This window comes from Pseudomonas sp. 102515 (assembly GCF_031085165.1).
Lineage (GTDB): Bacteria > Pseudomonadota > Gammaproteobacteria > Pseudomonadales > Pseudomonadaceae > Chryseomonas.
This window is the reverse complement of the sequence record NZ_JAVHTY010000004.1, coordinates 506,360-561,947: the sequence shown is the minus strand read 5'-3', so window position 1 is coordinate 561,947 and position 55,588 is coordinate 506,360. Positions and strand designations below refer to the sequence as shown.

51 protein-coding genes and 1 riboswitch (2 of these 52 cut by a window edge) are annotated in these 55,588 nt (G+C 67.4%); of the genes, 18 read left to right on the top strand and 33 right to left on the bottom strand.

Annotated features, from left to right (window positions below; translation table 11 throughout):
* Positions 1–427 carry the end of a nucleobase:cation symporter-2 family protein gene (locus tag RCF34_RS18195; protein ID WP_308709420.1) on the top strand. 932 nt of this gene lie to the left of the window's left edge, so only the last 427 of its 1,359 coding nucleotides appear in the window; its start codon lies beyond the left edge, outside the window; the stop codon is at positions 425–427.
* Between the two features lie 122 nt (positions 428–549).
* On the top strand, positions 550–750 hold the full coding sequence (locus RCF34_RS18190; protein ID WP_007162082.1) for a hypothetical protein: 201 nt from the start codon (positions 550–552) through the stop codon (positions 748–750).
* On the opposite strand, the gene RCF34_RS18185 is transcribed toward RCF34_RS18190, so the two are convergent.
* Positions 747–1,241 (bottom strand): DUF523 domain-containing protein, encoded by a 495-nt coding sequence (locus tag RCF34_RS18185; RefSeq protein WP_308709419.1) that lies wholly within the window; start codon positions 1,239–1,241, stop codon positions 747–749. The genes RCF34_RS18190 and RCF34_RS18185 overlap by 4 nt on opposite strands.
* 206 nt (positions 1,242–1,447) lie before the next feature.
* Positions 1,448–2,080, bottom strand: coding sequence for a 2OG-Fe(II) oxygenase (locus RCF34_RS18180; RefSeq protein WP_308709418.1), 633 nt, complete (start codon positions 2,078–2,080; stop codon positions 1,448–1,450).
* Positions 2,081–2,258: 178 nt separating this feature from the next.
* Between RCF34_RS18180 and RCF34_RS18175 the strand changes: the two genes are divergently transcribed.
* Positions 2,259–2,996: a DUF2059 domain-containing protein gene (locus tag RCF34_RS18175; RefSeq protein WP_308709417.1), complete on the top strand. Its 738-nt coding sequence runs from the start codon at positions 2,259–2,261 to the stop codon at positions 2,994–2,996.
* 6 nt (positions 2,997–3,002) lie between these two features.
* Here the strand turns inward: RCF34_RS18175 and RCF34_RS18170 are convergent, their stop codons facing one another.
* The gene (locus RCF34_RS18170; protein WP_308709416.1) at positions 3,003–3,941 is read right to left on the bottom strand and encodes an alpha/beta hydrolase; all 939 of its coding nucleotides are present in this window, start codon (positions 3,939–3,941) and stop codon (positions 3,003–3,005) included.
* A 182-nt stretch (positions 3,942–4,123) separates the two neighbouring features.
* Between RCF34_RS18170 and RCF34_RS18165 the strand changes: the two genes are divergently transcribed.
* The 4 genes from RCF34_RS18165 to RCF34_RS18150 are packed head-to-tail and all read left to right on the top strand — an operon-like array spanning position 4,124 to position 8,860.
* The gene (locus RCF34_RS18165) at positions 4,124–4,594 is read left to right on the top strand and encodes a MarR family transcriptional regulator (protein WP_007162087.1); all 471 of its coding nucleotides are present in this window, start codon (positions 4,124–4,126) and stop codon (positions 4,592–4,594) included.
* Positions 4,595–4,597: 3 nt separating this feature from the next.
* Positions 4,598–6,052 (top strand): efflux transporter outer membrane subunit, encoded by a 1,455-nt coding sequence (locus RCF34_RS18160; protein ID WP_308709415.1) that lies wholly within the window; start codon positions 4,598–4,600, stop codon positions 6,050–6,052.
* 16 nt (positions 6,053–6,068) lie between these two features.
* A complete protein-coding gene (locus RCF34_RS18155; RefSeq protein WP_308709414.1) occupies positions 6,069–7,280 on the top strand; it encodes an efflux RND transporter periplasmic adaptor subunit in 1,212 nt (403 codons plus the stop codon).
* 53 nt (positions 7,281–7,333) lie between these two features.
* Positions 7,334–8,860 (top strand): DHA2 family efflux MFS transporter permease subunit, encoded by a 1,527-nt coding sequence (locus tag RCF34_RS18150; RefSeq protein ID WP_183632900.1) that lies wholly within the window; start codon positions 7,334–7,336, stop codon positions 8,858–8,860.
* Positions 8,861–8,868: 8 nt separating this feature from the next.
* Here RCF34_RS18150 and RCF34_RS18145 read toward each other — a convergent pair whose 3' ends face one another.
* The 3 genes from RCF34_RS18145 to RCF34_RS18135 form a co-directional block, all read right to left on the bottom strand.
* Positions 8,869–9,243, bottom strand: a complete 375-nt coding sequence (locus tag RCF34_RS18145; protein ID WP_308709413.1) for a c-type cytochrome — start codon at positions 9,241–9,243, stop codon at positions 8,869–8,871.
* A complete protein-coding gene (gene mutM / locus RCF34_RS18140; RefSeq protein ID WP_308709412.1) occupies positions 9,240–10,052 on the bottom strand; it encodes a bifunctional DNA-formamidopyrimidine glycosylase/DNA-(apurinic or apyrimidinic site) lyase in 813 nt (270 codons plus the stop codon). Before mutM ends, RCF34_RS18145 begins: the two co-directional genes overlap by 4 nt.
* A 143-nt stretch (positions 10,053–10,195) precedes the next feature.
* Complete coding sequence (locus RCF34_RS18135; RefSeq protein ID WP_308709503.1) at positions 10,196–11,020, bottom strand: HDOD domain-containing protein; 825 nt, start codon at positions 11,018–11,020, stop codon at positions 10,196–10,198.
* A 218-nt stretch (positions 11,021–11,238) separates the two neighbouring features.
* On the opposite strand from RCF34_RS18135, the gene RCF34_RS18130 reads away from it, so the two are divergent.
* The gene (locus RCF34_RS18130) at positions 11,239–11,778 is read left to right on the top strand and encodes a type 1 glutamine amidotransferase domain-containing protein (RefSeq protein WP_308709411.1); all 540 of its coding nucleotides are present in this window, start codon (positions 11,239–11,241) and stop codon (positions 11,776–11,778) included.
* Positions 11,779–12,095: 317 nt separating this feature from the next.
* Here the strand turns inward: RCF34_RS18130 and RCF34_RS18125 are convergent, their stop codons facing one another.
* The 8 genes from RCF34_RS18125 to RCF34_RS18090 form a co-directional block, all read right to left on the bottom strand.
* The gene (locus RCF34_RS18125; RefSeq protein WP_181125929.1) at positions 12,096–12,686 is read right to left on the bottom strand and encodes an LON peptidase substrate-binding domain-containing protein; all 591 of its coding nucleotides are present in this window, start codon (positions 12,684–12,686) and stop codon (positions 12,096–12,098) included.
* Between the two features lie 88 nt (positions 12,687–12,774).
* Positions 12,775–13,473 carry an ABC-type transport auxiliary lipoprotein family protein gene (locus tag RCF34_RS18120; RefSeq protein ID WP_308709410.1) on the bottom strand — a complete coding sequence of 233 codons (699 nt, stop codon included), beginning with the start codon at positions 13,471–13,473 and terminating at the stop codon, positions 12,775–12,777.
* 94 nt (positions 13,474–13,567) lie between these two features.
* A complete protein-coding gene (gene parC, locus RCF34_RS18115; protein ID WP_308709409.1) occupies positions 13,568–15,820 on the bottom strand; it encodes a DNA topoisomerase IV subunit A in 2,253 nt (750 codons plus the stop codon).
* A gap of 117 nt (positions 15,821–15,937) precedes the next feature.
* Positions 15,938–17,836, bottom strand: a complete 1,899-nt coding sequence (parE, locus tag RCF34_RS18110) for a DNA topoisomerase IV subunit B (RefSeq protein WP_183632907.1) — start codon at positions 17,834–17,836, stop codon at positions 15,938–15,940.
* A 7-nt stretch (positions 17,837–17,843) separates the two neighbouring features.
* A complete protein-coding gene (locus tag RCF34_RS18105; protein WP_308709408.1) occupies positions 17,844–18,452 on the bottom strand; it encodes a YqiA/YcfP family alpha/beta fold hydrolase in 609 nt (202 codons plus the stop codon).
* Between the two features lie 93 nt (positions 18,453–18,545).
* Entirely contained in the window at positions 18,546–19,352 is an 807-nt protein-coding gene (gene cpdA / locus RCF34_RS18100) for a 3',5'-cyclic-AMP phosphodiesterase (RefSeq protein ID WP_374941202.1), read from the bottom strand.
* A 139-nt stretch (positions 19,353–19,491) separates the two neighbouring features.
* Complete coding sequence (locus RCF34_RS18095) at positions 19,492–19,947, bottom strand: DUF1249 domain-containing protein (protein WP_308709406.1); 456 nt, start codon at positions 19,945–19,947, stop codon at positions 19,492–19,494.
* Entirely contained in the window at positions 19,938–20,558 is a 621-nt protein-coding gene (locus RCF34_RS18090) for an NUDIX domain-containing protein (protein WP_308709405.1), read from the bottom strand. The genes RCF34_RS18095 and RCF34_RS18090 overlap by 10 nt, the downstream gene beginning before the upstream one ends.
* A gap of 186 nt (positions 20,559–20,744) precedes the next feature.
* On the opposite strand from RCF34_RS18090, the gene RCF34_RS18085 reads away from it, so the two are divergent.
* The gene (locus tag RCF34_RS18085) at positions 20,745–21,494 is read left to right on the top strand and encodes an RsiV family protein (RefSeq protein ID WP_308709404.1); all 750 of its coding nucleotides are present in this window, start codon (positions 20,745–20,747) and stop codon (positions 21,492–21,494) included.
* 469 nt (positions 21,495–21,963) lie between these two features.
* Here RCF34_RS18085 and cytX read toward each other — a convergent pair whose 3' ends face one another.
* Both cytX and thiC read right to left on the bottom strand, forming a co-directional pair.
* Positions 21,964–23,226, bottom strand: a complete 1,263-nt coding sequence (cytX, locus tag RCF34_RS18080; RefSeq protein ID WP_308709403.1) for a putative hydroxymethylpyrimidine transporter CytX — start codon at positions 23,224–23,226, stop codon at positions 21,964–21,966.
* 168 nt (positions 23,227–23,394) lie between these two features.
* Positions 23,395–25,272: a phosphomethylpyrimidine synthase ThiC gene (thiC, locus tag RCF34_RS18075; RefSeq protein WP_308709402.1), complete on the bottom strand. Its 1,878-nt coding sequence runs from the start codon at positions 25,270–25,272 to the stop codon at positions 23,395–23,397.
* Between the two features lie 102 nt (positions 25,273–25,374).
* Positions 25,375–25,501: riboswitch (TPP riboswitch) on the bottom strand.
* A 109-nt stretch (positions 25,502–25,610) separates the two neighbouring features.
* Between thiC and RCF34_RS18070 the strand changes: the two genes are divergently transcribed.
* On the top strand, positions 25,611–27,107 hold the full coding sequence (locus RCF34_RS18070) for a TolC family outer membrane protein (protein WP_308709401.1): 1,497 nt from the start codon (positions 25,611–25,613) through the stop codon (positions 27,105–27,107).
* Here RCF34_RS18070 and waaA read toward each other — a convergent pair.
* The 3 genes from waaA to RCF34_RS18055 all read right to left on the bottom strand — a co-directional run bounded on the left by waaA (position 27,053) and on the right by RCF34_RS18055 (position 31,507).
* On the bottom strand, positions 27,053–28,318 hold the full coding sequence (gene waaA / locus RCF34_RS18065; RefSeq protein WP_308709400.1) for a lipid IV(A) 3-deoxy-D-manno-octulosonic acid transferase: 1,266 nt from the start codon (positions 28,316–28,318) through the stop codon (positions 27,053–27,055). The two genes, RCF34_RS18070 and waaA, sit on opposite strands and share 55 nt — an antisense overlap.
* Before the next feature lie 190 nt (positions 28,319–28,508).
* Complete coding sequence (locus RCF34_RS18060) at positions 28,509–30,293, bottom strand: IlvD/Edd family dehydratase (RefSeq protein WP_308709399.1); 1,785 nt, start codon at positions 30,291–30,293, stop codon at positions 28,509–28,511.
* A gap of 32 nt (positions 30,294–30,325) precedes the next feature.
* Complete coding sequence (locus tag RCF34_RS18055; protein ID WP_308709398.1) at positions 30,326–31,507, bottom strand: fumarylacetoacetate hydrolase family protein; 1,182 nt, start codon at positions 31,505–31,507, stop codon at positions 30,326–30,328.
* Between the two features lie 108 nt (positions 31,508–31,615).
* Here RCF34_RS18055 and RCF34_RS18050 point away from each other — a divergent pair, with 108 nt between their 5' ends.
* Positions 31,616–32,563 carry a LysR family transcriptional regulator gene (locus tag RCF34_RS18050; protein WP_308709397.1) on the top strand — a complete coding sequence of 316 codons (948 nt, stop codon included), beginning with the start codon at positions 31,616–31,618 and terminating at the stop codon, positions 32,561–32,563.
* Between the two features lie 165 nt (positions 32,564–32,728).
* Positions 32,729–34,093, top strand: a complete 1,365-nt coding sequence (locus tag RCF34_RS18045; RefSeq protein ID WP_308709396.1) for an MFS transporter — start codon at positions 32,729–32,731, stop codon at positions 34,091–34,093.
* On the opposite strand, the gene RCF34_RS18040 is transcribed toward RCF34_RS18045, so the two are convergent.
* Positions 34,090–35,376 carry an MFS transporter gene (locus tag RCF34_RS18040; protein ID WP_308709395.1) on the bottom strand — a complete coding sequence of 429 codons (1,287 nt, stop codon included), beginning with the start codon at positions 35,374–35,376 and terminating at the stop codon, positions 34,090–34,092. The genes RCF34_RS18045 and RCF34_RS18040 overlap by 4 nt on opposite strands.
* Positions 35,377–35,579: 203 nt before the next feature.
* On the bottom strand, positions 35,580–36,464 hold the full coding sequence (locus RCF34_RS18035) for a LysR family transcriptional regulator (protein ID WP_308709394.1): 885 nt from the start codon (positions 36,462–36,464) through the stop codon (positions 35,580–35,582).
* 83 nt (positions 36,465–36,547) lie between these two features.
* On the opposite strand from RCF34_RS18035, the gene RCF34_RS18030 reads away from it, so the two are divergent.
* From RCF34_RS18030 to RCF34_RS18015, 4 genes are all read left to right on the top strand, one after another.
* Entirely contained in the window at positions 36,548–36,880 is a 333-nt protein-coding gene (locus RCF34_RS18030) for an SMR family transporter (protein WP_308709393.1), read from the top strand.
* 62 nt (positions 36,881–36,942) lie between these two features.
* Entirely contained in the window at positions 36,943–38,118 is a 1,176-nt protein-coding gene (locus tag RCF34_RS18025) for an FAD-dependent oxidoreductase (protein WP_308709392.1), read from the top strand.
* Positions 38,115–38,930, top strand: coding sequence for an aldo/keto reductase (locus RCF34_RS18020; protein ID WP_308709391.1), 816 nt, complete (start codon positions 38,115–38,117; stop codon positions 38,928–38,930). Before RCF34_RS18025 ends, RCF34_RS18020 begins: the two co-directional genes overlap by 4 nt.
* 100 nt (positions 38,931–39,030) lie before the next feature.
* Positions 39,031–39,927 carry a hypothetical protein gene (locus RCF34_RS18015; protein WP_007162117.1) on the top strand — a complete coding sequence of 299 codons (897 nt, stop codon included), beginning with the start codon at positions 39,031–39,033 and terminating at the stop codon, positions 39,925–39,927.
* 13 nt (positions 39,928–39,940) lie between these two features.
* Here RCF34_RS18015 and RCF34_RS18010 read toward each other — a convergent pair whose 3' ends face one another.
* The 8 genes from RCF34_RS18010 to RCF34_RS17975 all read right to left on the bottom strand — a co-directional run bounded on the left by RCF34_RS18010 (position 39,941) and on the right by RCF34_RS17975 (position 49,890).
* On the bottom strand, positions 39,941–40,684 hold the full coding sequence (locus tag RCF34_RS18010; RefSeq protein WP_308709390.1) for a TIGR00266 family protein: 744 nt from the start codon (positions 40,682–40,684) through the stop codon (positions 39,941–39,943).
* 390 nt (positions 40,685–41,074) lie between these two features.
* Positions 41,075–41,383 carry a chaperone modulator CbpM gene (locus tag RCF34_RS18005; protein WP_017640778.1) on the bottom strand — a complete coding sequence of 103 codons (309 nt, stop codon included), beginning with the start codon at positions 41,381–41,383 and terminating at the stop codon, positions 41,075–41,077.
* Positions 41,383–42,327, bottom strand: a complete 945-nt coding sequence (gene cbpA, locus RCF34_RS18000; RefSeq protein WP_308709389.1) for a curved DNA-binding protein — start codon at positions 42,325–42,327, stop codon at positions 41,383–41,385. The genes RCF34_RS18005 and cbpA overlap by 1 nt, the downstream gene beginning before the upstream one ends.
* Before the next feature lie 65 nt (positions 42,328–42,392).
* Positions 42,393–43,400: a transporter gene (locus RCF34_RS17995; RefSeq protein ID WP_308709388.1), complete on the bottom strand. Its 1,008-nt coding sequence runs from the start codon at positions 43,398–43,400 to the stop codon at positions 42,393–42,395.
* 258 nt (positions 43,401–43,658) lie between these two features.
* Positions 43,659–45,161, bottom strand: coding sequence for a lysine--tRNA ligase (gene lysS, locus RCF34_RS17990; protein ID WP_308709387.1), 1,503 nt, complete (start codon positions 45,159–45,161; stop codon positions 43,659–43,661).
* Between the two features lie 124 nt (positions 45,162–45,285).
* Positions 45,286–46,381, bottom strand: a protein-coding gene (prfB, locus tag RCF34_RS17985) for a peptide chain release factor 2 (protein ID WP_308709386.1) whose coding sequence is annotated in 2 segments (ribosomal slippage) — positions 45,286–46,308 and positions 46,310–46,381 — 1,095 coding nt in all. Because the reading frame shifts where the segments join, the coding sequence is not laid out codon by codon here.
* Positions 46,382–46,481: 100 nt separating this feature from the next.
* Entirely contained in the window at positions 46,482–48,104 is a 1,623-nt protein-coding gene (locus tag RCF34_RS17980; RefSeq protein WP_308709385.1) for an MFS transporter, read from the bottom strand.
* Positions 48,105–48,213: 109 nt separating this feature from the next.
* Complete coding sequence (locus tag RCF34_RS17975; RefSeq protein ID WP_308709384.1) at positions 48,214–49,890, bottom strand: GMC family oxidoreductase; 1,677 nt, start codon at positions 49,888–49,890, stop codon at positions 48,214–48,216.
* A 146-nt stretch (positions 49,891–50,036) separates the two neighbouring features.
* Here RCF34_RS17975 and RCF34_RS17970 point away from each other — a divergent pair, with 146 nt between their 5' ends.
* The gene (locus tag RCF34_RS17970; protein ID WP_308709383.1) at positions 50,037–50,939 is read left to right on the top strand and encodes a LysR family transcriptional regulator; all 903 of its coding nucleotides are present in this window, start codon (positions 50,037–50,039) and stop codon (positions 50,937–50,939) included.
* A gap of 3 nt (positions 50,940–50,942) precedes the next feature.
* Here the strand turns inward: RCF34_RS17970 and RCF34_RS17965 are convergent, their stop codons facing one another.
* Positions 50,943–51,638, bottom strand: coding sequence for a tellurite resistance TerB family protein (locus RCF34_RS17965; RefSeq protein ID WP_308709382.1), 696 nt, complete (start codon positions 51,636–51,638; stop codon positions 50,943–50,945).
* Between the two features lie 191 nt (positions 51,639–51,829).
* Here RCF34_RS17965 and RCF34_RS17960 point away from each other — a divergent pair, with 191 nt between their 5' ends.
* Positions 51,830–52,300, top strand: a complete 471-nt coding sequence (locus RCF34_RS17960; RefSeq protein ID WP_308709381.1) for a nuclear transport factor 2 family protein — start codon at positions 51,830–51,832, stop codon at positions 52,298–52,300.
* A gap of 39 nt (positions 52,301–52,339) precedes the next feature.
* On the opposite strand, the gene RCF34_RS17955 is transcribed toward RCF34_RS17960, so the two are convergent.
* The 3 genes from RCF34_RS17955 to RCF34_RS17945 all read right to left on the bottom strand — a co-directional run.
* Positions 52,340–53,443: an NADH:flavin oxidoreductase/NADH oxidase gene (locus RCF34_RS17955; RefSeq protein WP_308709380.1), complete on the bottom strand. Its 1,104-nt coding sequence runs from the start codon at positions 53,441–53,443 to the stop codon at positions 52,340–52,342.
* 314 nt (positions 53,444–53,757) lie between these two features.
* Positions 53,758–55,479 carry a single-stranded-DNA-specific exonuclease RecJ gene (recJ, locus tag RCF34_RS17950; protein ID WP_308709379.1) on the bottom strand — a complete coding sequence of 574 codons (1,722 nt, stop codon included), beginning with the start codon at positions 55,477–55,479 and terminating at the stop codon, positions 53,758–53,760.
* Positions 55,479–55,588, bottom strand: partial view of a YaeQ family protein gene (locus RCF34_RS17945; RefSeq protein ID WP_308709378.1) — the end only. The gene runs 430 nt beyond the window's last position; the window shows 110 of its 540 coding nt (coding positions 431–540); its start codon lies off the right edge, out of view — the gene reads right to left on this strand; the stop codon is at positions 55,479–55,481. The genes recJ and RCF34_RS17945 overlap by 1 nt, the downstream gene beginning before the upstream one ends.

The following is a 55,588-nucleotide window of genomic DNA, read 5'->3' as shown; positions in this document are numbered from 1 at the left end:
GTTCAACACCTTTCCCAGTTCGGTGTTCGCCCAGAACAACGGGGTGATCCAGCTGACCGGCATCGCCAGTCGCCATGTCGGCCTGTGGATCGCCGCCATCCTGGTCCTGCTGGGGCTGTTCCCGGCGGTGGCCGGGGTGATCCAGGCAGTGCCCGAGCCGGTGCTCGGCGGCGCGGCCATGGTGATGTTCGGCGCGGTCGCCGCTTCGGGGATCAACATCCTCGCCAGCGTCGAGCTGGATCGCCGCGCGTTGCTGATCATCGCCGTCTCCCTGGCCCTGGGCCTGGGCATTTCCCAGGTACCGGAATTTCTCGCCCATATGCCGGCCGGCCTGAGAGCGGTACTGGAATCCGGCGTCGCCACCGGCGGCCTGTGCGCACTGCTGATGAACTGGTTCCTGCCGGAGACGCCCAGGGCCGCCGACTAGAGCGAGCTTTTTCAGCCGCGGGCTGAAGTTCCGCGCAGGGGTGCCGATAAGCCTGGCAAGTCACCTGTGGGCTTGCCGCGATCGTCGTTTCGACCGTGGGCGACCCACCCAGCAGAGCGCCCATGATCAGCCCGGATGTTCCTGTCGTTAAGGTCCCGCTGCGCGAATATGCCGTCCTGGCGCGTGCCATGGGCGCCACCGTCTTTGCCCAGAACCTCGAAAAGCAGCCAGGCGAACTGGTCGGCTGGCGCTTTCCCAAGGGCTGCTTCGTGCAGAAGGCGCATTTCCAGAGCCTGCTGGGCCGCCAGCCGGAGACCCTCTAGGCGTTGCCTTCCAGCGCCGCGAGCAGGCGCTGCGCCTCATGCAGTTCGGTCTCGTTGAAGACGGCGACGCCAGCGCGCTTCAGCGCCGCCGCCGTGACGCCCTCGCCCGCCACCCGGGTGCCGCTGAAGCTGCCGTCGTAGTTTTCCACATTGCCGCAAGACGGACTGCGCGCCTTGAGCACCGCCAGGCGGATGCCATGGCGCGCGATCAGTTCGAGCGCGGCGTCGGCCCCGGCGACGAAGGCCCGGGTCACGTCCTCCCCGGTATCGGTCATCACCGGCAGCCGACCGTCCAGGACCGCGCCACCCTGGCCGCCGGGAATTTCCGCCGGCGGGCGCGGTGTGGGCAGGCCACCGGCCACTTCCGGACAGAGGGGCACGATGCGGCCCTGCGCCTGCCAGATCGCCAGCAGGTCGAAGGGGCCGTGGGCGCCGCCGTCATAGCGCACCCGATGCCCCAGCAGGCAGCGACTCACCAGTATCTTTTCCATGCACCCTCCTGGTCAGCCGCCAGTCTACGCCCTGGGCTTTGTCTGAAAAGTGCCTGCGCTCGGCTATGCTGCGTTAAAGATCCGCTGGGTCGCCAGCCCGGTCAGAATGCTCATTTACCACTCGTAAACTCGAGCGCGAGTCCGATCCGCTTCCTCACGGATTTTTGCCTTGCCTAGCCTTCGCTCGGCGACTTTTCAGACAAGCCCTAAGCCTGCAGCGGATTGTCGCCACGCCGGCGGAACCAGCCGGTCAGCGACAGCCGCTCGCGGGTGGCCGGCAGCACCTCGTGGGGCAACTGGCCGGAGAGAAAGCACACCAGGCTGCCGCCCAGGGGCAGGACATCCTGCCGGCGCTGCTCGTCCAGATAGAGCCGCAGCTCGCCACCCTGTTCCGGCAACCAGGCGTCGTTGAGATAGAGCACCAGGGACACCATGCGGCGGTCATCGTCGCGGAAGCGATCCAGGTGCCGTGCATAGAAGGCGCCGGGCGGATAGAGGGCGAAGTGGCTCTCGTAGTCTTCCAGCCCCAGGAACAGGGAGCGGTTGAAGGCCTCGCGCAGGGTGTCCATGAGTTGCAGATAACGCTGCACGCCCGGATGGGCATCGTCCGGCTCCAGCCAGGCGATATGGTCGCCGCGAACGCCTTCGCGGATCAGCGGGCTTTCGCCGCGGCCGATGCCGGCGCGCTCCAGTTCGCCACGGGCGTGGCGCAGCCGGCATTCGGCGGCCAGCTCGGCGGTGAGGTCCAGGGGCAGGAAGATGCTCTGCCGCGACCAGCCGTGCTCGGCGAGATCGTCGACGATACGTTGCAGCAGGGGATGCTCGGGGTGCAGAGCCATCGCGGAAACCGTCAGAACCGGGCCAGGCCGGCGGGATGCCGAGTGTAAGAGAAGTCGGCCACGGCTGCGCGCCTGCCTTGACCAGGCGACGAATGCCCGGGATGAGCGCCTCGACAGCCAGCCTGGGGTTGCCGACAATGGCGGACTTTCCGGCTCTGCGCCGCTGCCCGAGGTGTCCATGCGCGTTCTGTTCGCTTCCCTGCTTTTCGCCATCAGCCTGCCCGCCCTGGCCGACGATACGGTCATTCTCTATCAGGCCGCAGGTTGGCCCGAGCAGCGCGGACACTTCCGCGACGCCCTGCAGGCTGCCCAGCAGCGCTACCAGAACAGCCTGCCACCGGCGCTCTACCAGAGCCTGGTGGACAACAGCAACAAGCGCTACACCGCCGCGGCCATCGACCAGCGCGCCCTGGCGGCCTTGCGCCAGAGCTTGCCTGCCGACGGCCCCGCCCTGCAGTTCTTCCAGTCGCCGGTGGGACGCAAGGTGGTCGCCGCGGAAATCGCCGCCACCCGCAGCGATCAACTGGCCAAGAGCGCCAATGGCGTGCCCCAGATGCAGGCCAGCCCGGCCCGGCGTGCCCAGGCCAGGCGCCTGGCCACCGCCCTGCCCGTGCGCGAAGCCGGGGCCGAGGTCAGCGTGGCCCTGGCGGGCCTCGCCGCCGACAGCCTGAGTTCGATGCTGCCGGGCCTGATGGGCCAGCAGCAATCCGGCGGCATGATCGAGCAGCAGCGCCAGCGATTCATCCAGCAGATGAATGCCGGTGACCTGGAGAACACCCTGCTCTATGTCTATCGCACCCTGAACGACAGCGAACTCGGCCAGTTCGCCGACTTCGCCAGTTCGCCCAATGGCAGCGCCTATTACCGCGCCGCCGTGGCTGCCCTGCGCGCCGGCCTGGGTGGCGGCGGCCAGTAAGACGGCTCAGGCGAGACGGTCGTCCAGCCAGCGGAAATAGCGCTGGCGCAGGGTTGCGGTCTCGTTGACCAGATGGTGCCGCGCTTCCGGCAGGCGCAGCACTTCGGGCCGAGCGAACTTGGCTTCCAGCACCCCCAGGTTGTGCCGCCAGTCGACGGTGAAATCCTGCTCGCCCTGGATCACCAGCAGGCTCCGGGTACTGGCCGGCGCCCCCTCCAGTTGCGGAATCCAGCGCGCCAGGGCGCCGACCCACTGCGCAGGCAACTCGCGTGGCTGCAGGCCGTCCTGCTGCAGGAAGTCGAGAAAGGCCGGATCCCCGGAATTCACCGAGAAGCGCCGCGGCAGGGCGCGCACGAAGGGCTTCACCAGGCGATAGGTCCACAGCCCCTGGCGCCAGGCGTGGGGCCTGACCAGGGGCGCCAGCAGGATCGTCTCGCCCAGTTCGGGGGCGGGCTCACCGCGCAGCAGATAGTCCAGCAGGATGGCGCCACCGGTGCTCTGGCCGAGCAGGTGCCAGGGCCGCGGCAGGTCCAGGCGCCGGGCCTCGGCGATCAGGGCCGTCAGGGCGGTCTGGTATTCGGCGAAGTCGTTGATGCTGGCGCGGGCCCCGCTCGACAGGCCATGCCCGGGCAGGTCGCAGGCCAGCACCGCCCACTGCCGTGACAGGGCCCAGTCCACCACGTGGCCATAGAGGCCCATATGGTCGTAGTAGCCGTGCAGCATCAGCAGGCTGCCCCGCGGCTCGCGCGGCCACCAGCCTTGCACGGCGAGCCGGTAGCCGCCGGCGGCCAGCGCGCCCAGGGCCACGCTCACCTGCGGCCGCGCGAGGCTGTCCGCCAGGCGGTAATGGGCACGATAGCCCTGGTGGTCGAGATCCGGCGGCAGGTCGCGCCGCAAGGGCACCAGGGCCTGGCGCAGTCGGTCTAGATCGAAGAGAGGCGTCATGGCTCGGTTCAGCGTGAAGTGGCCGCCATGATCGGCGCCCAGGTAGCCGCGGGACAAGGGTCTGCCAGCAGACTTTTCCAATTGTTTCAAAATTCGCAACTCTTCCCTGCGCAAAGGTGTCTGAATATTTCACTGCCTAGGCAGTATTCTGGATACGCTTGATTGCCTGGGCAGATACTGCAATGTCACATTTCGACCGTAGCAACTTTCCGCTGCGCAATTCCGTAGGCCACCTGATCCACCTGGCGAACCAGTACAAGGATCGCGTGCTGGACAGCCACCTCGCGCCCTACGACATCACCGCTGCCCAGTTCAAGGTGCTGCTGCTGCTCGCCCGCGACCAGACCGATACCCCGGCCGAGCTCAGTCGCTGCCTGTCCCTCGACAGCGGCGCCATGACCCGCATGCTTGATCGCCTGGAAGCCAAGGGCCTGCTGCGCCGCGTGCGCAGCCTCAGCGATCGCCGCCAGGTACGCCTGGAATTGACCGAACAGGGTCAGGCCCTGAGCAGTGAACTCATGCAGATCGGCGTGGACGCGCTCAACGACCTGACCCACTGCCTGGACCGCCAGGAACTGGATGACCTCGAACGCCTGCTGCGCCGCCTGCTCAGCCCCTCCGGCCTGCTGCCGGAGACCTCTGGAGACCTCTGACCCATGACCTTTCGCCTGCCATTGACCGCCCTCTGCGCCGCCCTGCTGCTGGCCGGCTGCGTGTCGTCCGAGGGGTTGCATACCCAGGGGCGCGCCGTGGATCCGGCGACGCTCAAGGGCGAAGCCACCTTTGCCAGCGATCGCCTCTCCCCCGCCCAGTGGCCGAGCGCCGACTGGTGGAGCCGGCTGGGCGATCCGCAACTCGACAGCCTGATCCGCGAGGCCCTGCGCGACAGCCCCTCGCTGCAGGAAGCCGATGCGCGCAGCCGCCAGGCCGATGCCGCGGTACTCGCCGCCGACGCCGATCGCTATCCGCAGATCGACGCCAATGGCGGTGTGACCCGTTCGCGCCTGGCGCGACCGGACGATCCCCTTGGCCAGGGCGACCGCTACAGCACCCTGCGCCAGTTCGACGTGAGCGGCAGCTACAGCTTCGACCTCTGGGGTGGCCAGCGCGCCGCCTGGGAAGCCGCCCTGGGTCGCGCCCGCGCCGGCGAGGTGGATCGCCAGGCCGCGCGCCTGACCCTGGCGGCCAACGTCAGCCGCGCCTACAACCAGCTCGGCCTGGCCTATGCCAGCCTGGACGTGGCCCAGCAGGACCTGGAACGTACCCGCGGCATGCTCGACCTGGCCCAGCGCCGGGTCGACGCCGGCCTCGACAGCGACTACCAGCTGCAGCAGACCCAGAGTCTGGAAGCCAGCTCCGCCTCGGCCCACACCGCCGCCGAGCAGCAGGTGCGCACCGCCCAGATCCGCCTCGCCGTGCTGCTGGGCAAGGGCCCCGACCGTGGCGCCGAGATTCCGCGGCCCAAGCTGATCGCCCCCTCCGCGGTGAATCTGCCCGCCCAGCTGCCCGCCGAACTGGCCGGGCGGCGCCCGGACCTGGTCGCCGCCCGCTGGCGCGTGGAGGCCGCGAGCAAGGACATCGTCGCCAGCAAGACCAACTTCTATCCCAATCTCAACCTGACGGTGGCCGCCGGCAGCAAGGCCATCCTCGGCGACGCCCTGTTCGGCGGACCGGCGCGCTTCTTCAACGTCGGTCCGGCGCTGTCGCTGCCGCTCTTCGACGGCGGGCGCCGCCGCTCCGATCTCGCCAGCCGGGACGCCGACTACGACCTGGCCGTGGCCCAGTACAACCAGACCCTGGTGCAGGCGCTGGGCGACATCGCCGATGCCATCACCCGCCAGCGCTCGCTGGACCAACAGATCGTCGAGCAGCAACGGGCCCGCGATATCGCCAAGAGCTCCTTCGACATCGCCATGCAGCGCTATGGCGCCGGCATCGGCAACTACCTCGACGCCCTGACCGTCGAGCAGCAACTGCTGCAGGCCGAGCGCCAGCTGGCCAGCCTCCGGGCCGATCGCATCGACAGCGGCGTGCTGCTGATGCAGGCCCTGGGTGGCGGCTTCCAACCGTCCAACCTGCCACCGGCACCCGCCGCTGCGGCCACCCACTGATACCGAGAGCCCGACCATGGCCGATTCCGCCGCAACCCCCAACGACAATGCCCAGGAGCAGAAGCCGCAGCGCTCCGGCAAACGCAAACTCTTCCTGCTGCTCCTGCTGCTGGTGGTGATCCTGGCCGGCGTAGGCGTCTACTGCTACCACCTGCTCTATGGCCGCTTCCATGCCAGCACCGACGACGCCTACGTCAACGGCAACCTGGTGCAGATCACGCCCCAGGTCGTCGGCACCGTGACCCGCATCGCCGTGGACGATGGCGACTTCGTCCGCCAGGGCCAGCCGCTGGTGGAGTTCGATCCCAGCGACACCGCCGTGGCCCAGCAGAGCGCCGAGGCCAACCTGGCCAAGACCGTGCGCCAGGTGCGCGGCCTGTTCAGCAACGTCGACAGCTACAAGGCCCAGGTGGCGGCGCGGCGCGTCGAGGTCGAGCGCGCCCGTGCCGACTACGCCCGCCGCCAGCAGCTGGCCAAGGGCGGCGCCATCTCCAAGGAAGAACTGGCCCATGCCCGCGACACCCTGGTAGCGGCGCAGAGCTCGCTGACCTCCGCCCAGCAGCAACTGGATACCAACCAGGCGCTGGTGGACGACACCGAGATCGCCTCGCACCCGGACGTCAAGGCCGCCGCCGCCCAGCTGCGCCAGGCCTATCTGAATCATGCTCGCAGCACCCTGGTGGCGCCGGTCAGCGGCTATGTCGCCAAGCGCTCCGTGCAGGTCGGCAGCCGCGTACAGCCCGGTGCGGCGCTGATGGCCGTGGTGCCCCTGGACCAGATCTGGATCGACGCCAACTTCAAGGAAACCCAGCTCGCCGAGATGCGCATCGGCCAGCCGGTGGAAATCCACTCCGACCTCTATGGCGACGACGTACGCTATCGCGGCACCGTGGAGAGCCTGGGCGTGGGTACCGGCAGCGCCTTCTCGCTGCTGCCGGCGCAGAACGCCACCGGCAACTGGATCAAGATCGTCCAGCGCCTGCCCGTGCGGATCCGCCTGGAAGGCGACAACCTGGACAAGCACCCGCTGCGTATCGGCCTGTCGACCGTGGTCGACGTCGACCTGCACGATCAGGACGGCGCCCGCCTGCCTACCACCACGCCGCAGCAGCCGCGCTACAGCACCGACGTCTACGATCACCAGCTGGCCGACGCCGACCAGCTGATCCAGCAGATCATCCACGTCAACGGTCCGGCGGCGCGTGCTGCCGGCGTCGCCAAGCGCTAAAGCCCTGGAGGCTCGTCGGCGAGCCTCCCCGCCCACCCTTCTGGTAACCCGTCATGAGCGATAACGCCTTTCGCCCGGCGAGCCTGGTGCTCGCCACGGTGGGCCTGTCCCTGGCCACCTTCATGCAGGTGCTCGACACCACCATCGCCAACGTCGCCCTGACCACCATTTCCGGCAACCTCGGGGTGAGTTCGGAACAGGGCACCTGGGTCATCACCGCCTTTGCCGTGAGCAACGCCATCGCCCTGCCGCTGACCGGCTGGATGGCGCGTCGCTTCGGCGAGGTCAAGTTGTTCATGGCCGCCGTGGTGCTCTTCGTCATCACCTCCTTCCTCTGCGGCATCGCCACCTCCATGCCGGAGCTGGTGATCTTCCGCGCCATGCAGGGCTTCGTCGCCGGCCCCCTCTATCCCATGGCCCAGACCCTGCTGCTGGCGATCTTTCCGGCCGCCAAGCGCGGCATGGCCCTGGCGCTGCTGGCCATGGTGACGGTGGTGGCGCCCATCATCGGGCCCATCGCCGGCGGCTGGATCACCGACAACTACAGCTGGCCATGGATCTTCTTCATCAACATCCCCATCGGCATCTTCGCCACCCTGGTGGTCTGGAGCCAGCTGGGCAAGAAGCCGGAAAAACTGGTGCACCAGCCCATCGACTATGTCGGGCTGATCCTCCTGGTGCTGGGCGTGGGCGTGTTGCAGGTAGTGCTGGACAAGGGCAACGACCTGGACTGGTTCGAATCCAACCTGATCTGCCTGGGCGCGGCCTTTTCCGCCGTGGCCCTGACCGCGCTGGTGATCTGGGAGCTGACCGACAAGCATCCCATCGTCAACCTGCGGCTGTTCCGCTATCGCAACTTCAGCTTCGGCACCCTGGCGCTGGTGCTGGGCTATTCGGGCTTCTTCGGCATCAACCTGCTGCTGCCCCAGTGGCTGCAGACCCAGCTCGGCTACACCCCGGTGTGGGCGGGTCTGGCCGCGGCGCCCATCGGCATCCTGCCGGTGATCCTCTCGCCGCTGGTGGGCAAGTTCGCGCACAAGACCGACCTGCGCCTGCTGGCCGGCGGCTCCTTCCTGGTGATCGGGGCGTCCTGCTTCATGCGCGCCACCTTCAACAACGAGGTGGACTATCGCCACATCGCCGAGGTGCAGACCTTCATGGGCCTGGGCGTGGCGCTGTTCTTCATGCCGACCACCAGCATCCTGCTGTCCAGCCTGAAGCCGTCGGAGCTGGCGGATGGCGGCGGTCTGGCGACCTTCCTGCGGGTGCTGGGCGGCAGCTTCGCCTCGTCCCTGACCACCTGGCTATGGCAGCGCCGTGCCATCCATCACCATGCCCAGCTGACCGAGGACGTCACCGTCTACAGCCCGGCCACCCAGCATTACCTGGACGCCCTCGGCGGGCCGTCGCAGCAGGCCTATGCCCAGCTGGACAAGGTGGTGGAAGGCCAGGCCTACATGCTCTCCACGGTGGACTACTTCACCTTGCTCGGCTGGATCTTCATGGGGCTGTTCCTGATCATCTGGCTGGCCAAGCCGCCCTTCGCGGCCAAGCCGGGGGCCGGTGGCGGCGACCACTAGCAAGGCATTCAGGGAGCGCCGTGCTGCGTCTCCAGGTAGTCGGCGATGTCGCCCAGGTCCTCGGCGTCGCCGATGCCCCAGAATCTCATCTTGGTGCCCGGCACCTTCCGTTCGGGATCGCGCAGGAAGGCCGCCAGGGCCTCGCGGTCCCAGGCGAAGCCGGCCTGGCGCATGGCGTCGGAATAGTTATAGCCGGCCAGGCTCCCGGCCTGGCGACCGAAGAGGTCGTTGAGCTGGGGCCCGAAGCCGGACTGGGCGCCCGGCCCCACCGAATGGCAGTTGTGGCAGCGGCGCAGGAAGAGGTTGCGGCCGTTGTCGGCATCCGCCCAGGCGGCCTCCCCGCCCAGCAGCGTCAGCAGGACCACCCCGGCCAGGGCTTTCATCGCTGGCACTTGCGGCAATAGACGCTGGCGCGCTGGCCGAGGCGGACCTCCTGCAGCCCCGTGCCGCAGACCTTGCAGAATTCGCCCTTGCGTCCGTAGACGAACAGTTCCTGCTTGAAATAGCCCGGCGCGCCGTCGCCGCCGATGAAGTCGCGCAGGGTGGTGCCGCCGCTCTCGATGGAACGCGCCAAGACCTTCTTGATCTCCTCGGCCAGGCGATCGTAGCGTGCTCGGGAAACGCTGCCGGCGGCACGGCGGGGATCGATGCCGGCGGCGAACAGCGCCTCGGCGGCGTAGATGTTGCCTACCCCCACCACCACGGCGTTGTCCATGATGAAGGGCTTGACCGCCATGCTGCGTCCGCGCGACAGCTCGAACAGCCGGCCGCCGTCGAAGGCCTCGGTCAGCGGCTCGGGGCCCAGCTTGCTGAGCAGCACATGGGCGTGGGGATCCTGGGTCCAGAGCAGCGCACCGAAGCGCCGGGGATCGGTGTAGCGCAGCGACAGCCCCGACTCCAGCTCGATGTCGACGTGCTCGTGCTTGGCCGGCGGCTGGTCGGCCGGTACCAGGCGCAGGCTGCCGGACATGCCCAGGTGACCGATCAGGGTGCCGCTCTCGGCGCGGATCAGCAGGTACTTGGCCCGTCGCTCGACGGCCTCGATGCGCTGCCCGGAGAGGCGCACGTCCAGGTCCTCGGGTACCGGCCAGCGCAGCCGGCCATCGCGGACGATGACCCGGCGCACGCGCTGACCGACGACATGGGGCGCGATGCCCCGGCGAGTGGTTTCGACTTCAGGTAATTCGGGCATGAGGATCCATGAGGCTTATTCCAGAGATTTGGCTCAAAAGGCGCCGAGCGAAGGTCAGGCAGCGAGCAACGACCAACGGGAGTAACAGCCGAAGGCTGGCCGAAGGCTGGCCGAAGGGTGAGCGCCAGCCCTTTTGCCCAAATCTAGTAATTGATCCGACCGCTGCCCATCTCAAGGATCGTCTCCTTGAGCGACTCGAAGTCGTATTCGGACAGGCCGACGTGATCCAGCACCCGCGGCGCGATGGCCTGCCACTCGTGATCCTCGTCCTGGCCACCGAGGGCGCGATAGCAGCGGCAGATGTGCTCGGCCATCTTCAGCAGTGCCAGCAGATTCTTGATCTGGATGTCGGTGGTCGAGTCCTCGTCGAAGACCGACTGGGCGTTGTGGTGATTGGCGATGGCCTGGCCCACGTGTTCCGGCAGGCGCCACGAGCGGGAGATGAAATAACCCACCACGGCGTGGTTGGTGTTGAATATCCGGTTCTCCACGTCCACCACCCGCACCTGCTCGTTGACGCTGGCATAGGCCTCTTCCAGCACCGCCATGTAGTTGGGGAAGCGCTTGAGCATCAGCGGGATGCCGCAGTTGTGGAACAGACCCAGGGCATAGGCCTCGTCCGGGGTCGGGTAGCCGGTCTTCTTGGCCAGGCTCAGGCAGGTCTCGGCGACGTCCTGCGCGGTGTCCCAGAAGCGGTTGAGGATGACGATGGTCTCGTCGGTGAGCTCGCCCTTGATCGACTGGGCGTTGATCAGGTTGATGACCGACTGGCTACCCAGCAGGTTGACCGCCCGCTGGATCGAGGTGATGCGATTGCTGAGGCCGAAATACGGCGAGTTGACCAGCTTGAGCAAGGCACCCGAGAGCCCCGGGTCCTGGCCGATCAGGCGGGAGATGACCTTGAGATCGGGATTGGGCATGAGCTGTTCGAGTTGCAGATCCACCATGATCTGCGGCTGCGGAGGAATGCTGATGCCTTGCAGGGCCTGACGGATCTGCTCCTCGGTCAGCTGAGGGGACGCTTGGGACATGGGGACTACTCTGCGATGGATGTCGCAAATTTACCCCGCGCCGCCCGGCGATGCCATCGGGCGCGACGAAGGAACTTAGCAGGGGCAAAACGAGCCGGATTCAGGAGCGCTGGCAAAAGGCTAGCCCGACCGAATTCCATCGAGGTATCCGCCCCATGGCTACATCCCTGAACGGCAAGAAAATTGCCATCCTGGTCACCGACGGCTTCGAGCAGGCCGAACTCACCGGCCCCAAGCAGGCCCTGGAGCAGGCAGGCGCCCAGACCCACATCATCTCCGCCGAGCGCGGTGAGGTGCGCGGCTGGGACGGCACCGAGCCGGCCGACGGCTTTCCGGTGGACCTCACCTTCGCCGCGGCCAATGCCGGTGACTATGACGCCGTGCTGCTGCCTGGCGGCGTGGTCAACGCCGATACCATCCGCATCGACGCGCAGGCCCAGCAGCTGACCAAGCAGATCGCCGACGCCGGCAAGCCGGTCGCGGTCATCTGCCACGGCGCCTGGCTGCTGATCTCCGCCGGCCTGGTGCAAGGCAAGACCCTGACCAGCTGGCCCTCGCTGACCGACGACCTCAAGAATGCCGGCGCCACCTGGCAGGACCAGGAGGTCATCGTCGACGGTCAACTGGTGAGCAGCCGCAAGCCAGACGACATTCCGGCCTTCAATCGCGAACTCATCAAATTGCTGGCGAGCTGATCCAGCCAGACTGGCACTTTGATCTCATAAGACTGAACTTATGGCAAAGTGCCAGAGTCTTATCGAGTGCCCCCAAAGCACTTTTAGCCCGCCCTGCCCGGCGGGCTTTCTTTTGCCTGGCGTTTGGGTCCGGAGCCTGTTCAGCATCTTGCGGGCTAGAGCCACACAGGCCTGGGCGGCCCCGCGAAAACGCCTGAGGAAGCGGATCGGACCCGCGCCCGGGTTTACATAGGGTAAATGAGCATCCCGGCCGGGCTGGCGATCCAGGGTGTTTTCAACAGCGTTTGGCCGACGCGCAGCGGCTTATCAACAGGCTCTCAGGCCTGGAAATCACCTTGCAAATCCACCAGATGGCGCTCGATGTCGGCCAGGCGCTGACCCTGGTCGTTCAGGCCCAGCCATTCCAGCTTGAGGTGCGCCTCGAACGGCAGCAGATAGGCCAGCTGGCAACCCAGGGCCTGGCGGTCGGCGACTTCGCCGCCCATGTCCAGGCTGGCGACCATGGGGTGCTGGGCCAGGGCCACCAGCAGCGCCATGAGATCGGCGTCGCCATCACGCAGCGGCTGGGGCTCGGTCTCCGGAAGCCACTCCACCTCCCCCACCACCAGGTGGTCGGGCTGCTCTTCCTGGCTCAGCAGGCGAAAGCGCCGCCCGCCTTCGATGCGGATGCCCAGCAGGCCATTGCTCTGCTGCTGCCAGTCGCGGATCAGCGCCTCGCAGCCGTAGGCGCCCAGGCGATTCGGCGCGGCACCGGTCTCGCGGCCTTCGAGGATGGTCACCACGCCAAAGCTGCTGCCCTGCTTGAGACAGCGGCCGAGCATGTCCAGATAGCGGGCCTCGAACAGCTGCAGATCGAGGCGGCAGCCGGGAAACAGGGTGGTGTTGAGCGGAAACAGGGGCAGCGTCATGAAACCTCCGGGGCTTGAGGGTCCTGCTGGATAGAGCATCGAGCGCCGCCGAAGGCTCCCGCGCGGCGACGCGCGGGGCCTGGTCGGATCAGAAGCGATAGACCTCGGCGCCGGTGCGGATGGGCACCACGGCCGGCAGCGTCGGCCGGGCCTGGGCCTCTTCGACAAGTTTCTTCGGCTCCTTGCGCGCCATCTCGGTCTCGCGTCGGCCGCGTTGGGCGACCTTGGTGAGATCGGTGGCCAGCCGCGCCGACAGTTGCTGCAGCAATTCGCCCTGGGCCCGCACCTGGGCCGCGCGATCGCCCCCGTGCCGGGTCTGCAGGTGGATCACCTCGGTGTCCAGCAGCCGGCCCTGGCCGTCGCGCAACTGCCAGCTGGCATCGAGGGTGGCAGGCGCCTGGTCACCGGCATCGAGGCGGGTCACCACCAGCTCCACCCGGTACTGCGGGTCGAAGCCTGCGGGTTGCTCCCCCACCACCACCCGGCCGCTGTTGAGGCGACCGGCGAGCTGGCGCTGCAGCAACTGACGCACGTTGGCGTCGAGCGGCCCGGCCCAGTGATCGCGGGTGGTCTTGAGACTGCCATCGGGCTGGCGCTCGAGCAGCACGTCGCGCTGCAGGTAGTCGGCCAGCTGCAGGCGTTCGATCCACACCGCAAGGCCACGCTCACTGCTCGCCGGCGCCCGCGCATTGCCGCCGTCGAGCTGGTAGTAGTGGCTGGGGCCGAGGCTGGCACAGCCACCCAGGCCGGCCAGCAGGCCAACGAGCGCCAGCCTGGCAAGACACATCCGTTTCATCGAGGCTCTCTCTCGACGGGCGCCACGGCCCGGCGAGTCCTGGTCGAAAAAATCCGGGCTATGCTAGCGGCTGACCGCGGGCGGCTCAAGTTTCCACCTGCAGCGAGTCCACCCGCTGGAAGCCCCGCGGCAATTTGTTGCCGCGCCGACCGCGCTCGGCCCGGTAGTGCTCCAGATCGCTGCCCCTGAGGGTATAGGGCCGCTTGCCGGCCTGCAGCGTGAGGGAGGCGCCGGCCGGCACCACGGCCAGATCGACCACGTATTCCTCGCGCTTGGCGACCCGCTCGCCGGGAATGGAGATCAGCTTGTTGCCCTTGCCCTTCGCCAGTTGTGGCAATTCGGTGATGGCGAACACCAGCAGCCGCCCCTCGTTGGTGACCACCGCGATGGAAGTGTCCTCCAGGGAGGCCACCGGCTTCGGGGACAGTACCCTGGCGCCATTGGGCAGGCTGATCAGTGCCTTGCCGGCCTTGTTCTTGGCCTGCAGGTCCTCGCCCTTGACCACGAAACCGTAGCCGGCGTCCGAGGCCAGGACATAGAGGCCGCTGTCATCCGGCAGCAGCAGACATTCGAAGCTGGCCCCCGGCGGCGGCGTCAGGCGTCCGGTCAGGGGCTCGCCCTGGCCACGCGCCGACGGCAGCGAATGGGCGGCGACGGAATAGCTGCGCCCGGTGGAGTCGATGAAGACGGCGAACTGGTTGGAACGCCCCAGGGCCGCCGCCTTGAAGCCGTCACCGGCCTTGTAGGACAGGCCAGTCGGATCGACGTCGTGGCCCTTGGCCTGACGCACCCAGCCCTTCTCGGAAAGCACCACGGTCACCGGCTCGGTGGGCATGAGCTCGGTTTCGGACAGGGCCTTGGCCTCGGCACGGGCGACGATGGGCGAGCGCCGGGCGTCGCCATAGGTCTCGGCATCCTTGATCAGTTCGTCGCGGACCAGGTTGCGCAGCTTCTTGTCGCTGCCCAGCAGGGTCTGCAGACGCTTCTGCTCCTTGAGCAGTTCGGCCTGTTCGCCGCGGATCTTCATCTCTTCCAGGCGCGCCAGCTGGCGCAGCCGGGTCTCGAGGATGTAGTCGGCCTGGTCCTCGGAGAGTTCGAAGCGGGCCATCAGCGCTTGCCTGGGATGCTCTTCGGTGCGGATGATATGGATCACTTCATCCAGATTGAGGAAGGCGATCAGCAGGCCGTCCAGCAGGTGCAGGCGACGTTCGACCTTGTCCAGGCGGAACTGCAGGCGGCGGCGTACGGTGCCGATGCGATAGATCAGCCATTCCTGGAGGATCTGCCTGAGGTCCTTGACCTGGGGCTTGCCGTCCAGGCCGATGACGTTGAGGTTGACCCGGTAGCTGGATTCGAGATCGGTGGTGGCGAACAGGTGCTGCATCAGCTCGTCGGCATCGATGCGGTTGGAGCGCGGCACGATGACGATGCGGGTCGGGTTCTCGTGGTCCGACTCGTCGCGCAGGTCGGCCACCATGGGCAGCTTCTTGGCCTGCATCTGGGCGGCGATCTGCTCCAGCACCTTGGAACCGGAGACCTGGTGCGGCAGCGCGGTGATGACCACGTCGCCGTCTTCGCGGCGGTAGACGGCGCGCATGCGCACCGAGCCGCGACCGGTCTCGTAGATCTTGCGCAGGTCGGCATGGGGCGTGATGATCTCGGCTTCGGTGGGGAAGTCCGGGCCCGGCACATGTTCGAGCAGCTCGGGAATGCCGGCGATGGGATCGTCCAGCAGGCGTACGCAGGCGGCCGCCACTTCGCGCAGGTTGTGCGGCGGGATGTCGGTGGCCATGCCCACGGCGATGCCGGTGGTGCCGTTGAGCAGCAGGTTGGGCAACCGCGCCGGCAGGACCGCCGGCTCGTTCAGGGTTCCGTCGAAGTTGGGCACCCAGTCCACGGTGCCCTGCCCCAGTTCGTTGAGCAGCACCTCGGAATAGCGCGACAGGCGCGCCTCGGTGTAGCGCATGGCAGCGAAGGACTTGGGATCGTCCGGCGCCCCCCAGTTGCCCTGGCCATCCACCAGCGGATAGCGATAGGAGAACGGCTGCGCCATGAGCACCATGGCTTCGTAGCAGGCCGAGTCGCCATGGGGATGGTACTTGCCGAGGACGTCACCCACGGTCCGGGCGGACTTCTTGTGCTTGGCGTCGGCGTCCAGGCCCAGTTCGCTCATGGCATAGACGATGCGGCGCTGGACCGGCTTGAGGCCGTCGCCGATATGTGGCAGGGCGCGGTCCATGATGACGTACATGGAGTAGTTCAGGTACGCCTGCTCGGTGAAGTCGGCCAGCGAACGGCGTTCGACGCCATCCAGGCTCAGGTCGAGGGGTGCACTCATGGGAATCCTTTGGTGTTACGTCGGTAATCGGGTGGCTTGCCTTTATCGCGGCCATGGGCCGCTCCTACCGTAGGAGCGGCCCATGGCCGCGATGGACACGACCAATGAGTCAGGCGCTCAGAGCAGCACTTCGGCGCGATCGCCCTTGGATTCCAGCCAGCTCTTGCGGTCGCCGGATCGCTTCTTGGCCAGCAGCATGTCCATCATCTCGAGGGTGCCGGGCACGTCCTCGAGGGTCAGCTGCACCAGGCGGCGGGTGTTGGGATCCATGGTGGTCTCGCGCAGCTGCAGCGGATTCATCTCGCCGAGGCCCTTGAAGCGAGTCACCTGGGGCTTGCCACGCTTCTTTTCCGCCGCCAGGCGATCCAGGACACCGTCGCGCTCGGCTTCGTCGAGGGCGTAGTGCACCTCCTTGCCGAGGTCGATACGGTACAGCGGCGGCATGGCCACATAGACGTGGCCGGCATCCACCAGCGGACGGAAGTGCTGCACGAACAGGGCGCACAGCAGGGTGGCGATGTGCAGGCCGTCGGAGTCGGCGTCGGCGAGGATGCAAATCTTGCCGTATCTCAGGCCGCTCAGGTCGGCGCTGCCCGGATCGATACCGATGGCCACGGCGATGTCGTGCACCTCCTGGCTGCCCAGTACCTCGCTGCCGTCCACTTCCCAGGTGTTCAGGATCTTGCCGCGCAGCGGCATGATGGCCTGGAATTCCTTGCTGCGCGCCTGCTTGGCGCTGCCGCCCGCTGAGTCGCCCTCCACCAGGAACAGCTCGGATCTCATCGGATCCTGACCGGCGCAATCGGCCAGCTTGCCGGGCAGCGCCGGGCCCTGGGTGATCTTCTTGCGCTCGACCTTCTTGCCCGCCTTGAGGCGGCGGCCGGCATTGTTGATGGCCAGTTCGGCGATCTGCTGACCCAGCTCCGGATGGGCGTTGAGCCAGAGGCTGAAGGCGTCCTTGACCACCCCGGCGACGAAGGCGGCGGCCTCGCGGGAGGACAGGCGCTCCTTGGTCTGGCCGGAGAATTGCGGCTCCTGCATCTTCATCGAGAGGACGAAGGCGATGCGCTCCCAGACATCTTCCGGAGCCAGCTTGAGCCCGCGCGGCAGGAGGTTGCGGAATTCGCAGAATTCGCGGATGGCGTCCAGCAGGCCTTGGCGCAGGCCATTCACATGGGTGCCGCCCTGGGCGGTGGGAATCAGGTTGACGTAGCTTTCCTGTACCGACTCGCCACCCTCGGGCAGCCAGAACAGTGCCCAGTCCACCGCTTCCCGGGCCGAGGCCAGGCTGCCGTGGAAGGGGGCCTCGGGCAGCCGCAGGGCATCGCCCACGGTGTCGATCAGATAGGATCTCAGCCCGTCTTCGTAATGCCATTCGCTGCGCTCGCCGCTGGCTTCGTCGAAAAAGCTCACGGCCAGGCCCGGACAGAGCACCGCCTTGGCCTTGAGCACGTGCTTCAGGCGGCTGACGGAAAACTTGGGCGAATCGAAGTACTTGGGGTCCGGCCAGAAGTGCACGCTGGTGCCGGTATTGCGCTTGCCGACGCTACCGACCACGGCCAGTTCGCTGGCCTTGAAGCCGTCGGCGAAGGCCATGCCGTACTCGTTGCCTTCGCGCTTGACGCGCACCTCGACCCGGGTCGAGAGGGCGTTCACCACCGAGATGCCCACGCCGTGCAGGCCGCCGGAGAACTGGTAGTTCTTGTTGGAGAACTTGCCGCCGGCGTGCAGCTTGGTAAGGATCAGCTCGACGCCGGAAACGCCCTCTTCCGGATGGATGTCCACCGGCATGCCGCGACCGTCGTCGATCACCTCGAGGGAGTTGTCGGCGTGCAGGATCACCTGCACCTGGCGCGCGTGGCCGGCCAGGGCTTCGTCCACGCTGTTGTCGATGACTTCCTGGGCCAGGTGGTTGGGCCGGGAGGTGTCGGTGTACATGCCAGGGCGCTTGCGCACCGGGTCGAGTCCGGAGAGGACTTCGATGGCGTCGGCGTTATAGGCGTTCTGCGTGGCCATGGGGTCTCTATTCGAAGGTGTTGAAATCCAGCTCGCGCCAGAGCGCCGGGTCGAAGCCGGCCAGCTCCAGCAGCAGGGGCAGCTGGCGATGGAAGCCCTGGAAGCCGTGGTCGCCGCCCTGCTCGATACGCAGGGTGCAGCCGCCGTAGTAGCGTTCGGCGTCCCGGTGGTCGAGTGTCTCGTCACCGGTCTGCAGCCAGACGTGGAAGCGCTCGGGATCCACCGGCGCCGCGACTTCCAGCGCCCGCATGGCCTCGACGTGGGCCTCGGTGAGGATCCAGGTCTCGCCGGTATGGTGATTGCGCTGGGGGCCCAGGTAGTGCTCCATGAAGCGCCAGGGCCGGACCGCCGGGTTGATCAGCACGGCCTTGAGCCCGTGGCGCTCGGCCAGGACGGTGGCATAGTAGCCGCCCAGGGAGCTGCCGACCAGCAAGGGGGCGTCCAGCTCCGCCAGTTCGCGCTCCAGGAGGGCGAAGGCGGCGTCGGCATCGTTGGGCAGCGCCGGGGCGCGCAGACGGTCCGCCAGACCGAGCCGGGTCATGCAGGCGGTCAGCTGCCGCGCCTTCAAGGACGCGGGTGAGCTGTTGAATCCATGGATATAGAGGATCGACGGCATCGGGCCGCTCCTACTGGATAAAAAAACAGGTAAAGAGTAACCCGTTTCGACCCTCGCGACCAAGGCAGCCGACCGGCGTCAGCCCTGGCAGCCCTAGTAGCCCGCGGCGCTGTGATCCACGGTGAAAGCATGCTGTTGCAGGCGCGAGACACCGGTTTCCAGAGTGCCGTCGGGCAACAGGCGCAACCAGCGATAGCCCGGGGCCTGGTCGCCCGCCTTGAAGTCTTCGCTACCCGGCTCGAATTGCAGACCGGTGGAGGGAGAGGCCAGCAGGCGCACACCGTTGCGCAGCTGATCGAACTCCTGGTGGATGTGTCCCCAGAGCACCACCTTGACCTGGGGATGGCGATCCAGCACGGCGAACAGCTCGTCCGCCCGGTGCAGGCCCAGGGGCTCCATCCAGCCACAGCCCACAGGGACCGGGTGATGGTGCAGGCAGATCAGAGCCGGACGCTCGGGCGCGGCGCTCAGGGCTTCGTCCAGGGTCACCAGCTGCGCCTGCTCCAGCTCCCCGAACACGCAACCACGCACGGTGCTGTCGAGCAGGATGAGACGCCAGGCGCCCAGGTCGGTGACGGCCTCCAGGAAATCGCGATCGCCACAGGCCTTGGCCATGGGCGCGTTCTCGTCATGATTGCCAGCCAGCCAGCGCATGGGCGCAGCCAGGGGTTCGGTCAGCTCGCAAAAGCGTTGATAGGAGGCCACGGAGCCGTCCTGGGAAAGGTCACCGCTGGCCAGCAGCAGATCGATGCGTGGCTGCTCCCGTACCACCTGGGCCACCACCTGTTGCAGGCTGGCGGCCGTATCGATACCCAACAACCGACCGTTGGCGCGCGCAAACAGATGACTATCGGTCAATTGGACGACGAGGGGAGCGTTGACACTATCCGGCAAACTCACCAAAGCCTCCTAGGCATAAGGGAACAACGAGCGCAGGCAGGGTGCAGAAAAGTTCCCGGGAACTTACGTGCATGCTTCACATTTTCGCAGCTTGCACCGCGCGAGGGAAGCTGCGGCTGCCAGCGTTGCGCCCCAGTGCTCATCGCTGCAGGATAGGTTCAGCTTCGTGGCCACAGGCCAGGCAGTGACTCAACCACTCACCGAGAAACAGATTGAGCTGACTCTTTTCGTCAGGCTGATGCATCGCCTGATTGGGATAGGGATAGCGTCCGAGCAGGTGCCGGGAGACCCCGGCCGACACCACCTCCGCCATCCGCGCATCATGATAGACGCGCACTTCCAGTTCGGGCACCGGTAGCCAGGGCAACCCAAGCTCCTGACGCACCCGCAAGACCGTCGTATAGGGGCAGGCCTCGGTGACTTCCAGCGCGAGCACTCCCAGCGGGCGCTCGCCTTGCGACAACATGACGCGGCGCGATACCACGGCTTCGCGCATCTTGGGCAGAAGCCGCATCAGCCGCACGTAGTTGGCCTCGCACGTGGCCTGCAGGCCCGGCAGGTCAACGCGGTAGCGATCTCGCAGTTTCAGCCCCATAACCCCCTTACCTCGGCGCGATTGAGCGCCAACCATTGCAGGGCGATGATTGCCGCTGCGTTATTGATTCGACCGTCGCGAACCCCTGCCAGTGCCTCGTCCAGCGACCAGACATGGACGCGAATGTCCTCGCCCTCCTCTTCCAGACCATGGACGCCGCCGGCCTCCGCGGTGCTGCAGCGACCCAGGTAGAGATAGACCTGTTCGTCGCTGCCGCCAGGCGAGGGGAAGTAGGTGGAGATGGGCCAGAGCGATTGCAAGGTCAGCCCGGCTTCTTCCTCGGCTTCCCGATGAGCGACCGCCTCGACGGCCTCGCCCTGCTTGTCCACCAAGCCCGCCACCGGCTCAAGCAGCCAGGGATGAGCGGTCTTTTCCATGACGCCGACGCGAAACTGCTCGATCAGCACCACCTCGTCGCGCACGGCGTCGTAGGGCAGCACGCAGACGGCATCGGGACGCACGAAGACCTCGCGTTCCAGTTCCGGGCCCAGGGCACCGGAGAACTGGCGATGGCGCAGCCGGAAACGGGCCATGCGGTAGAAGCCCTGGAAGCAGATCTCGCGGCTCAGGATTTCAACGGCGGGCGCCTGGGATTCGTTGGCTTCGGTCATGGGCGCTCCAGCGCTGATTGAAGGTGATCAGCTCATCCTAGCGTGCCGCCTGCGCTCGTGCAGCCCCTGGCGCGCCAAGTCGCGAAAAGGACAACAAGCCGGGAAACCTCCGCCCGCCCCTGGCAAACTTATGGGGCCAGACGGGTTCGAAAGCCGTCGTTCTCTGTTTCCATGACAAGGAATCCCATGCGTATCCGCCCGCTCCTCCTGCTCGCCGGCCTGCTGCTCGGTGGTTGCCAAAGCGTCTTCGGCCCCAACCTCGACAAACCCCTCACGCCTCGCCACCAGGCCTGGGAGCACCGCCCGGCCGGTTGCCAGGGCGAAGACTGCCCGCTGATCAACATCGAGTACGTGGAATTCGGCGATCCGGCCCTGGACGCCCTGGTGCAGCGGCACCTGCTGGGTCTGGCCCGTGCCGAGCCGGGCGCGCCCATCCCGGCCTCGCTGGGGAGCTACGAGCGGGACTTCCTCGCCAAGGCCCAGCCGCGGTGGAGCAGCTATCTGCAGGCCAAGGTGCGTGAACAGCATGACGGCCTGGTGATCATCGAGTTCTCCAGCTACCTGGCCAATGGCGGTGCCCATGGCCTGGCCGGCCGCGACTTCGTCACCTGGGATCGCCATCTGAACCGGCAGATCACCCTGGGCGACATGCTGGTACCGGGGCAGGAAGCCGAGTTCTGGCGCCTGGCGCAGCTGTCACGCGAGGCCTGGATGCTCAGCAACAACGTCGGCGATGCCGAATTCCGCCAGCAGTGGCCCTTCATCAAGACCAACAACGTGGCCCTGGACTTCGGCGCCCTGACGCTCAAGTACGACATCGGCAGCATCGCCCCCTACGCCATGGGCCATCCGGAGCTGAAGATTCCCTATCCCAAGCTCAACGGCATCCTCAAGGGCGAGTATTTCCCGGGCCGGGGCAAGGCGCGTCAGCCGTAGGATCTGGCGTTTGGAAAACGCTAGGCGGTTTTCCATCCTATTCGACTGCTGAAGTAGAAGCCGGCACCCGGATGCCCCGTTTGGCCGGCCGAACGACAGCGTCGTGGAAGCGGGTAAGCAGCATGGATGCCGCGAAAGGGGCCGAGGGCCAGGACGGCCCTTCGGCTCCGGCCCACTGGAGCGGGGCTGACACGAGGGCATCCTGCGCAAAGCGCAGGACCGGCCAGTCGGGGCGAGCGTTTTTGGTTACTTTTTTGCGGGGCGCGCAGCCGCGATTGAAAAAAGTAACCCGCCCGGCGAGGGCGGAACAGAAGGTATCCGAAGACACCGCGAATCAGCTTGGCGTCCCCCACCCCAACCCTCCCCCGCACGCGGGAGAGGGGGCCGGTCGGCATTCGGGATAATCTTCCCGCGCTGGATTAGGGCTCGCGCAGGCAGGGCTAAACACCGCGAAGCCCAACAGCTCGGCTTATACCCGCTTCAACCCCAACAGCGCCTGCGCGGTCCCGGCCACCACGATGGCTGGCAGGGTCGCGCCCCAGGCGGGGAGCAGGGTCGGCAACAGGTGGTAGACGGCCACGCCCAGGGCCCAGGCGATCAGGGACTCCAGGCGCAGCGCCCGTATCCGCTGCGGGGCCTGGCGGCGGCGCAGCAGGAAGTGATCCACCAGCACCACGCCGAACAGCGGGGCGAACACCGAGCCGATCAGCAGCAGGAAGTGTTCGTACTGGGCCAGGGGTACCAGGAGCGCCAGCAGGGTGCAGAGGCTGCCGATGGCCAGGGTCAGCTGCCAGATCTTCACCTGGGCGAGGAAACCCGCCGCCACGGCTGCCGAGTGATAGGCGGCGAAGGCGTTTTCCGACTCGTCCAGCAGGATCAGCAGCAGCGGCAGGCCGAGGCCGGCCACGGCCAGGGCACGCAGCAGGGCGTCGGCTTCACCGCCGCTGGCGAAGGCCAGGGTATAGGCGAAGCCCAGGCCCATCAGCCAGAGGTTGCCGCAGAAATAGCCCAGCATGACGCCGCGACCGGCGCTGCGGCCGGTGCGGGCGAAGCGGGTGTAGTCGGCGATTACCGGCAGCCAGGACAGCGGCATGGCCACCACCAGGTCGAAGCCCAGCGCCTGGCTCAGGGAGCCGTCACCCGGGCGCTGCCAGAGCGCGGCCAGGTCGGCGCGCAGGAAGAGGTCCAGGGTCAGCCAGGTGCAGGCCCCGAGCAGCAGCCAGATACCCCAGCGGCTGAGGAAACGGCGAACGAAGGTCAGCGGACCGGCTACCGCCAGGGCCGTCGCCAGGGCGCCGAACACCAGGGTCCAGAGGACGGGCGAGGACCAGGCCTGTTGGCCCCAGCTGCCCAGCAGCACGCTGGCCGCCTCGCGCATCACCACCAGTTCGAAGGCGCCCCAGCCGATCAGCTGGGTGATGTTCAGCACCGCCGGCAACAGCGCGCCGCGCTGGCCGAGACTCTGGCCCAGGGCGGTCATGCCGGCCAGGCCGGTGTCGCTGCCCACCAGGCCGGCAGCGGCCAGCAGCAGCACCCCGACCGCGGTGCCGAGCAGCAGCACCAGCAGGCCGTCGGCCAGGCCCAGGCCGGGCGCCAGCAGGGCGCCGGCCTGGGCCACCATCAGCCCGATGCCGAGGGAGAACCAGAGGGTGAAGAGGTCACGCCCGCCAAGGATGCGGCGGTCCGCCGGAACGGGGACGGTGGGGGTATAGAGGCCGGGGGCCTGGGCCATGATGGGTCTCGTGAACAAGGGGTTGAGGGCGCCCGACGTCGTGGGGTGACGCCGGGCATTGTTGGGCTTCGCTGTGCTCAGCGCCAACCTACGGAAACAGCGTGCTGGCCTGGCAGACGTCGGTTGGGCTGAGACGGCTTCGCTGCGCTCGGCGCCAACCTACGGTCGTCAGACCTGCTTGTAGATCACGCCGCCTTCGTCCTTGAAGCGCGCCGCCTGTTCCTGGAAGCCGGCCTCGATGGCCTTCTGCTCGTCGGTCAGGCCGTTTTCCTTGGCGTAGTCGCGGACCTCCTGGGTGATCTTCATGGAGCAGAACTTGGGCCCGCACATGGAGCAGAAATGCGCCACCTTGGCCGAGTCCTTGGGCAGGGTCTCGTCGTGGAAGGCGCGCGCCGTGTCCGGGTCCAGGCCCAGGTTGAACTGGTCTTCCCAGCGGAATTCGAAGCGCGCCTTGGACAGGGCGTTGTCGCGGATCTGGGCGCCGGGATGCCCCTTGGCCAGGTCGGCGGCATGGGCGGCGATCTTGTAGGTGATGATGCCGGTCTTGACGTCGTCCTTGTTGGGCAGGCCGAGGTGCTCCTTGGGCGTCACGTAGCAGAGCATGGCGCAGCCGAACCAGCCGATCATGGCGGCGCCGATGCCGCTGGTGATGTGGTCGTAGCCGGGGGCGATATCGGTGGTCAGCGGGCCGAGGGTATAGAACGGCGCCTCGTCGCAGCACTCCAGCTGCTTGTCCATGTTTTCCTTGATCAGCTGCATGGGCACGTGGCCCGGGCCTTCGATCATGGTCTGGACGTCATGCTTCCAGGCGATCTTGGTCAGCTCGCCGAGGGTTTCCAGTTCACCGAACTGGGCGGCGTCGTTGGCGTCGGCGATGGAGCCCGGGCGCAGGCCGTCCCCCAGGGAGAAGCTCACGTCGTAGGCCTGCATGATCTCGCAGATGTCTTCGAAGTGGGTATAGAGGAAGTTTTCCTGGTGATGCGCCAGGCACCACTTGGCCATGATGGAGCCGCCGCGGGAAACGATGCCGGTGACGCGCTTGGCGGTCAGGGGCACGTAGTGCAGGCGCACCCCGGCATGGATGGTGAAGTAGTCCACGCCCTGCTCCGCCTGCTCGATGAGGGTGTCGCGGAACAGCTCCCAGGTCAGTTCTTCGGCGACACCATCGACCTTTTCCAGGGCCTGGTAGATGGGCACGGTGCCGATGGGGACCGGCGAGTTGCGGATGATCCACTCGCGGGTCTCGTGGATGTGCTTGCCGGTGGACAGGTCCATCACGGTGTCGGCGCCCCAGCGGATGCCCCAGGTCAGCTTCTCGACCTCTTCCTCGATGGAAGAGCCCAGGGCGCTGTTGCCGATGTTGCCGTTGATCTTCACCAGGAAGTTGCGGCCGATGATCATCGGCTCCAGCTCCAGGTGGTTGATGTTGGCCGGGATGATGGCACGGCCGCGGGCCACCTCGTCGCGGACGAACTCGGGGGTGATCTCCTGGGGGATGCTGGCGCCGAAACTCTGGCCGCGGTGCTGGTTGCCGAGCAGGCCGGCGGCGCGGGCCTCCTGCAGCTTCATGTTCTCGCGGATGGCGATGTATTCCATCTCCGGGGTGACGATGCCCTGGCGGGCATAGTGCATCTGGGAGACGTTGCGCCCGGCCTTGGCCCGGCGCGGCTGGCGCGCCAGGTCGAATCTCAGGGCGGCGAGACTCGGATCGGCCAGGCGCGCCTGGCCGAATTCGGAAGAGAGCCCGGCCAGCAGTTCGGTGTCGCCGCGCTCTTCGATCCAGCGTGAACGCACGTCCGGCAGGCCCTTGCGCAGGTCGATGCGCACCGCCGGGTCGGTGTAGGGACCGGAGGTGTCGTAGACGCACACCGGCGCGTTCTGCTCGCCACCGAAGGCGGTGGGGGTATCGGCGAGGGAGATTTCCCGCACCGGCACGCGGATGTCGGGACGCGAGCCGGTCAGGTAGACCTTGCGCGAATTGGGCAGCGGCCGGGTGGACTGGCGGTCGACGCGGGTGAAGTCGGTGACGTTGTTCTGCTTGTTCATCGAGGCTCTCCTGGTGGGCGCGTTGCCGAGGGAAGAACCTGGACGAAGGGTGGGCACGCAAGAAGAGGCAAGCCCGGACGGATGGCGACCACGGATGGAGACGGCGGACGCCCTCTTGTTCCCTACGCAGGTTGACGCACCGCCATGCGGCGCGCCTAGCCCGATCAGGTTCAACGGGATCCGGGACTACCCGATCTCAGCGCCTCGTAGCGCACCCCGACAAGAACGCGGCCAGTGTAAACCCGGAGCGGCAGAAACTTCGACCGCTATTTCCTCTCCTATGGCGGATTCGGACGAAGCCACTACACTGGCGCGGTCCCTCAAGGAAGGCTCCCAGAATGCGAAGATTCCTGCTGCTCGCGGCGCTCTGCACCACGGCCGGCCTGGCCCAGGCCCAGGTGGCCGGCAATGGCCTGCTCGACGTCTACCGCGAGGCGCTGGACAACAACGCCGACCTCGCCGCCGAGCGCGCGGGCCTCGGTGCCCAGCGCGAGGCGGTGCCCCAGGCGCGCGCCGGCCTGCTGCCGCAGATCGGCCTTGGCGCCCAGTTCAACGACACCCACACCAGCCTGCAGCTCAAGGACAATCCGGCGCTGGGCGTCCAGGGTGGCCGCTACGATAGCGATCGCAGCAGCCAGCTGATCCAGGCCACCCTCAGCCAGCCGCTGTTCCGCGCCGACCGCTGGTTCCAGCTCAAGGCCGCCCAGGCCACCACCGAGCAGGCCGAGCTGCAATTCTCCGCCGCCCAGCAGCAACTCATCCTGCAGACCGCCGAGGGCTATTTCAGCGCCCTGCGCGCCCAGGACGCCCTGGCCACCGCCCGTGCCGAGGAAAAGGCGCTGTACCGCCAGCTGGACCAGTCCCGCGAGCGCTACAAGGTCGGCCTGACCGACGACACCGACGTGCTCCAGGCCCAGGCCAGCTTCGACAACGCCCAGGCCAACCGCTCCCAGAGCGAGCAGCAGGTGGCCGACGCCTTCCAAGCCCTGACCCGGCTGACCGATCGCGACTACGGCAGCATCGCCGGCATCCGCCACGACCTGCCGATCCTGCCGCCGCAACCCAACGATGCGCGGCTGTGGGTGGACACCGCCATGCGCCAGAATCTGCAGCTGCTGGCCGCTGGCCAGGGCGTCAACGCCGCCCAGGAAACCCTGCGCCAGCGCCGCGCCGGGCACCTGCCGACGGTGGATGCGGTGGCGCGCTACAGCCACAGCGACAACGACGCGGTGAATCTGCCGAACGCCGAGCAACTGTCCCTGTTCGGCAGCCCGGTCAACAGCCGCAGCATCGGCATCCAGGTGGAGGTACCGCTGTACAGCGGCGGCGCCACCAGCTCCCAGGCGCGCCAGGCCTATCAGCAACTCGACCAGAGCGAACAGCGCCAGGAGGGCCTGCGCCGCCAGGTGGTGCAGAACACCCGCAATGCCCATCGGGCGATCAACACCGACATCGAGCAGGTGCGTGCCCGACGGCTGTCCATCGCCTCCAGCCAGCGCGCCCTGAGAGCCACCGAGATCGCCTACCAGGTGGGCAGCCGCACCATCGTCGACGTGCTCGACGCCCAGCGGCTGCTGTACGACGCCGTGCGCCAGTACAACGACGCCCGCTACAACTACATCCTGGACACCCTGAGGCTCAAGCAGGCGGCCGGCACCCTGGCGCCCAACGACCTGCTGGCGCTGTCGGGCTATCTCGACCCCCATTACGACCCGGATCGCGACTTCCTGCCGCCGGACCTGGCCAAGACCCGCGCCGACGTCCTGCCGGCACGCTCGGCTCAGGGCGTGAGCAATGTATCCAGTCCGGAGAGCAGGCGCTCCAGCGCGCCCTGATTGGCGGACAGTACCGCCAGGCCCGCCTGCCGGCGCCGCTCGGCTTCCGCTGGTTCGGCCCAGAGCCGGACTACGGCGGCAGCGATGGCCGAGGCTTCCGCTACTGTTTCCAAAGCGCCGGCGTCGCGCAACTGGGCGACGATGTCGAGGAAGTTGAACACGTGCGGGCCGCTGAGCACCGGCAGGCCGAGAGCGACCGGTTCCAGCGGATTGTGGCCGCCGCGCTCGATCAGGCTGCCGCCGACGAAGGCGACGTCGGCCAGGGCGTAGAGAAACAGCAATTCGCCCATGGTGTCGCCCAGCAGCACCTGGGTCTGCGGCTGCACCGCCTCCCCCGTCGAGCGCTGGACCACGCTGAAGCCTTCACGACGCACCTCGGCCAATACCTCGGGAAAGCGTTCGGGATGGCGCGGCACCAGGATCAGCAGGGCATCGGGGCGTGTGGCCAGCAGTTGGCGATGGGCCTGGAGCAGGATCTCGTCTTCGCCGGCGTGGGTGCTGGCGGCGATCCATACCGGGCGATGGCCCCAGCCCTGGCGCAGCGCAGCGGCGCGGACCGGCAGCCCGGGACCGATGCGCAGGTCGAACTTGATGGAGCCGGTCACCGCAACCCGCTCGGCACGGGCACCGAGGGCACGGAAGCGCTCGGCTTCCACCGGCGTCTGCACCGCCAGCCAGGCCAGCTCCGCCAGCATCGGCCCGGTCACCCCACCCAGCTTTCCATAGCCACGCGCCGAACGCTCGGACAGCCGGCCATTGGCCAGGGCGATGGGAATGTCGCGCCGCGCCGCCTGGTGGATGAGGTTGGGCCAGAGTTCGGTCTCCATCACCACGCCCAGGCGTGGCCGCAGGCGATCGAGGAAGCGTCCGGCCAGCCAGGGCAGGTCGTAGGGCAGATAGCAGTGCTGGACGTCGCTCCCGAACAGGGCGCGGATACGCTCCGAGCCAGTGGGCGTCATGCAGGTCACGGTGATCGGCAGGTCGGGATGGCGCTGGCGCAGGGCGCGGATCACCGGCGCGGCGGCGATGCTCTCCCCAACCGACACCGCGTGCACCCAGATGCCGCCGGGCGTTACTTCCGGCAAGCCCAGCGCCAGGCGCTCGCCGATGCGCTGCCGATAGGCGGGGGCCTTGCGTCCGCGCCACAGCAGGCGCAGCAGGATGAAGGGCAAGGCCAGGGTGAAGATCAGGCTATAGAGGGTACGGTTCATGGCGGCAGAGCTTAATGAAGCAAGGCCGCCAGCGCGAGCCCGATACCTCCGAGCCTGTCCAAGGGCTGCTGCGCGTCGGCCAGACGGCGTTGAAAATGCTTTCGGAATGCTCATTTACCACTCGTAAACTCCGCGTCCTCAAACATTTTCGCCTTGTTTGGCGCTAGCTCGCGAACCTCTGAACAGACGCTCAATGCGAATGCCGCGGCACCCCGCCTTCGCGGGCGATCACCTTGAGATGCAGGGTCGCCGGCTCCAGGCAGCCGCCAGTGGAGAGCTGGCCCACCAGTTGCCGGTAGAGTTCCTGCCAGGGGGTCTGGGCCGGCGGCAGGTTGGGGGTCCATTCGGCGCGGCGGCGTTCCAGTTCGGCGGCGTCCAGCAGCACATCGACGCGGCGGGCATTGAGGTCCACGCGCAGCCGGTCGTTGGTCTTGAGCAGCGCCAGGCCGCCGCCCACCGCCGCTTCCGGGGACATGTTGAGGATCGAGGGGCTGGCCGAGGTGCCGCTCTGGCGACCGTCGCCCAGGCACGGCAGAGAATCGACGCCCTTCTTGATCAGCGCCGCCGGGGGCGCCATGTTGACCACCTCGGCACTGCCCGGATAACCCACCGGGCCGGCGCCGCGGATCACCAGGATGCAGCGCTCGTCGATGTCCAGGGCCGGGTCGTCGATGCGCGCGTGGTAGTCCTCCGGGCCCTCGAAGACGACGGCCCGCGCCTCGAAGCTGTTTTCCTTGCCCGGTTCGGCCAGGTAGGTCTGGCGGAAGGCCTCGCCCACCACCGACATCTTCATGATGGCGCTATCGAAGAAGTTGCCGCTGAGCACGATGAAGCCGGCGCGGTGCTTGAGCGGCGCCTCGTAGGGCTGGATCACCGCGGGATCGGCACTGGCGGCGCCCTCGGCGATGCTGCCGATGGTCTTGCCGGAGACGGTCAGGCACTCGCCGTGCAGGCGCCCCGCCTTGAGCAGTTCGTGAAGCACCGCCGGTACCCCGCCGGCGCGGTGGAAGCCCTCGCCCAGGTACTTGCCGGCCGGCATGCAGTTGGCCAGCAGCGGGATGTCCTCGCCCAGGCGCTGCCAGTCGTCCAGCGACAGCTCGATGCCCATGTGCCGGGCGATGGCGATCAGGTGCGGCGGGCAGTTGCTGGAGGCGCCCAGGGCCGAGGCCACCACGATGGCGTTCTCGAAGGCCGCGCGGGTCATGATCTGCGAGGGGCGGACGTCGTCCAGCACCAGCTGGCAGATGCGCTTGCCGGTGGCATAGGCCATCTGGCCGCGTTCGCGGTAAGGCGCCGGGATGCTGGCGCAGCCGGGCAGCGACATGCCCAGGGTCTCGGCCAGGGCATTCATCGACAGGGCCGTGCCCATGGTGTTGCAGTGCCCCACCGAGGGCGAGGCGGCGGTGGTCAGGGCCATGAAGCCCTCGTAGTCGATCTCGCCGGTCGCCAGCAGGTTGCGCGCGTGCCAGAGCACGGTGCCGGAGCCGATCAGCTCGCCCTTGAAATGCCCGTCGAGCATGGGTCCGCCGGACAGCACGATGGCCGGCAGGTCGGTGGTGGCCGCGGCCATCAGGCAGGCCGGGGTGGTCTTGTCGCAGCCGGTGGTGAGCACCACGCCGTCCAGGGGGAAGCCATGGAGGATCTCCACCAGGCCGAGGTAGGCCAGGTTGCGATCCAGGGCCGCGGTGGGCCGGCGACTCTGCTCGGCGATGGGATGCACCGGAAATTCCATGGGGATGCCGCCCGCGTCGCGGATGCCGGCCTTGACCCGCTGGGCCAGTTCCAGGTGATGACGGTTGCAGGGCGTGAGATCGCTGCCGGTCTGGGCGATGCCGATGATGGGACGGCCGGACTGGAGTTCGTCGCGGGTCAGGCCGTAGTTCATGTAGCGCTCGACATAGAGCGCGGTCATGTCGGCGTGGGCAGGGTCATCGAACCAGAGCTGGCTGCGCAGCGGGCGTTTGGCGGAAGTCATGATGGTCTCTAGTTGTAATTAGGAAAGAGCGGTTAGCGGCCCAGCAGGCGACGGGCGGCCAGGTTGTGCATCAGGGCGCCGAGGCCGAAGCGCCAGGCCGGGGCCTGGTCGCTGGTGGTCACCCGGTTGTGCAGGGTCCCCAGCAGCGGACTGGCGATGCTCACCACGTCCCCCACCTTGTGGGTGAAGCCGCCGCCCGGGGCGTCACGGTCCTGGGTCGGGGCGAACAGGGTGCCGAGGAACAGCACGAAGCCGTCGGGATACTGGTGGTTGGCATTGAGGGTCTGGGCGGCGAGATCGGTGGGATCACGACTGATCTGCGCCATGGAGCTGCTGCCATTGAGCCGGAAGCCGTCTTCGCCCTGCACTTCCAGGGTCACCACGCACTGGCGGACCCGGTCGAGATCGAAGGTCTCGTCGAACAGGCGGATGAAGGGCCCCAGGGCGCAGGAGGCGTTGTTGTCCTTGGCCTTGCTCAGCAGCAGAGCACTGCGGCCCTCGATGTCGCGCAGGTTGACGTCATTGCCCAGGGTGGCGCCATGCAGGCGGCCGCGGCTGTCGGCCACCAGCACCACCTCGGGTTCGGGATTGTTCCACTGGGACACGGGGTGGATGCCGATGGCGCTGCCGCTGCCGACCGCGGCCAGCACCGGCGCCTTGGTGAAGATCTCGGCGTCCGGCCCGATGCCCACCTCCAGGTACTGCGACCACATGCCCTTCTCGATCAGCAGCGCCTTGAGCGCCTGGGCGCGCGGACTGCCCGGTTCCAGTCCCTGCAGGTCCGCACCGATCACCGCTTGCACCTGCTCGCGGATGGCCACGGCGCGCCCGGCATCGCCGCCGGCCTGCTCCTCGATCACCCGCTCCAGCATGCTCGCGGCAAAGGTCACCCCGGCGGCCTTGATCACCTGTAGATCGGCCGGTGGCAGCAGGTGCAGGCGGGCCGGATCGGCACGCTCGCCACTGTTGGCCAGCAGGTCGTCGAGGCTGCCGAGGTAGCGTCCGGGGGTGTCGCGCAACGCTTGCAGCGGGTCGGCCTCTTCGAACAGTGCGCTCAGCGTAGGGAAGCGTTCCGAGAGGTCGAAGACACCATCCTCGCGCAGCACCACGGGCGAGGGTCCGGACGGTTGACCGGGCACCCAGGCGCGGCCCACCAGGGTGCCGGCCAGGCCATCGGTGGGAAGGGTATTGGCAGGCGAGAGACGAAGGGACATAGGCAGGACTCCAAGGCTGATGGGTCCACGCTAGGCAGCCGGACTGATAAACTCAAATGGGCTTATTTCATCATTCGATAACCTGCGCTTATCGCCTGGGAGGCATGCGTGTCCGAGCCGTCGTTCAGCCAGATCTGCCACTGGCTCAAGTTTCGCCACCTGCTGCTGATCGACACCCTGGGGCGCACTCGCAACATGCACCTCGCGGCACAGCAGATGAATCTCAGCCAGCCGGCCATCAGCAAGATGCTCAAGGAGATCGAGCACCTGCTGGGCTTCGCCCTGTTCGAGCGCCAGCCGCGCAGCATGCCACCCACGGCGCTGGGCGAACACGTGCTGCGCTATGCCCGGGTGGCGCTCAACGATGCCCGCGACTTCGCCGAGCAGATCGACAGCCTTAGGCGCGGCGGCCACGGCCAGCTCAAGGTCGGCGGCATCTTCGCCGCCACGGCGGTGGCCCTGCCGCAGGCCATCGTCGCGATCAAGCAGCGCTGGCCGCTGCTGGCCATCGAGGTGGTGGAGCAGACCAGCGATCACCTGATGGCGATGCTCGACGACAAGCTGCTGCACCTGGCGGTGGCGCGCTTCACCGACGAAGCCCAGGCCCAGCGCTTCGACTTCCAGCCCCTGGCACCGGAGCCCTTCCGCTTCGTGGTCAACGCCGACCATCCGCTGGTGGGCAGTGGCCCCGTGGGCCTCGACCAGGTGCTGGCCTGGCCCTGGATCCTCTATCCCAAGGGCACGCCCATCCGCGGGCGCATGGAGCGGGCCTTCGCCGCCGCCGGCCTGCCGGTGCCAGGCAACACCATCGACACCATCTCCATGCAGACCTTTCTCCAGGTGCTGCACGCCGGCCCCATGATCGGCATGCTGCCGGAGGCCATGGTCGAGCCCTATCTCGCCAGCGGCGCGCTCAGTGCCCTGGAGCTGCCCTTGCACCTGCCGGCGCAGGACTACGGCATCCTCACCCGCAAGGGCGAACCCCTCGGCGAGGCGGCCCGGGAATTCGCCGCCATCCTGCTGAGCCATGCCGGTCGCGAAGAGTCCGCAAACTAGGGGCTTCGATAACGCGCCGTTATCGAATGATCCGCAAATGCCATTGGGAAAGAATCGCTCCCGCTCCTAGAGTGGCCTGGCGATTCAGACGGCCACCTGCATCCCCGGCCGCCTTCGACCTCTTCAATAACAACAACGGGCCCCAAGGCCCCGAAGGTCATTCCCATGTTCGAGACCACCGCTCCCCAGGGCGCCGCTGGCGACGCCTTCGAAGAACGCACCTATCGCAAGGTGGTGCTGCGCATCCTGCCGATCCTGCTGCTGTGCTACATCGCCGCCTACCTGGACCGGGTCAACGTTGGCTTCGCCAAGCTGGACATGCTCGACGACCTCGGCTTCAGCAACACCGTCTATGCCCTCGGCGCCAGCATGTTCTTCTGGGGCTACTTCCTCTTCGAGGTCCCCAGCAACCTGTTGCTGCACCGCTACGGCGCGCGCTTCTGGATCGCCCGCATCATGCTGACCTGGGCGATCATCTCCATGGCGGTGGCCTTCACCCAGCCGCTGGCGCACTTCTTCGGCCTGCAGTCGAGCACCCTCTTCTATGTGCTGCGCTTCCTGCTGGGCGTCTGCGAGGCGGGCTTCTTTCCCGGGGTGATCCTCTATCTCAACTACTGGTTCCCGACGCGCCGACAGAGTCGGGTGATGTCGGGCTTCCTCGTCGCCCTGCCCTTCAGCCTGAGCTTTGGCGGCGTGCTCTCCGGCTGGCTGATGAGCAGCCTGCACAACTGGCACGGCCTGGCTGGCTGGCAGTGGATGCTGCTGGTGGAAGGGGTGCCCTCGATCATCATGGCGGTGGTGGTGTTCTGCTGCCTGAGCGACAACATCGACAAGGCACCCTGGCTGGACGCCCGGGAAAAGGCCCTGCTCAAGCGCAACCTGGAGCAGCAGAACGCCGGCAAGGCCTCGCGGCTCAGCGAGGTGTTCTTCAACCCGCGGGTCTGGCTGCTGGTGTTCATCCTGCTGACCTTCAACACCGGCTTCTATGGCCTGGCCTTCTGGATGCCCTCGATCATCAAGAACGCCGGGGTCAGCGGCAGCCTGCAGATCGGCCTGCTCACCGCCATCCCCTACAGCGTCGCCCTGGTGGTCATGCTGCTCAACGCCCGCCACTCGGCACGCACCGGCGAGCAGCGGCTGCATGCGGCGGTGCCGGCCTTCGTCGGCGCCCTGGGCCTGGTGTTGAGCGCCTGGTTCATCCACAACATCGTGCTGTCGATCTTCTTCCTCACCGTGGCCGCCTCGGGCCTGCTGGCACTGATGCCGATCTTCTGGTCGCTACCCGGCACCCTGCTCTCCGGCGTCGCCGCCGCGGCGGGCATCGGCATGATCAACGCCATCGGCAACCTCTCCGGCTTCACCGGCTCCATGATCACCGCCACCATGGAAACCCTCACCGGCGACATCAACAACGGCACCTATGTGCTCGGCGCCTGCCTGTTCGTCAGCGGCCTGCTGATCCTGGCGATCCCGGCCTCGATGCTGCAGCGCACGCCGACCGCCGTGCCGCTCGACCTCAAGACCGCCTAGCCCACCTCGGGCACGGCCGAGCGCCCGACACCCGTGGCGCTCGGGCGGCCAATCCCCAAGGCCATCAGCGCCGCCAGCAGACCGGTCAGGCCGGCCAGCACCAGGGCTTCCTGGTAGGAGCCGAAGTGCTCGCGCAGGGCACCGGCGAGGAAGGCCGCGCAGGCGGCGCCGAGCATGTGGCCGCAGAACACCCAGCCGAACACCACCGGCGCGCTCCTTTCACCAAAGCTCTGGTTGGTCAGCTTGACCGTGGGCGGCACGGTGGCGATCCAGTCCAGCCCGTAGAATATGCCGAACAGCAGCAGTTGCTCGGGGGCGAAGCCGGAGAACGGCAGGTAGATCAGCGAGAGGCCGCGCAGGCTGTAGTAGACGAACAGCAGCCGGCGCGGATCGTATCTGTCGGTCAGCCAGCCGGAGGCGGTGGTGCCTACCAGGTCGAAGATGCCCATCAGCGCGAGGATGCCGGCGGCCTGTACCTGGGACAGCCCGTGGTCGTGGCCCATGGCGATGAAGTGGGTGCCGATCAGGCCATTGGTGGTGAAGCCGCAGACGAAGAAGGTCAGGAACAGTAGCCAGAAATCGCGCCGCCGACTGGCAATGGCCAGGGTGCCGAGGGTCACGCGAAACAGGTTGCCCGGTGCGGAGGCCGCTGGCGCCTGGTAGTCCTCCGGGGCGCCATGGGGCCGCAGGCCGACGTCCGCCGGACGCTCCGGCAGCAGCCAGGCCACCAGCGGGATCAGGGCGGCGCTGGCCACCGCCACCGTCAGCACCACGGTCTGCCAGCCTTCCTGACTGGCGAGGTGAGCCAGCAGCGGCAGGAACACCAGATTGCCGGTGGCGGTACTGGCCGCCAGGAGACCCATCATCAGGCCACGGCGGGCGACGAACCAGCGATTGACGATGGCGGCGCCCAGCACCATGGCCACGCAGCCGGTGCCCAGTCCACTGAGCACGCCCCAGGTGGCCACCAGGTGCCAAGGCTCGCGCATCAGGGTGCTCAGGGCGGTGGCCAGGCTGATCAGGGTCAGGCCGCCGAGCAGGGTGCGGCGGATGCCCAGGGTCTGCATCAGGGCGGCGGCGAAGGGGCCGACCAGGCCATAGAGAAAGATGCCGATGGCGGCGGCAAGCGACACCGTCTCGCGACTCCAGCCAAAGGTGTCCTGCAGCGGCAGCAGCAGTACGCCGGGGGTGGACCTCACCCCGGCCGAGACCAGCAGGGCGAGAAAGATCAGTGCCAGGACGACGAAGACATAGCGCTGGCCGAGGGCGGAGGGTGTGGTCATGGTGATCATCCCGGATCGAGGAGGAATGACCTGAGTATCGCAGCGCTCGCGCCTTGGCGCTGGTCAAGCTGCCCCACGGATCTGGCCAGAATAGAGTGGTGGAGTGCCGGGGCTCTGTCACGTTGGGCTTCGCGTTGCTCAACCCAACCTACGCAAAGCACCTGTAGGTTGGCGCTGGGCGCAGCGAAGCCCAACACCTCGATTCAACCGATCGCCCGCAACTCTTCGGCCAGCCGCTGCGCCAGCCAGCGCGCAGCCGGCCCCGGCGCGGCATTGCGGCGCCAGGCCAGCTCTACGACCAGCGCCGGCGGTACCCAGTCGCAGTCCAGCTCGGCCAGCAGGCCCTGATAGGAGGGATAGCGTGCCACGTGCCGCGGCAGCCAGCCCCAGCCCAGGCCGCGCATCAACAATTCGGCGAGCAGGTAGAAGCTGTCGGCGCGCCAGACCTGGGGGGCGATCTGCTCGCCGCCGGGATAGGGACTCTCCAGCGGCGCGATCAGCAGCTGGCGATGGCGGGCCAGTTCGCGCCGCCCCACGCCGTGCTGGCGGGCCAGGGGATGCTGGGTACCGCAGGCGGTGACCTGGGCGACATCGCCCAGGGCCTGGCGCTCCAGGGCCTGGGGCATGTGCTCATGGCGAAACAGCAGGCCGAGGTCGGCCTGGTCGGTCAGCAGCTTGCGCGCCACATCGCCCTGGGCGCCGCTGGTGAGCTGGACTTCCAGGTGCGGGAAGGCCACGGCCAGGGCGTCCAGGGCATCGAGCACCGGCTGGTAGGGCATGGCCTCGTCCAGGGCCAGGCGCAACAGCGGTTCCTGTCCGGCACAGAGGGCCTGGGCCCGGCTGTCCAGGCGCTGGCACTGGCGCAGGACCTCGCGCGCCTCCTCCAGCAGGGCCAGACCGGCCGCGGTGATGACCGGCGTGCGGCCCTTGCTGCGCACGAACAGCGCCACGCCCAGATCGGTTTCCAGCAGGGCAATGGCCGAGCTGATCGCCGATTGCGCCCGTCCCAGACGCCGCGCCATGGCCGAGAAACTCGCGCCCTCGGCGATGCCGACGAAGATCTCCAGCTGCTCCAGACTCCACTGCACGACCCATCTCCCTATCAGATAGGTATCAACTTTCACCTATCGTTTTGAAAGGCACAATGAGGCATTCGACAGGAGGAATCATCATGAGCGGATACATCTACCTGGCCATCGCCATCGCCGCCGAAGTCGTCGCCACCACCTCCATGAAGGCCATCAGTGGCTTCAGCAAGCCCCTGCCGCTGATCCTGGTCATCAGCGGCTACGCCCTGGCCTTCTGGATGCTGACCCTGGTGGTGCGCAGCATCCCGGTGGGCATCGCCTACGCCATCTGGGCCGGGCTGGGCATCGTGCTGGTGAGTATCGCCGCGGCCTTTCTCTACGACCAGAAGCTCGACCTGCCGGCCCTGCTGGGCATGGGGCTGATCGTTGCCGGCGTGGTGGTGATCCAGCTGTTTTCCGGCAGCACCGGGCATTGAGACCAGCGGTGGCGAGGAGCGTGTAAAATCGTCTCTTTGCCGATCATCCGAGCAGGCCGTTCATGTCCCAACCCTGGTCCACCGATATCCTCATCGTCGGCGGCGGCGTCGCCGGCCTCTGGCTCAACGCCCGCCTCAGACGCGCCGGCTACGCCACCGTGCTGGTGGAGACCGGCGCCCTGGGCGGCGGCCAGAGCGGCAAGTCCCAGGGCATCATCCATGGCGGCACCAAGTACGCCCTCACCGGGATGCTCACCGGTGCTTCCGAGGCCATCGCCGACATGCCGCGGCGCTGGCGCGAGAGCCTGGCCGGTAGCGGTGAGCTGGATCTCTCCGGCGTGCGCCTGCTCTCCGAAGCCCACTACCTCTGGTCGCCGGGTAGCCTGGCCGGCAACCTCACCAGCTTCTTCGCCAGCAAGGCGGTGCGCGGCCGGGTGGATGCGGTCAAGGGCGATGAACTGCCCCCGGCCCTGCGCGACCGCGCGTTCAAGGGCAAGGTCTATCGCCTGGCCGAACTGGTGCTGGACGTGCCCAGCCTGGTCACGCGCCTCGCCGAGCTGGCCGGCGACAGCCTGCTGGCCGGCCATGAGCTGCACCCCCTGCGCGAAGCCGGCGAATTGACCGGCCTGGTGGTGGACGGACAATCCATCCGCGCCCGACGCATCGTGCTCACCGCCGGCGCCGGCATGGCCGATCTGCTCCAGGCGCTCCATCTCGAACAACCGGCCATGCAGCGCCGACCGCTGCACATGGTGGTGGTCAAGGGCCCCATGCTCAAACCCCTCTATGCCCACTGCCTGGGCGGCGGCCCCAAGCCGCGGGTGACCATCACCAGCCACCCCACCGCCGATGGCCAGTGGCTGTGGTACCTGGGTGGCGACCTGGCCGAGGCCGAGGGCGTGGCGCGCGAACCCCAGGCGCAGATCGCCGCGGCGCGAGAGGAATTGCAGCGCCTGCTGCCCTGGATCGACTTCGCTGGCGCCCAGTGGGCGACCCTCAGGGTGGACCGCGCCGAGCCGGCGCAATCCGGGCTGGTGCGGCCGGACAACGCCTTCCTCGCCGAGGAGGGGCGCCTGCTGGTGGGCTGGCCGACCAAGCTGGCCCTGTCGCCGGACCTGGCCGACCGCGTGCTGGCCAATCTCGACCGCGACGGTATCGCGCCCGGGCAGCACCCCGCCCTGCCCGCCCATCCGCAACCGCCGGTGGCCGCGCCCTTCTGGGAGGAGCTGCTGCCATGAGTCTGCGCACTCTGCACGGTCTGCAGCGTCCGCTGGGCAGCACCGGTCTCGAGATCTCCCCGCTGGGCCTGGGCACGGTCAAGTTCGGCCGCGACCAGGGCGTGAAGTATCCCAATGGCTTCACCATCCCCGACGACCGCAGCGCCGCCGATCTGCTCAGCCTGGCCCGCGAGCTGGGCATCAACCTGCTGGACACCGCGCCGGCCTATGGCCGCAGCGAAGAGCGCCTGGGGCCGCTGCTGCGTGGCCAGCGCCAGCACTGGGTGATCGCCAGCAAGGTCGGCGAGGAATTCACCGATGGCCTGTCCAGCTTCGACTTCAGCCCGGCCCATACCCGCCGCTCGGTGGAACGCAGCCTCAAACGCCTGGAAACCGACTGGCTGGACCTGGTGCTGGTGCATTCCGATGGCAACGATCTGAGCATTCTCCAAGACAGCCGCTGCTACGAGACCCTGGCCGAGCTCAAGCGCGAAGGCCTGATCCGCGCCTTCGGCTTTTCCGGCAAGACCGTCGCCGGCGGCCTCAAGGCCTTGGAGCGCGGCGACTGCGCCATGGTCACCTTCAACCTCAACGAAGACGCCGAGATCCCGGTGATCCAGGCCGCCGCTGCCCAGGGCAAGGGCATCCTGATCAAGAAGGCCCTGGCCAGCGGCCACGCCGTACTCGGTGCCGGCCAGGATCCAGTGCGGGCCAGCTTCGCCCGGGTGTTCGGCGAGCCGGGGGTGAGCAGTGCGATAGTCGGCACTATCGATCCCCTGCACCTGTCACATAATGTCCGTACCCTGGCCGAAGTGATCACCGCTCGGCCCTGATCCAGAGCGTTTCGCAGAACCCTTGCCTTCGTCCGCTGGACGTCCCTGCCCGCTCGCCCGGGACGGCGCGTCCGCGGCATACAACAAACAGGAGTCGGCCATGCCCCAGCTCATCGCCCGCCACAATCCGAAGGCGTTCAAGACCCTGCCCCTTTCGGTCGAGGCCAACCATGACGGCCTCACCTACCAGGCCCTCGGCCAACCATTGAATTTCAGCGAGATGCTGGAGCGACGCAAGCCCATCGAGATCGACGATGCCCAGCACTTCAGCGCCAGGCTCGCCAACCTGGGCGTCTCGGTGCGCCTGACGCTGAACTGGCAAGGCCAGGACCACTGGCTGCTGGTGCGCCAGCGCCGGCCCGACCGAGGCGACGTGGTGCTCAAGCTGATCTCCGGTTATATCCCGACCCACGAACTGGCCCTGCCGCTGCTCACCGCCGTGCAGGAGGTGGCCGAGGAGTGCCTGATCGAGACGCCACGCGGCTGGCTGGCCGGGCGCTTCGCCGACACCTGGCTGCCGACGCCCTATGCCCCGGCCCTGCCCTATCGCGAGGACGTGGCCTTCCGCCTGACCCCGCGCTCGGGGGCGGCGCGGCCGGTGCGCTGCGGCAGCCTGGCGCTGCTGGAGCGTCCGCGCGCCTATGTGCACACCCCCACCGCCTCGCTGCAGCTGGTCTATGACCTGCTGCTGGAGCTGCCCAAGGAGTGCAAGGCGCCGAGTCTGTTCCACGTCGACGAGAAGATCGAGAACGGCCAGTTGCTGGCGCGCCTGGCCCGCCAGCGCCCGGATCTCTACCTGGTCGCCCTGGACGACGGCAAGCCCACCGGCGAGCTCTATACCCTGTCGGCCGGCCAGCGCCTGCCGGTGTCGACCCGCGGCCTCTGGCTGTCGGAAAGCTTCGCCCGCCAGGACGGCTGGCTGGTCCACGACAGCCGGGTGCGCTGGCGTGACTGGCTGGAGCGCATGGCGCCCCAGAGCGCCCTGCAGCGGGCCTAGCGCACGAGGGGAATCAATCGCCGCCCGCGCGACGTTCGCCGACGCCGCCACCGGCCGCGGCCTGGACACGGCCGGCTAGCCGGGAAAAGGGCAAGGTCTGGATCCACACCGTGCCGTGCCCGCTCAGGGTCGCCAGCACCAGGCCTTCGCCGCCGAACAGCATGCTGCGCAGGCCACCGGCCAGCTTGATGTTGTAGTCGATGCCGCTGGTGAAACCCACCAGGCAACCGGTATCCAGGCGCAGGGTCTCGCCCCTGAGTTCCTTGCGGACCACCGTACCGCCGGCATGCACGAAGGCCATGCCATCACCCTCCAGCCGCTGCAGGATGAAGCCCTCGCCACCAAAGAAGCCGGCGCCCAGGCGCCGGGTGAAGGCCACGCCGATGCGAGTACCCTTGGCCGCGCAGAGAAAGGAATCGCGTTGGCAGAACAGGGTGCCGCCCAGGCTCGCAAGATGCAGGGGCACCACCTGCCCCGGATAGGGCGCGGCAAAGGCGACGTGGCGCTTCTCGCGCCCTTCGTTGGTGAAGTGGGTCATGAACAGCGACTCGCCGCCGAGCATCCGCTTGCCGGCGCCCCAGAGCTTGCCGAGCAAGCCAGCGGAGCCGTCGCCCATGCGCGCGGTGAAGTCGATGTCGGCCTCCATGTAGGTCATGGCACCGGCCTCGGCGATCACCGTCTCGCCGGGATCGAGGCCGATCTCCACCGCCTGCAGGGATTCGCCGAGGATGCGATGGTCGAGGATATGGCTGGCCATGGGAGTTTCCTGTACCGCTGTGGGGGTGCTCAGCCTAGCAGCGATGGAAAGGGTTGGCGTGGTAGGCCCGGCGCCAGCGGTGGCTTGGGTAGCGTGAAAAATGGGGTAGAAGGTTCAACTGGGATGCTGGCTTGGTCTTTACCTCCAAGAGATCGCGGCCATGGGCCGCTCCTACGGGCAGGACTAAGCTGGATGGGGTAGAGATTGCCATGGCCGCGACTGTAACCGAACTTCGTGCTCCAGTTTCCCTCGCCCCAGCCCTCTCCCGGAGGGGGAGGAGGCGCTCGTGTAGGTTGGGCTGAGCGCAGCGGAGCCCAACAGGGGCAGGTTCAACCATGGACCGCTGGGCTTCGACGATGGAGCCGTTTCAACCCAACCTACGTGGGCCAGTCAGACGTCTCGCAGCTCGCCGGCGAAGCGCTCCAGACGTCTACGCAGGCGCTGGTTCTCGCGACGCAGCTCTTCCACCTCATCCAGCAGATGCAGGGCCAGGGCGGTCGCGGACCAGTCCAGGTCCAATTCGTGGCGCAGACGTACAGCCCGACGGGCGCGGTGCAGGGCGCCGGTGTCAAAATGCCACTCGGCCGGGCGCTTGCCGCGCTGGGGAGCCAGGATGCCGTGCTCGACGATCTCTACCACCACGGGCTCGCTCACCTCGCAGAGCACGCAGAATTCCTGCAGGACGATCAGACTGCTCATCAGACTTTCCTCCAGTCTTGGCGGGGATCGAAGGCCGCCCGCTCGGCCAGTTGGCGCCACAGCGCCTGGGTTTCTTCATCGCCCTTCGGCGGCATCACGACCTTGAGCAGCGCGTGGAGATCGCCCTGCCCTCCCTTGCCAGCCAGGCCCTTGCCTCGTACCCGCAGGCGTGCGCCACTCTGGCTGCCGGGCGGAATGCTCAGCATGATCTGGCCATCCAGGGTAGGTACCTGCACCTTGGCGCCCAGGGCTGCTTCCCAGGGGGCGAGGGGTACGCTGACCACCAGGTCCTGACCGTCGACATCGAACAGTGGATGAGGCACCAGCCGGATGACCAGGTACAGATCGCCTGCCTCCGCGCCACCGATGCCCGGCTCGCCCTGCCCCTTCAGGCGGATACGCTCGCCGTCGGTGCTGCCGGCGGGAATCTTGACGTTGAGTGTCTTGGTGGTCTCGCCGACGCGCCGGCCCAGCTCGTCGCGCTGCGGCAACGAAAAGCTCAGCGGCTTGCTACTTCCGGCCTGGCTCTCTTCGAGAAACAGCGGCAGTTCCAGTTCGATGTCGCGGCCACGGCGAGCGAAGCCACCCTGCTGCGAGCGTCCGGCAGCGCCGAACAGCGACTCGAAGAAATCGGAATAGTCCTGGCCAAAGCCGGCGTGGGGATCGCTGTAGTCGGCGCCCGACCCCGGCTGCCAGTCTGGCGGCACCTGGAAGCGCTCGCCTTGCTGCTGATAGCGGCGAACCTGATCGTATTCGGCGCGTTTGTGTGGATCGCGCAGGACGTCATAGGCCTCGGCCACCGCCTTGAAGCGAGCCTCGGCATCGGCCTCCTTGCTCACGTCCGGGTGGTACTTGCGCGCCAGCTTGCGATAGGTGGTCTTGAGGGTCTTGTCGTCGACGTCGGGGGCGACGCCGAGCACCTCGTAGTAGTCCTTGAAGTCCATCGTGGTCTCCAGTGGGGGGCTCTCCTAGAGACCGCGATGCGGGCACCGGGGTTGCACGCAGCCGGTCAGTCGCCTCGCTTGCGAAAGGCCAGGCTGCCGGCCAGCACCGTGAAGGTCGCCACCAGGGCTACCAGGATCCAGAAGCCGTGAGGTGAATCGGAGAGCGGGATGCCACCGACGTTCATGCCGAAGAAGCCGGCGATGATGTTGATCGGCAGGGCTAGCACCGTGACCAGGGTCAGGGTGAACAGCGTGCGGTTGGTTTGCTCGGCGGAGGCGGCGGCGATCTCTTCCTGCAGCAGCTTGAGCCGCTCCACCAGGGCGGCGAGGTCGTCCAGCACCCGGTCGAATTCCTCGGTGGCCTCGCGCAGGGTCTGGATGTCGTCGCGCCGCAGCCAGGCCGGTGGGCGATTGAGCAGGCGCAGCAAGGAACCCGGCTCCAGGGCCAGTAGCCGCTGCAAACGCACCAGTGCCCGCCGCAGGCCGCCCAGTTCGGCGCGACTGGCGGACAGTCGCTGGGACAGCAGGCGATCCTCGATGGCATCCACCTTGACCGTGGTGTCGCGGATGATGCCGGTCAGCACATCGGCCTGGTCACGCAGCAGGTGCACCAGCAGCGCCAGGGTGGAGCCGAAGCCCTCGCCGCGACGTACCGCATGACGCAGGCGATCCACCGAGCGCAGTGGCTGGGCGCGGGCGGTCACCAGCAGTCCCGGGCGGGCGCAGGCCCAGAGGGTGGCGACGTCCACCGAGACCTGACCGTAGGCCAGGGTCACGTCGTTCACCACCCCCAGCAGGGTGTCGTCGGCCGGCTCCAGCCGGGTCGAATGGGAGCCGGCGTGCAGGGATTCGAAGAATTCCTCGGGCAGCCCCAGGTGCTCGCGCATCCAGCGCTCGGCGGCGGCGTGGGCCAGGTTGAAGTGCAGCCAGCGGAAACCGCCCTCTTCCGCGTCCCAGGGGTCTTCCGGCGCCATGGTCAGGGCCCGCCCCGGCTGACCGGAGGTGAAATGGTAGGCGTAGAGCAGCCCCAGCCGTTCGGCGGCCGGATGCAGGGGAATCAGGGTGTTGGTCATGGCTACCTGCAAAGGGACGCGACATCAGGGCTCTTTAAGAGCCTGTTCAAAGCCTGCTGCGCGTCGGCCAAACAGCGTTGAAAACGCCCTCGGAATGCTCATTTACCCTTCGTAAATTCCGCTTCCTCAGCCCTTTTCGCCTTGTTTGGCTCTAGCTCGCTAGACTCTGAACAGGCTCTTAGCAGGTCCGGATGAACCTTTGATGACAGAGCCCCGGTCGGCAGGAGCCAGCGGCGCCCCCGGACGGGGGCGCAACGCTTATTGCGGACGCATGTGCGGGAAGAGGATGACGTCGCGGATCGACGGCGAGTTGGTCAGCAGCATCACCAGGCGGTCGATGCCGATGCCTTCGCCAGCGGTGGGCGGCATGCCGTATTCCAGGGCGTTGATGAAGTCGGCGTCGTAGTGCATGGCCTCGTCGTCACCGGCGTCCTTTTCCTGGACCTGCAGCATGAAGCGCTCGGCCTGGTCTTCGGCGTCGTTGAGCTCGGAGTAGGCATTGGCGATCTCGCGGCCGCCGATGAACAGCTCGAAGCGATCGGTGACGCTGGGGTTGTCGTCGTTGCGACGCGCCAGCGGCGAGACCTCGAAAGGGTACTCGGTGATGAAGTGCGGCTGCTCCAGCTTGCTCTCCACCAGCTCCTCGAAAATCATCACCTGCAGCTTGCCCAGGCCTTCGTGACCCAGCACCTTGGCGCCGGCCCGCTTGGCGATGGCGCGGGCCTTCTCGACGTCCTGCAGGTCTGCCGCGGTGATGTCCGGGTTGTACTTGAGGATGGAGTCGTACACCGACAGGCGCACGAAGGGCTCGCCGAAGTGGAAGACCTTGTCGCCATAGGGCACGTCGGTGCTGCCGAGCACGGCCATGGCCAGTTCGCGGAACAGTTCCTCGGTGAGGTCCATGTTGTCGCGGTAGTCGGCGTAGGCCTGGTAGAACTCGAGCATGGTGAACTCGGGGTTGTGCCGGGTCGAGACGCCTTCGTTGCGGAAGTTGCGGTTGATCTCGAAGACCTTCTCGAAGCCACCGACCACCAGGCGCTTGAGGTACAGCTCCGGTGCGATGCGCAGGAACATGGCCAGGTCCAGTGCGTTGTGGTGGGTCTCGAAGGGCTTGGCCGCCGCACCGCCGGGAATGGTCTGCAGCATGGGGGTTTCCACTTCCAGGAAACCCCGCTCCATGAGGAAGCGGCGGATGTGGGCGATGACCTGGGAGCGTACGCGGAAGGTCTGGCGCACCTCTTCGTTGACGATCAGGTCGACATAGCGCTGGCGATAGCGCAGCTCGGTATCGGTCAGGCCGTGGTGCTTGTCGGGCAGCGGGCGCAGCGACTTGGTCAGCAGGCGCACGTCGCTCATGTTGACGTAGAGATCGCCCTTGCCGGAGCGGGCCAGGGTACCTTCGGTGGCGATGATGTCGCCCAGGTCCCAGGTCTTGACCGCTTCCAGGGTTTCCGCCGGCAGGGTCTTGCGGTCGACGTAGACCTGGATGCGTCCGCTGGTGTCCTGCAGCACCATGAAGGCGCCGCGGTTGAGCATGATGCGGCCGGCTACCTTGACCTTGATGCCTGCGGCTTCCAGCTCTTCCTTGGTCTTGTCGGCGTACTGCTTCTGCAGGTCACCGGCCAGGCTGTCGCGGCGGAAGTCGTTGGGGAAGGGAATGGCCTGCTGGTCGCGCAGCGCGGAAAGCTTTTCCTTGCGCTGGGCGATCAGCTTGTTGTCTTCCTGTTCCTGGGCTTGGGGATCTAGGGGTTGTTCGCTCATGTCTGCTGTTTACCTGGGGAGTGCTTGTTGTAGGAGCGGCCCATGGCCGCGATCCAGGCATGGGGCTTAGGAATCGCGGCCATGGCGGTGCGCCGATGCGACCGCTCCTACAGAGAGAGGTGGATTAAACGCCCTGCTTGAGGCTGGCTTCGAGGTATTCGTCCAGATCGCCGTCGAGCACCTTGTCGCAGTCGCTGCGTTCCACGCCGGTGCGCAGATCCTTGATCCGCGAGGCGTCGAGGACGTAGGAGCGGATCTGGTGGCCCCAGCCGATATCGGACTTGGAGTCCTCCAGGGCCTGGGACGCGGCGTTGCGCTTCTGCATCTCCAGCTCGTACAACTTGGCCCGCAGCATCTTCATGGCGGTGTCCTTGTTGGCGTGCTGGGAGCGTTCGTTCTGGCAGGCCACCACGGTGTTGGTGGGTACGTGGGTGATCCGCACCGCGGAGTCGGTGGTGTTCACGTGCTGACCGCCGGCGCCCGAGGAGCGGTAGGTGTCGACGCGCAGATCCGAGGGGTTGATCTCGATGTCGATGTTGTCATCGATCTCGGGCGAGACGAACACCGCGGTAAAGGAGGTGTGGCGACGGTTGCCCGAGTCGAAGGGACTCTTGCGCACCAGGCGGTGCACACCGATCTCGGTGCGCAGCCAGCCGAAGGCGTATTCGCCCTTGATGTGCACGGTGGCGCCCTTGATGCCGGCGACCTCGCCTTCCGACAGCTCGACGATCTCGGCGCTGAAGCCGTGCTGGTCGGCCCAGCGCAGGTACATGCGCAAGAGCATGTTGGCCCAGTCCTGGGCCTCGGTGCCGCCGGAGCCGGCCTGGATGTCCAGGTAGCAGTTGTTGGGGTCCATCTCGCCGCTGAACATGCGGCGGAATTCCAGCTTCTCGAGGATGCCGCGCAGGCGCTCCACCTCGGCCGCCACGTCATCGACCGCGCCCTGGTCTTCCTCTTCGGCGGCCATTTCCAGCAGGTCGCTGGCATCGGCCAGGCCGCCGTTCAGCTCGTCCAGGGTACCGACCACCTGGGCCAGCAGGGCGCGCTCGCGGCCAAGATTCTGGGCGTACTCGGGCTTGTTCCAGACAGCGGGGTCTTCGAGCTCGCGCTCGACTTCGACGAGACGATCCTTCTTCAGATCGTAGTCAAAGATACCCCCGAATGGTCTCGGTGCGGCTGGAAAGGTCCTTGATGCTGGTGACGATCGGGTTGATTTCCATGGGGGAAACACTCGCGAGAAAAGCTGTGGAAAAGCTCGCGAGTATAACCCAATCGGCGGCGAAACTCAGCGGGCGGCGGGGTGCGCCGCCCGCACTGGCCTCAATCGGCGTCGAGATCGCGGTGGCGGGTTTCCGGCAGGCACAGCAGGCCTACCACCAGGCTGATGCCGGTCACCAGCACCGGGTACCAGAGGCCGTAGAAGATGTCGCCGGTATAGACCACCAGGGCAAAGGACACCGTTGGCAGGAAGCCGCCGAACCAGCCGTTGCCGATGTGGTACGGCAGCGACATGGAGGTGTAGCGGATGCGCGTGGGGAACAGCTCCACCATCAGCGCCGCCAGGGGGCCGTAGCAGAGGGTGGCGATGAGGATCAGGGCGAAGATCACCGCCACCACCATCGGCTTGTTGACCTGGGACGCATCGGCCTTGGCCGGATACCCGGCGGCCTGCACCGCGGCGCGCAGGGCCGGCTCGTCGAAGCCGACGATGACCTTGTCGCCGACGTTGACCTGCACCGCGTCCCCCGGCGCCGCGGCCACGCTGCGGTAGGGCAGCCCGCTCTTGGCCAGCAGCGTCTTGACCCGGTCGCAGGGGCTGTCGAAGCGCGCCTTGCCCACCGGATCGAACTGGAAGGTACAGGTGGCCGGATCGGCGGTTACCACGATGGGCGCCTGCTGGCTGGCCTGGTAGATCTGCGGATTGGCGTAGTGGGTCAGGGCCTTGAACAGCGGAAAGTAGAGCACCGTGGCCAGCAGCAGGCCCAGCATCAGGATCGGCTTGCGGCCGACCCTGTCCGACAACCAGCCGGCGATGACGAAGAAGGGTGCGCCGAGGATCACGCTGATGATCAGCAGGTTGTTGGCCAGCACCGGATCGAGCTTGAGGGTCTGGGTTAGAAAGAACATCACATAGAATTGCGACAGGTAGAAGGTCACCGCCTGGCCGCCGTTGATGCTGAACAGGGCGATCAGCACCACCTTGAGATTGCTCCAGTGGGTGAAGGAATCGCGGATCGGTGCCTTGCTCTGCTTGCCTTCGGCCTTCATGCGCAGGAAGGCCGGCGACTCGTGCATGGACATGCGGATCCACGTGGAGATGGCCAGCAGGAAGATCGACAGCAGGAACGGCAGGCGCCAGCCCCAGACCTCGAACTGGTCGCCGGTCAGGTAGCGGCAGACCAGGATCACCACCAGCGACAGCAACAGCCCCAGGGTCGCGGTGGATTGCAGCCAGCTGGTATGGGCGCCGCGCTTGCCGGGCGGCGCGTGCTCGGCGATGTAGGTGGCGGCACCGCCGTATTCCCCGCCCAGGGCCAGGCCCTGCAGCAGGCGCAGCACCACCAGGATGATGGGCGCCGCCACGCCGATGCTGGCGTAGGTGGGCAGCAGGCCGACGCCGAAGGTGGCGATGCCCATGAGGATGATGGTGGCGAGAAAGGTGTACTTGCGGCCGACCAGATCGCCCAGGCGTCCGAACAGCAGGGCGCCGAAGGGCCGCACCACGAAGCCGGCGGCAAAGGCCAGCAGGGCGAAGATGAAGGCGGTGGTGTCGTTGACGCCGGCGAAGAACTGCTTGCTGATCACCGCCGCCAGGGCGCCATAGAGAAAGAAGTCATACCACTCGAAGACGGTCCCCAGGGACGAGGCGAAGATCACCTTGCGCTCTTCGCGGCGACTGCTGGCCGCGCTGGGTTGTACCCGGGGTTGGGCATAGTCGGACATCGCACGTTCTCCTGACCCGGGATCACCGGGCTGATTGTTGTTATGGGCGACAGCTACTACGGTGGAAACGGCGGGAGGCCCCGCCGTCGGTGAAGCCGGATGGACGAAGCTAGGCGGCCGAGACCGCGGTGGATCGGGCGATCGCGGCGGGCAACTCGTGGCTGCCCTGCTCGCGGGCCTCGGCCAGCATGAAGGTGGCCGCCTGCTCGGCGATCATCAGCGTCGGCGAGCAGCTGTTGCCCGAGACCAGGGTCGGCATGATGGAGGCGTCGGCCACCCGCAGCCCCGGAATGCCATGCACCCGCAGACGCGCATCGACCACGGCGTCGGCGTCCTGACCCATGCGGCAGGTGCCGGACGGATGGAAGATGGTGGTGCCTATGGCGCCAGCGGCCTGCTGCAACTCCGCTTCGCTCTGGTAGGCCGGTCCTGGCAGGTACTCTTCGGGCCGATAGGCGGCCAGGGCCGGGGCGGCGACGATGCGCCGGGTCAGGCGAATGGCATCGGCGGCTACCTTGAGGTCCTCCGGCGCGCTGAGATAACGCGGCTGGATCAGCGGCGCGGCCAGCGGGTCGGCGCTGCGGATGCTCACCTGGCCGCGACTGGCCGGTCGCAGATTGCACACCGAGGCGGTAAAGGCGGGAAAGCCATGCAGGGGCTCACCGAAGCGCTCCAGCGACAGCGGCTGCACGTGGTATTGCAGATTGGCCGAGGGCTGCGCCGGATCGGAGCGGGCGAAGGCGCCCAGCTGACTCGGCGCCATGGCCAAGGGCCCACTGCGCTTCCAGAGGTATTCCAGGCCCATGCCCAGCTTGCCCCAGAGACTGCCGGCCAGGGCATTGAGGGTCGGCACCCCGTGAACTCGATAGATCAGCCGTAGTTGCAGGTGATCCTGCAGATTGCCGCCCACCCCTTCCAGCCGGTGCCGGACGCCGATGCCCAGGCCTTCGAGCAGACCGCGCGGACCGATGCCGGAGCGCTGCAACAGGGTCGGCGAGCCGATGGCCCCGGCGCAGAGCACGATCTCCCGCCGCGCCACCAGGCGCTGGGGCTCGGCCTGGCCCGGCAGCCACGCCAGCACCGCCCGTGCCCTGCCCTCCTCCAGCAGCACCCGTTCGACCTGGACGCCGGTCAGCACTTGCAGATTGGCGCGCTGGCGGACGGGCTTGAGAAAGGCCTTGGCGGCATTCCAGCGCACGCCATTGCGCTGATTGACCTGGAAGTAGCCGCAGCCTTCGTTGTCACCGGTGTTGAAGTCTTCCACCGGCGCGATGCCGGTTTCGTTCGCGGCGCTGCGAAAGGCGTCGAGCAGCGTCCAGTGCAGGCGCTGCCGCTCGACCCGCCATTCGCCCCCGGCGCCATGAAAGGCCGAGGCACCATCGCAATGATCCTCCATGCGCTTGAACAGCGGCAGCACGTCCTGCCAGCCCCAGCCGGGATTGCCGGCGGCGGCCCAGCCGTCATAGTCGCGGGCCTGGCCGCGCATGTAGATCATGCCGTTGATGGAGGAGCAGCCGCCCAGCACCCGCCCGCGCGGATAGTTGAGCGCGCGGCCACCCAGGCCCGCTTCCACCTCGGTCTTGAAGCACCAGTCGGTACGCGGATTGCCGATGCAGAACAGATAGCCGACGGGGATATGGATCCAGGGATGGTTGTCGCGCCCGCCGGCTTCCAGCAGCAGCACACGATGGGCCGGATCGGCGGACAGTCGATTGGCCAGCAGGCAGCCGGCAGGACCGGCGCCGACGATGATGAAGTCATATTCCGCACCAGCAGGACCGGGCATGACGTTCCCTCGCTTTTTTGTTGTTGTGGTCCCTATCCTAGTGTCGTCATCCGCGAACAACAGTCGCAGAAAACGGGCAACGGCTGTGCATTTCTGAACAGTGCCCAGCATGCGACCGGACAGACAGGCCTAGACGAGGAGACGGGATGTTCGACTGGAACGATCTGCGGGTTTTTCTGGAGGTCCAGCGCCATGGCCGCCTACTGACCGCCGCCCGCAGCCTGGGCGTCAGTCACGCCACCGTCGCCCGCCACCTGGAGGCCCTGGAACGCGCCTTGGGCAGCCAGTTGCTGGTGCAACAGGCCAGCGGCTACCAGCTCACTCCGGCCGGTCAGGCCCTGCTGGCGCACGCCCAGGCGATGGAAGAAGCCGCGCTGCTGGCCCAGGAGGCGGTGACCCAGCGACTCAATCCGCTGGGGCAGGTGCGGGTCGGAGTGACCGAGGGCCTGGGCACCGGCTTTCTCGCCCAGCGCCTGGGCGCGCTGCTGCGCGACTACCTGGGCCTGGAAGTGGAGCTGGTGTCGGTGCCACGCTTCGTCAGCGTCACCAACCGCGAGGCGGACATCGCCATCACCCTGGAGAGACCCACCGCCGAAGGCCTGATCGGCCGGCGGCTGACGCCCTATCGCCTGAGGTTCTATGCCAGTCGCGCTTACCTGGATCGGGCACCCGCGCTGGACGCCGAAGCCGACCTCGGCGAGCAGACCTTCATCGGTTATGTCGACGACCTGCTGTACACCCGTGAACTGCAATTCATCCAGGGACTCTGCCCCGAGCCGCGCATCGTCTTTCGCAGCACCAGCGTCATCGCCCAGCGCGAAGCCGCCTGCGCCGGCATCGGCATCGCGGTGCTGCCCTGCTACCTGGTGGGTCAGGACACCCCCTTGGAAGGCGTGCTCCCGGAGCGGTCCTTCACCCGCGAGTACTGGATCTCGACCCACCGGGAGTTGCACCGCTCCGCGCGCCTGCGCGTGGTCTGGGATTTCCTGCTGCACCTCTGCGCGGCGGAGCGGAGCGTCCTGCTGGGCGAGGAACGCCCGCTCGCCTAGCCGTCAGACCGCCGCGGCCTCGCGCTCCAGCTCGGCGCGCAAGCCGGGCTCCAGGCGCAGCTGGCGCGCCAGCTCGTCCAGGTAGGCCTTTTCCATGTACTGCTGATCGTCGATCAGCATCAGGCTGGCCAGGTACATCTCGGCGGCCATCTCGGGCGTTTCCGCGGCGGCGGCGACCTTGGCCGGATCCAGTGGCTGTTCCAGTTCGCGCTGCAGCCAGCCGCGCAGCTCGGGATCGTCGTCCAGCTTGGCCATCTCGGCCTCGATGGCCTGGCGCTCCTGGTCATCGACATGACCATCGGCCTTGGCTGCCGCGATCAAGGCGATCAGCACCGCCCGGCCATGGGCCTCGGCTTCGTGCTCCGGTACCCGATCCACGGTGCGTGGCTCGACGGCCGAAGCCCCCTGGGCCTGGTTGACTTGCCAGGACTGATAGGCCTTGTAGGCCACCATGCCCAGCGCGGCCAGGCCGCCATAGCCGACCGCCTTGCCCCCCATCGCGCGACCGCGCTTGCTGCCCAGCAGGGCGGTCAGGGCACCGGCCGCCAGGCCACTGTTGCCCAATCCGGAGAGCAGACCGCCCAGGGGATCCTTACCGGAAGAAGCCGTACCGGGTCGCGGCGTCGCGTGGCCGGTCTTCTTGGCCAGGGCCTGCTGGCCCGCCTTGAGCAATTGATCGAGCAAACCGCGGGTGTTCATGGACGACCTCCACAGAGTCAGGATTCAGCCCTTTAAGACCGCTGACCACGCCGTCTGGCTCCCGGCACCTGCTTACCGGATGTTGCCAGGGCCGCCGTTCCAAGCGACCAGCCGACACAAAATATTGCTGACCGCCGGCCGCCCACGGCGCTACTCTTGCGCCTTCCCCCTGCAGTTGCCGGAGACACCCCATGCGCTCGCGTCTGGCTGTGCTGTTCGCGCTTTCGCTCGCCCTCGCCGCCGGCCAGGTCCAGGCCGCCGCCGAGGACGCGCGCCTCATCGCCAATCGCTATCTCGATGCCTGGAACGATCACGACGCCGAGGCCGCCAGCGCCCTGCTCGATCCCAAGGTGCAGTATTTCGACAGTGGCGCCGCCACCACCGAGACCAGCCGCACCCAGGCCCGCGACAGGATCGTCAAGGTCACCCTCAAGGCGGTACCGGATCTGCAGGTGAAGATGGTGCACAAGCCGGTCATCGGCCCGCGCAGCATCGCCTTCGAATGGGAACTGACCGGTAACAGCATCACCGCCACCGGCAAGCAACCGGTCAAGATCCGCGGTGCCAGCATCATGAAGATCCGTGACGGCCGTATCTGGTACCTGGGCGACTACTACGACAGCGATGCCCTGGAGGCGATGCTGCGCCCGGCCAAACCCTGATCCGGGGAGCCATCCGTGCGGATGGCTCCGCCCCGAGCCCTATTCCACCCCGAACGGCTTGCGCAGCGGCGTATCCCGGTGCGCGGCGCGCACGTACTGCGGCGGCCAGGAGACCTTCTCACGCAGGGCCTCCGCGGCATTCAGCGGCCAGTAGGGATCCCGCAGCAGTTCGCGGGCCAGCAGTACCAGGTCGGCCTGGCCGGTGCGCAGCACGTGCTCGGCCTGGGCGGCATCGGTGATCATGCCCACCGCGCCACTGGGAATCCCGGCTTCCTTGCGGACCCGTTCGGCGAACTGGGTCTGGTAGCCGGGCCCGGTAGGGATGTCGGCCTGGGCCGCGGTGCCGCCGGAAGAGACGTCGATCAGGTCGACGCCCAGGGTCTTCAGCCGGCGCGCCAGCTCCACCGTCTCATCGACGTCCCAGCCGTCCTCCACCCAGTCGGTGGCCGAGACCCGCACGAACAGCGGCAACTCTTCAGGCCAGACCGCTCGCACGTCGGCGGTCACTTCCAGCAGCAGGCGGATGCGATTCTCGAAATTGCCGCCGTAGTCGTCCTCGCGGCGATTGGAGAGCGGCGAGAGGAACTGGTGCAGCAGATAGCCGTGGGCGGCATGGATCTCGGCCACCTTGAAGCCGGCCGCCAGGGCGCGCTCGGCGGTGTCCACGAAGGCCCGACGAATGCGGGCGATATCGTCGCGATCCACCGCCGTGGGCCGGGTGTGCTGGGGATCGAAGGCAATGGCCGAGGGCGCCACCGGCACCCAGCCGCCTTCGGCGATGGGCACGCTGCCGTGCTCGCCGAGCCAGGGTTGCCAGGTGCTGGCCTTGCGGCCGGCATGGGCCAGCTGGATGCCGGCGACACTGCCCTGTCCCTCGATGAACTGGGTGATGCGCCGCAAGGGCTCGATCTGCTCGTCCTTCCACAGGCCCAGGTCCTGGGGCGTGATGCGCCCATCGGGGGTGACGGCGGTGGCCTCGAAGATCACCAGACCCGCTCCTCCGGTGGCGCGACTGCCGAGGTGGACCAGGTGCCAGTCGTTGGCGAAGCCGTCTTCGCTGGAGTACTGGCACATCGGGGAGACCACCACGCGATTGGGCAGGGTCAGCTGACGCAGGGTCAGGGGCTGGAACAGGAGACTCATGGCGGACCTCGTCTAGTCGGGATGCACGGCATTGGAGTGCGTCCGGCCAGAATAGATCGCCGATCCGACAGGACTCGTCTGAAAAGTGCCTGCGCTCGGTGATGCTGCGTTAAAAATCAGCTGGATCGCCAGTCCGGCCTGGGCGGCCCCATCGGAATGCTCATTTACCTTTCGTAAACTCGTTCGCGAGCCCGGTCCGCTTCCCTCGCTGATTTGATTCGCTGGCGCTCACCCTACGGGCCAGCCGTAGGCTGTTACTCCCGTTGGTCGTTGTGCCTTGCCTGACCTTCGCTCGGCGACTTTTCAGGCGAGCCCTAACGCGGTGCCAGGTGCACCACCAGCAACTGCACGCTCTCGTTGCCGCGGAATTCGTTCACGTCCAGCCGATAGGCCAGTTCGGCCCAGCGGATGTTGGGGTCGGGCCAGGTGTCGCGGTCGATGTTGAAGGCGATGCCGTCCAGCTCCGGGCCGCCCTGCTCGCTGCGCAGGGTCAGCTTGAGGTGCCGCTCCTTGAGCAGGCGCTGGGAGAGGATCTCGAAGGTGCCGTGGAACAGCGGCTCGGGAAACTGCTGGCCCCAGGGACCGGCCTGGCGCAGGGCCTGGGCCAGGCCGAGCTGGAATTCGGTAGGGGCCAGGCAGCCATCGGTCTGCAGGCGACCGCTGAGATCCTCGGCCTGCAGGTGACGCCGCACCTCGGCATCGAAGGCGGCGGCGAAGGTCTCGTAGTGCGCCTGGGGTAGACTGAGGCCGGCGGCCATGGCGTGGCCGCCGAACTTGGTGATGAGTCCCGGATGACGGGTGGCCACGGCGTCCAGAGCATCGCGGATGTGCAGCCCGGGTACCGAGCGCGCCGAGCCCTTGAGCATGCCGCTGCCACTGCCGTCGTCGGCGAAGGCCAGCGCCGGGCGGTGATACCTTTCCTTGAGGCGCGAGGCGAGGATGCCGATCACGCCCTGGTGCCACTCCGGGTCGAACAGGCAGAGACCGAAGGGCAGATTGTCTTCCGGCAACTCCTTGAGCTGCTTGAGCGCCTCGCGCTGCATGCCCTGCTCGATGCTCTTGCGATCCTTGTTGAAGTCGTCCAGCTGCTGGGCGTATTCCTGCGCCAGCTGCGGGTCTTCGCAGAGCAGCAACTCGATGCCGATGGACATGTCGTCCAGGCGCCCCGCCGCATTGAGCCGCGGGCCGAGAATGAAGCCGAGGTCGCTGGAGGCCACCTTGCCCGGCTGGCGCCCGGCCACTTCCAACAGCGCCTTGAGCCCCGGTCGTGCCCGACCGGCGCGGATCCGCATAAGCCCCTGGTGCACCAGGATGCGGTTGTTGGCGTCCAGCGGCACCACGTCGGCGACGCTGCCGAGGGCCACCAGATCCAGCAACTCGGCCAGATTGGGCTCGGCCAGGCCCTGACGGGCGAACCAGCCGTTCTCGCGCAGGCGACTGCGCAGGGCCAGCATTACATAGAAGATCACCCCGACCCCGGCGATGCACTTGCTGGGAAAGGCGCAGGCCGGCTGATTCGGATTGACGATGGCATCGGCGGCGGGCAATTCGGCGCCCGGCAGGTGATGGTCGGTGATGACCACCTGCAGCCCGGCCGCCTTGGCCGCAGCCACGCCGTCCAGGCTGGAGATACCGTTGTCGACGGTGAGCAGCACCTCGGGCTCGCGCTGCAGGGCCACGGCGACGATCTCGGGCGTCAGGCCGTAGCCGTATTCGAAGCGATTGGGCACCAGGTAGTCGACCCAGGCCGCGCCCAGGCGACGCAGCGCCAGCACGCCCACGGCGCTGGCGGTGGCGCCATCGGCATCGAAATCGCCGACGATGAGGATGCGCCGGCGCTCTTCCAGGGCGCGTGCCAGCAGCTCCACCGCTGCCTCGATGCCCTTGAGCTGGTGATAGGGCACCAGCCGCGCCAGGCCCTTGTCGAGTTCTTCCGGCAAGGTCACGCCGCGCGCGGCATAGAGCCGGGTGAGCAGCGGCGGCAGGTCGCCCAGGTCGGGCAACACCGCCGGCAGCGGACGGGGCTCCAGGCGCATCAACGTTCGCCCAGCAGCCATTCCAGCTGCAATTCGTGTTGACCGCGGTCGTCGGTGACGAACAGGGTGCCTTCGCTGATCATCACCTGCCAGGAAATGCTGCGCGGCA

Bases quoted from the DNA above. Each gene is read 5' to 3' on its own strand.
- RCF34_RS18010 (WP_308709390.1), bottom strand. From the start codon at position 40,684: ATGGCCAGCCATATCCTCGACCATCGCATCCTCGGCGAATCCCTGCAG.
- RCF34_RS18005 (WP_017640778.1), bottom strand. From the start codon at position 41,383: ATGAGCAGTCTGATCGTCCTGCAGGAATTCTGCGTGCTCTGCGAGGTG.
- RCF34_RS18045 (WP_308709396.1), top strand. From the start codon at position 32,729: ATGTTCGAGACCACCGCTCCCCAGGGCGCCGCTGGCGACGCCTTCGAA.
- RCF34_RS18070 (WP_308709401.1), top strand. From the start codon at position 25,611: ATGCGAAGATTCCTGCTGCTCGCGGCGCTCTGCACCACGGCCGGCCTG.
- thiC (WP_308709402.1), bottom strand. From the start codon at position 25,272: ATGAACAAGCAGAACAACGTCACCGACTTCACCCGCGTCGACCGCCAG.
- RCF34_RS18170 (WP_308709416.1), bottom strand. From the start codon at position 3,941: ATGACGCCTCTCTTCGATCTAGACCGACTGCGCCAGGCCCTGGTGCCC.
- RCF34_RS17955 (WP_308709380.1), bottom strand. From the start codon at position 53,443: ATGAGTCTCCTGTTCCAGCCCCTGACCCTGCGTCAGCTGACCCTGCCC.
- recJ (WP_308709379.1), bottom strand. From the start codon at position 55,479: ATGCGCCTGGAGCCCCGTCCGCTGCCGGCGGTGTTGCCCGACCTGGGC.
- RCF34_RS18160 (WP_308709415.1), top strand. From the start codon at position 4,598: ATGACCTTTCGCCTGCCATTGACCGCCCTCTGCGCCGCCCTGCTGCTG.
- RCF34_RS18090 (WP_308709405.1), bottom strand. From the start codon at position 20,558: ATGACCGAAGCCAACGAATCCCAGGCGCCCGCCGTTGAAATCCTGAGC.
- cytX (WP_308709403.1), bottom strand. From the start codon at position 23,226: ATGGCCCAGGCCCCCGGCCTCTATACCCCCACCGTCCCCGTTCCGGCG.
- RCF34_RS18040 (WP_308709395.1), bottom strand. From the start codon at position 35,376: ATGACCACACCCTCCGCCCTCGGCCAGCGCTATGTCTTCGTCGTCCTG.
- RCF34_RS18030 (WP_308709393.1), top strand. From the start codon at position 36,548: ATGAGCGGATACATCTACCTGGCCATCGCCATCGCCGCCGAAGTCGTC.
- RCF34_RS18120 (WP_308709410.1), bottom strand. From the start codon at position 13,473: ATGTGTCTTGCCAGGCTGGCGCTCGTTGGCCTGCTGGCCGGCCTGGGT.
- RCF34_RS18130 (WP_308709411.1), top strand. From the start codon at position 11,239: ATGGCTACATCCCTGAACGGCAAGAAAATTGCCATCCTGGTCACCGAC.
- RCF34_RS17980 (WP_308709385.1), bottom strand. From the start codon at position 48,104: ATGTCCGACTATGCCCAACCCCGGGTACAACCCAGCGCGGCCAGCAGT.
- RCF34_RS18095 (WP_308709406.1), bottom strand. From the start codon at position 19,947: ATGGGGCTGAAACTGCGAGATCGCTACCGCGTTGACCTGCCGGGCCTG.
- RCF34_RS18060 (WP_308709399.1), bottom strand. From the start codon at position 30,293: ATGACTTCCGCCAAACGCCCGCTGCGCAGCCAGCTCTGGTTCGATGAC.
- RCF34_RS17960 (WP_308709381.1), top strand. From the start codon at position 51,830: ATGCGCTCGCGTCTGGCTGTGCTGTTCGCGCTTTCGCTCGCCCTCGCC.
- RCF34_RS18020 (WP_308709391.1), top strand. From the start codon at position 38,115: ATGAGTCTGCGCACTCTGCACGGTCTGCAGCGTCCGCTGGGCAGCACC.
- RCF34_RS17965 (WP_308709382.1), bottom strand. From the start codon at position 51,638: ATGAACACCCGCGGTTTGCTCGATCAATTGCTCAAGGCGGGCCAGCAG.
- RCF34_RS17995 (WP_308709388.1), bottom strand. From the start codon at position 43,400: ATGACCAACACCCTGATTCCCCTGCATCCGGCCGCCGAACGGCTGGGG.
- RCF34_RS18025 (WP_308709392.1), top strand. From the start codon at position 36,943: ATGTCCCAACCCTGGTCCACCGATATCCTCATCGTCGGCGGCGGCGTC.
- waaA (WP_308709400.1), bottom strand. From the start codon at position 28,318: ATGAACCGTACCCTCTATAGCCTGATCTTCACCCTGGCCTTGCCCTTC.
- RCF34_RS18105 (WP_308709408.1), bottom strand. From the start codon at position 18,452: ATGCCGTCGATCCTCTATATCCATGGATTCAACAGCTCACCCGCGTCC.
- RCF34_RS18180 (WP_308709418.1), bottom strand. From the start codon at position 2,080: ATGGCTCTGCACCCCGAGCATCCCCTGCTGCAACGTATCGTCGACGAT.
- RCF34_RS18085 (WP_308709404.1), top strand. From the start codon at position 20,745: ATGCGTATCCGCCCGCTCCTCCTGCTCGCCGGCCTGCTGCTCGGTGGT.
- RCF34_RS18150 (WP_183632900.1), top strand. From the start codon at position 7,334: ATGAGCGATAACGCCTTTCGCCCGGCGAGCCTGGTGCTCGCCACGGTG.
- mutM (WP_308709412.1), bottom strand. From the start codon at position 10,052: ATGCCCGAATTACCTGAAGTCGAAACCACTCGCCGGGGCATCGCGCCC.
- parE (WP_183632907.1), bottom strand. From the start codon at position 17,836: ATGGCCACGCAGAACGCCTATAACGCCGACGCCATCGAAGTCCTCTCC.
- cbpA (WP_308709389.1), bottom strand. From the start codon at position 42,327: ATGGACTTCAAGGACTACTACGAGGTGCTCGGCGTCGCCCCCGACGTC.
- RCF34_RS18165 (WP_007162087.1), top strand. From the start codon at position 4,124: ATGTCACATTTCGACCGTAGCAACTTTCCGCTGCGCAATTCCGTAGGC.
- RCF34_RS18190 (WP_007162082.1), top strand. From the start codon at position 550: ATGATCAGCCCGGATGTTCCTGTCGTTAAGGTCCCGCTGCGCGAATAT.
- RCF34_RS18175 (WP_308709417.1), top strand. From the start codon at position 2,259: ATGCGCGTTCTGTTCGCTTCCCTGCTTTTCGCCATCAGCCTGCCCGCC.
- lysS (WP_308709387.1), bottom strand. From the start codon at position 45,161: ATGAGCGAACAACCCCTAGATCCCCAAGCCCAGGAACAGGAAGACAAC.
- RCF34_RS18145 (WP_308709413.1), bottom strand. From the start codon at position 9,243: ATGAAAGCCCTGGCCGGGGTGGTCCTGCTGACGCTGCTGGGCGGGGAG.
- RCF34_RS18125 (WP_181125929.1), bottom strand. From the start codon at position 12,686: ATGACGCTGCCCCTGTTTCCGCTCAACACCACCCTGTTTCCCGGCTGC.
- RCF34_RS17975 (WP_308709384.1), bottom strand. From the start codon at position 49,890: ATGCCCGGTCCTGCTGGTGCGGAATATGACTTCATCATCGTCGGCGCC.
- RCF34_RS18185 (WP_308709419.1), bottom strand. From the start codon at position 1,241: ATGGAAAAGATACTGGTGAGTCGCTGCCTGCTGGGGCATCGGGTGCGC.
- RCF34_RS17970 (WP_308709383.1), top strand. From the start codon at position 50,037: ATGTTCGACTGGAACGATCTGCGGGTTTTTCTGGAGGTCCAGCGCCAT.
- RCF34_RS18055 (WP_308709398.1), bottom strand. From the start codon at position 31,507: ATGTCCCTTCGTCTCTCGCCTGCCAATACCCTTCCCACCGATGGCCTG.
- RCF34_RS18015 (WP_007162117.1), top strand. From the start codon at position 39,031: ATGCCCCAGCTCATCGCCCGCCACAATCCGAAGGCGTTCAAGACCCTG.
- parC (WP_308709409.1), bottom strand. From the start codon at position 15,820: ATGAGTGCACCCCTCGACCTGAGCCTGGATGGCGTCGAACGCCGTTCG.
- RCF34_RS18155 (WP_308709414.1), top strand. From the start codon at position 6,069: ATGGCCGATTCCGCCGCAACCCCCAACGACAATGCCCAGGAGCAGAAG.